Origin of the sequence: Marinifilum sp. D737, assembly GCF_026672275.1 — a bacterium.
GTDB lineage: Bacteria > Bacteroidota > Bacteroidia > Bacteroidales > Marinifilaceae > Marinifilum.
Genome location: NZ_JANQCD010000035.1, coordinates 1 through 44,316, shown reverse-complemented (window position 1 = coordinate 44,316; position 44,316 = coordinate 1). Strand labels below are relative to the sequence as shown.

General features: G+C 35.5%; 36 protein-coding genes and 3 tRNA genes. 17 read left to right on the top strand and 22 right to left on the bottom strand.

Translation table 11 applies throughout. The features are described from left to right. Positions 1-7: 7 nt before the first annotated feature. Positions 8-81 (bottom strand) — tRNA-Asn (locus NQ163_RS17115). A 648-nt stretch (positions 82-729) separates the two neighbouring features. Between NQ163_RS17115 and kbl the strand changes: the two genes are divergently transcribed. Then, positions 730-1,920, top strand: coding sequence for a glycine C-acetyltransferase (gene kbl / locus NQ163_RS17110; protein WP_110363603.1), 1,191 nt, complete (start codon positions 730-732; stop codon positions 1,918-1,920). An 84-nt stretch (positions 1,921-2,004) separates the two neighbouring features. Further along, on the top strand, positions 2,005-2,658 hold the full coding sequence (locus NQ163_RS17105) for an outer membrane beta-barrel protein (protein WP_268191559.1): 654 nt from the start codon (positions 2,005-2,007) through the stop codon (positions 2,656-2,658). Here the strand turns inward: NQ163_RS17105 and NQ163_RS17100 are convergent. From NQ163_RS17100 to NQ163_RS17085, 4 genes are all read right to left on the bottom strand, one after another. Continuing rightward, positions 2,655-3,269 carry a deoxynucleoside kinase gene (locus NQ163_RS17100; protein ID WP_120238234.1) on the bottom strand — a complete coding sequence of 205 codons (615 nt, stop codon included), beginning with the start codon at positions 3,267-3,269 and terminating at the stop codon, positions 2,655-2,657. The genes NQ163_RS17105 and NQ163_RS17100 overlap by 4 nt on opposite strands. A 78-nt stretch (positions 3,270-3,347) precedes the next feature. Further along, the gene (locus NQ163_RS17095) at positions 3,348-3,962 is read right to left on the bottom strand and encodes a deoxynucleoside kinase (protein WP_110363597.1); all 615 of its coding nucleotides are present in this window, start codon (positions 3,960-3,962) and stop codon (positions 3,348-3,350) included. Positions 3,963-4,062: 100 nt separating this feature from the next. Next, complete coding sequence (locus NQ163_RS17090; protein ID WP_268191558.1) at positions 4,063-4,833, bottom strand: hypothetical protein; 771 nt, start codon at positions 4,831-4,833, stop codon at positions 4,063-4,065. A gap of 3 nt (positions 4,834-4,836) precedes the next feature. Beyond that, positions 4,837-6,348, bottom strand: coding sequence for a GH3 auxin-responsive promoter family protein (locus NQ163_RS17085; RefSeq protein WP_268191557.1), 1,512 nt, complete (start codon positions 6,346-6,348; stop codon positions 4,837-4,839). Between the two features lie 133 nt (positions 6,349-6,481). Between NQ163_RS17085 and NQ163_RS17080 the strand changes: the two genes are divergently transcribed. The 4 genes from NQ163_RS17080 (at position 6,482) to NQ163_RS17065 (ending at position 9,969) form a co-directional block, all read left to right on the top strand. Further along, entirely contained in the window at positions 6,482-7,024 is a 543-nt protein-coding gene (locus tag NQ163_RS17080; RefSeq protein ID WP_268191556.1) for a CvpA family protein, read from the top strand. Then, positions 7,024-8,043: a DUF3667 domain-containing protein gene (locus NQ163_RS17075; protein ID WP_268191555.1), complete on the top strand. Its 1,020-nt coding sequence runs from the start codon at positions 7,024-7,026 to the stop codon at positions 8,041-8,043. The genes NQ163_RS17080 and NQ163_RS17075 overlap by 1 nt, the downstream gene beginning before the upstream one ends. 101 nt (positions 8,044-8,144) lie before the next feature. Continuing rightward, on the top strand, positions 8,145-9,437 hold the full coding sequence (gene tyrS / locus NQ163_RS17070) for a tyrosine--tRNA ligase (protein ID WP_268191554.1): 1,293 nt from the start codon (positions 8,145-8,147) through the stop codon (positions 9,435-9,437). A gap of 73 nt (positions 9,438-9,510) precedes the next feature. After that, positions 9,511-9,969 (top strand): DUF4625 domain-containing protein, encoded by a 459-nt coding sequence (locus NQ163_RS17065; RefSeq protein WP_268191553.1) that lies wholly within the window; start codon positions 9,511-9,513, stop codon positions 9,967-9,969. 49 nt (positions 9,970-10,018) lie between these two features. Here the strand turns inward: NQ163_RS17065 and NQ163_RS17060 are convergent, their stop codons facing one another. From NQ163_RS17060 to NQ163_RS17020, 9 genes are all read right to left on the bottom strand, one after another. After that, positions 10,019-11,239: a GAF domain-containing SpoIIE family protein phosphatase gene (locus NQ163_RS17060; protein ID WP_268191552.1), complete on the bottom strand. Its 1,221-nt coding sequence runs from the start codon at positions 11,237-11,239 to the stop codon at positions 10,019-10,021. Between the two features lie 129 nt (positions 11,240-11,368). After that, the gene (efp, locus tag NQ163_RS17055) at positions 11,369-11,938 is read right to left on the bottom strand and encodes an elongation factor P (RefSeq protein ID WP_120238242.1); all 570 of its coding nucleotides are present in this window, start codon (positions 11,936-11,938) and stop codon (positions 11,369-11,371) included. Between the two features lie 147 nt (positions 11,939-12,085). Next, positions 12,086-12,850, bottom strand: a complete 765-nt coding sequence (locus NQ163_RS17050; protein WP_268191551.1) for a DUF3108 domain-containing protein — start codon at positions 12,848-12,850, stop codon at positions 12,086-12,088. 17 nt (positions 12,851-12,867) lie between these two features. Next, positions 12,868-13,581 carry a tRNA (adenosine(37)-N6)-threonylcarbamoyltransferase complex dimerization subunit type 1 TsaB gene (gene tsaB, locus NQ163_RS17045; protein WP_268191550.1) on the bottom strand — a complete coding sequence of 238 codons (714 nt, stop codon included), beginning with the start codon at positions 13,579-13,581 and terminating at the stop codon, positions 12,868-12,870. 208 nt (positions 13,582-13,789) lie between these two features. After that, positions 13,790-15,139 (bottom strand): TolC family protein, encoded by a 1,350-nt coding sequence (locus NQ163_RS17040; protein WP_268191549.1) that lies wholly within the window; start codon positions 15,137-15,139, stop codon positions 13,790-13,792. Between the two features lie 98 nt (positions 15,140-15,237). Then, entirely contained in the window at positions 15,238-16,362 is a 1,125-nt protein-coding gene (locus tag NQ163_RS17035) for an efflux RND transporter periplasmic adaptor subunit (protein ID WP_268191548.1), read from the bottom strand. A 29-nt stretch (positions 16,363-16,391) separates the two neighbouring features. Continuing rightward, positions 16,392-17,642 carry an ABC transporter permease gene (locus NQ163_RS17030; RefSeq protein WP_268191547.1) on the bottom strand — a complete coding sequence of 417 codons (1,251 nt, stop codon included), beginning with the start codon at positions 17,640-17,642 and terminating at the stop codon, positions 16,392-16,394. Between the two features lie 24 nt (positions 17,643-17,666). Continuing rightward, positions 17,667-18,920 carry an ABC transporter permease gene (locus NQ163_RS17025; RefSeq protein WP_268191546.1) on the bottom strand — a complete coding sequence of 418 codons (1,254 nt, stop codon included), beginning with the start codon at positions 18,918-18,920 and terminating at the stop codon, positions 17,667-17,669. 21 nt (positions 18,921-18,941) lie between these two features. Next, positions 18,942-19,661 (bottom strand): ABC transporter ATP-binding protein, encoded by a 720-nt coding sequence (locus NQ163_RS17020; protein WP_268191544.1) that lies wholly within the window; start codon positions 19,659-19,661, stop codon positions 18,942-18,944. A gap of 399 nt (positions 19,662-20,060) precedes the next feature. Here NQ163_RS17020 and NQ163_RS17015 point away from each other — a divergent pair, with 399 nt between their 5' ends. From NQ163_RS17015 to NQ163_RS17005, 3 genes are all read left to right on the top strand, one after another. Continuing rightward, positions 20,061-21,404, top strand: coding sequence for a deoxyguanosinetriphosphate triphosphohydrolase (locus NQ163_RS17015; protein ID WP_268191543.1), 1,344 nt, complete (start codon positions 20,061-20,063; stop codon positions 21,402-21,404). A 3-nt stretch (positions 21,405-21,407) separates the two neighbouring features. Continuing rightward, the gene (locus NQ163_RS17010; RefSeq protein ID WP_268191541.1) at positions 21,408-21,932 is read left to right on the top strand and encodes a hypothetical protein; all 525 of its coding nucleotides are present in this window, start codon (positions 21,408-21,410) and stop codon (positions 21,930-21,932) included. Between the two features lie 267 nt (positions 21,933-22,199). Further along, a complete protein-coding gene (locus tag NQ163_RS17005) occupies positions 22,200-22,349 on the top strand; it encodes a hypothetical protein (RefSeq protein ID WP_268191540.1) in 150 nt (49 codons plus the stop codon). Positions 22,350-22,444: 95 nt separating this feature from the next. Here NQ163_RS17005 and NQ163_RS17000 read toward each other — a convergent pair whose 3' ends face one another. The 4 genes from NQ163_RS17000 to NQ163_RS16985 form a co-directional block, all read right to left on the bottom strand. Then, positions 22,445-23,548, bottom strand: a complete 1,104-nt coding sequence (locus NQ163_RS17000; RefSeq protein ID WP_268191539.1) for a CotH kinase family protein — start codon at positions 23,546-23,548, stop codon at positions 22,445-22,447. Between the two features lie 25 nt (positions 23,549-23,573). Then, entirely contained in the window at positions 23,574-25,448 is a 1,875-nt protein-coding gene (locus tag NQ163_RS16995; protein WP_268191538.1) for a metallophosphoesterase family protein, read from the bottom strand. 92 nt (positions 25,449-25,540) lie between these two features. After that, the gene (locus NQ163_RS16990) at positions 25,541-25,972 is read right to left on the bottom strand and encodes a hypothetical protein (protein ID WP_268191536.1); all 432 of its coding nucleotides are present in this window, start codon (positions 25,970-25,972) and stop codon (positions 25,541-25,543) included. A gap of 273 nt (positions 25,973-26,245) precedes the next feature. After that, entirely contained in the window at positions 26,246-27,244 is a 999-nt protein-coding gene (locus tag NQ163_RS16985) for a radical SAM protein (RefSeq protein ID WP_268191535.1), read from the bottom strand. A 360-nt stretch (positions 27,245-27,604) separates the two neighbouring features. Between NQ163_RS16985 and NQ163_RS16980 the strand changes: the two genes are divergently transcribed. Further along, a complete protein-coding gene (locus NQ163_RS16980) occupies positions 27,605-27,877 on the top strand; it encodes an acylphosphatase (protein WP_268191534.1) in 273 nt (90 codons plus the stop codon). A gap of 50 nt (positions 27,878-27,927) precedes the next feature. Here the strand turns inward: NQ163_RS16980 and NQ163_RS16975 are convergent. Further along, positions 27,928-27,998 (bottom strand) — tRNA-Gln (locus tag NQ163_RS16975). Positions 27,999-28,153: 155 nt separating this feature from the next. Between NQ163_RS16975 and NQ163_RS16970 the strand changes: the two genes are divergently transcribed. Then, positions 28,154-28,519: a hypothetical protein gene (locus NQ163_RS16970; protein WP_268191533.1), complete on the top strand. Its 366-nt coding sequence runs from the start codon at positions 28,154-28,156 to the stop codon at positions 28,517-28,519. 246 nt (positions 28,520-28,765) lie between these two features. On the opposite strand, the gene NQ163_RS16965 is transcribed toward NQ163_RS16970, so the two are convergent. After that, a tRNA-Gln gene (locus tag NQ163_RS16965) sits at positions 28,766-28,836 on the bottom strand. Positions 28,837-29,006: 170 nt separating this feature from the next. Between NQ163_RS16965 and NQ163_RS16960 the strand changes: the two genes are divergently transcribed. From NQ163_RS16960 to NQ163_RS16940, 5 genes are all read left to right on the top strand, one after another. After that, positions 29,007-32,060, top strand: a complete 3,054-nt coding sequence (locus NQ163_RS16960) for a glycosyltransferase family 117 protein (RefSeq protein WP_268191532.1) — start codon at positions 29,007-29,009, stop codon at positions 32,058-32,060. A gap of 235 nt (positions 32,061-32,295) precedes the next feature. Further along, positions 32,296-35,358: a glycosyltransferase family 117 protein gene (locus NQ163_RS16955; protein WP_268191531.1), complete on the top strand. Its 3,063-nt coding sequence runs from the start codon at positions 32,296-32,298 to the stop codon at positions 35,356-35,358. Beyond that, positions 35,358-35,975, top strand: a complete 618-nt coding sequence (locus NQ163_RS16950) for a polysaccharide deacetylase family protein (protein WP_268191530.1) — start codon at positions 35,358-35,360, stop codon at positions 35,973-35,975. Before NQ163_RS16955 ends, NQ163_RS16950 begins: the two co-directional genes overlap by 1 nt. 148 nt (positions 35,976-36,123) lie before the next feature. After that, complete coding sequence (gene purD, locus NQ163_RS16945) at positions 36,124-37,392, top strand: phosphoribosylamine--glycine ligase (protein WP_268191529.1); 1,269 nt, start codon at positions 36,124-36,126, stop codon at positions 37,390-37,392. A gap of 52 nt (positions 37,393-37,444) precedes the next feature. Continuing rightward, on the top strand, positions 37,445-38,419 hold the full coding sequence (locus NQ163_RS16940) for a hypothetical protein (protein WP_268191527.1): 975 nt from the start codon (positions 37,445-37,447) through the stop codon (positions 38,417-38,419). Positions 38,420-38,472: 53 nt separating this feature from the next. Here the strand turns inward: NQ163_RS16940 and NQ163_RS16935 are convergent, their stop codons facing one another. Continuing rightward, a complete protein-coding gene (locus tag NQ163_RS16935; protein WP_268191526.1) occupies positions 38,473-40,347 on the bottom strand; it encodes a DUF4114 domain-containing protein in 1,875 nt (624 codons plus the stop codon). Positions 40,348-40,503: 156 nt separating this feature from the next. Continuing rightward, the gene (locus tag NQ163_RS16930; protein ID WP_268191525.1) at positions 40,504-41,586 is read right to left on the bottom strand and encodes a lysylphosphatidylglycerol synthase transmembrane domain-containing protein; all 1,083 of its coding nucleotides are present in this window, start codon (positions 41,584-41,586) and stop codon (positions 40,504-40,506) included. Positions 41,587-41,737: 151 nt separating this feature from the next. Here NQ163_RS16930 and NQ163_RS16925 point away from each other — a divergent pair, with 151 nt between their 5' ends. Then, positions 41,738-43,960 (top strand): amino acid permease, encoded by a 2,223-nt coding sequence (locus NQ163_RS16925; protein WP_268191524.1) that lies wholly within the window; start codon positions 41,738-41,740, stop codon positions 43,958-43,960. Positions 43,961-44,316: the final 356 nt, after the last annotated feature.

Below are 44,316 nucleotides of genomic sequence, written 5' to 3'. Positions count from 1 at the left end.
TTTTTTGCTCCCCCTCTAGGACTTGAACCTAGGACCCCCTGATTAACAGTCAGGTGCTCTAACCAGCTGAGCTAAGGAGGAGTATAACTCCTAATTTTCCTCTACACCTCACGTTTGAACTGTGTTTCTTGAGGAAAATTGCGATGCAAAACTAACAGGTTTTCCTCAATAATGCAACAGCTATTTCAATATTTTTTCAAAAAAGATTCATTTTTTTTCTTCCTGCTTTCTGTAGAGTAATAAGGATTTGTTCCTATCTGATTGTTTATCAATATTGATGGGGAGTGTGGGGTGGAAAAGTAAGATTGTAGTAAAAATTTAATAAATACAGTAAAGATTACTTCCGTATGTTGAAAAAGGCATATAAAAAACAGAAATTCCCTGCTTTTAGAGACGAATTTTATTGTAATTTTGGATTGTAATTTTCAAACGATAATTCAAGTAACCTGAGTTCAGTTTAAAATATGTACACAGTTTCAAAAGTTTTTTAGGAGAAATTGTTTCATATTTTTGAAGAACTATCGGGATAATTCAAAAAAATATGAAGCGATTTATGCAAAAAATATTGAAATAAGGTGAAAGTCATCTTCATCCAATCTTTACTTTAAAAATTCTTCAAAATACTCCAGTATTCTTTTTAGAATTTTTAAATCAAACCTTGAACTAATATAACTTTCTGTGTCGAATATTTTAAATCGAACTCAGGTTAAAATCTAAAACAACATACACATGTACGGAAAATTCAAAGACTATCTTGCTGAAGAGATACAAGGCATTAAAGATGCTGGTTTGTACAAAAACGAGAGAATCATTACAACTCCACAGGGAGCAGAAATTAAAGTGAATACTGGTGAGACAGTATTAAATTTCTGTGCTAACAATTACCTTGGATTATCATCACACCCACGTGTAATGGAAGGAGCTAAAAAAGCTTTAGATTCTCACGGTTATGGAATGTCTTCGGTTCGTTTTATTTGTGGAACTACTGATATTCATAAAGAATTAGAGCAAAAGATAGCTAAGTTCTTCGGTATGGAAGATACCATTTTATATGCAGCAGCTTTTGATGCTAATGGTGGTGTTTTTGAGCCATTGTTCACAAAGGATGATGCAATTATCTCGGATGAACTAAACCATGCTTCTATTATTGATGGAGTTCGTTTGTGTAAAGCTGCTCGTTACCGTTACAAGCACGCTGATATGGCTGACCTGGAAGAACAATTAAAAGTTTCTCAAGCTCAGCGTTACCGTATCATTGTAACCGATGGTGTTTTCTCAATGGACGGTGATATTGCAAGGTTGAACGAAATTTGTGATTTAGCAGATAAATACAATGCATTGGTAATGGTTGATGATAGCCATGCATCAGGTTTTATTGGTGAAACTGGTCGTGGAACTCACGAATACCACAAATGTATGGATCGTGTAGATATCATTACTTCTACATTAGGAAAAGCATTGGGTGGAGCACTAGGTGGATTTACTACTGGTAAGGCTGAAATTATTGATATGTTGCGTCAACGTTCACGTCCTTATTTGTTCTCAAACTCATTGTCTCCAGTGATTGTAGGAGCTTCTATCGCAGTATTCGATATGTTGAGCGAATCAACTGAGTTGAGAGATAAAGTAATCTGGAATGCTCAATATTTCCGTGAAGGATTATTAAAAGCAGGTTTCGATGTGAAGCCATCTGATTCTGCAATTAACGCTTTGATGTTATACGATGCAGTACTTTCTCAGCAATTTGCTGCAAAATTGTTGGATGAAGGAATTTATGTGATTGGATTCTATTATCCAGTTGTACCAAAAGGACAAGCTCGTATCCGTATTCAGCTTTCTGCTGCGCACGAAAAAGAGCATTTGGATAAAGCTTTGGAAGCATTTATCAAGATTGGTAAGGAATTAAAAGTGATTGAATAGAACTCACAATAAAAATTGAAACCGGAGGCTCATTTGAGTTTCCGGTTTTTTTATAATTTAGTTCCAACAAATTAAATAAAGATGATGAAGCGATATTTATTCTTGTTTTTAGTTCTGTTTTTTTCTTTTGAATCTTATTCTCAGTACTATAAAGATCAAAACTATTTTGTTGGTGGATCGATTGGTTACCAGTTGCCTCTTGGCGATTTTGGTGATCAGGCAAATGGAGGTCCAAACTTTCGTTTGACCGGGAGAAAAATGCTGAACAAGAAATTAAGCGTTGGAGCAGAATTGTCTTTTAGTTTGCTGGGGCAAGATAAATTTTGGGATGGAAGCCATTTGGGAAGCTATGATGTAAACTACAATATTGGTTCTGCCTTACTTCGAGCATCATACTATTTCGATGCCTGGGACCGAGATTTTAAGCCTTATGCTTCACTTGCTTTCGGATATTTTTATTATCGGAATGAAATCGATTATACAGCTTCTTCTTCAGGTTCTAGTAACAGTAAGCGAACAATTACCGAAAATAAAGTAGGTTTGGCTCCAAATATTGGTTTTTTATATCACATATCCGATACATGGAGCTTTGATATGAACCTGAGGTATACTTTTATTACTAACTTTCCTGATTCAGTTACGGCAAAGGATGAATCTGGGGAGGAATATCCATATTATTTAGGATTCGATAAAATCTCACTCCCCGAATTATCAATAGGTTTCTTTTACAGATTTTAAAATAGCCCGTGAATCTTCGCTTCAACTTTGTCCACAATACTATTTAAATCAGCTGGATTTTCAAGGAAATCGATGTTGTCAGCATCAACAATCAACAAATTACCATTGTTATAGTTGGAAATCCAGTTTTCATATCTGTTATTCAAGTTCTTCAAATAATCCAATCGGATCGTTTCTTCGTAATCGCGACCTCTTTTTTGAATTTGATTTACAAGGGTAGGCACCGAAGAACGCAAGTATATTAATAAATCGGGTGCCTGAACCATTGAACTCATTAGTTGAAACAGGTTACAATAGTTTTTAAAGTCGCGTTCCGACATTAAACCCATATCGTATAGGTTAGGAGCAAAAATTTTGGCATCTTCGAAAATGGTACGATCCTGCACCACATTTTTTCCCGAATTGCGGATATCCATTATTTGGGTGAAGCGACTTTTTAAAAAATAGATTTGCAGATTGAATGACCAACGCTGCATGTCGTCGTAAAAATCATTTAGGTACGGATTTTCATCCACATCCTCGTAATGAGCTTCCCATTTGTAATGTTTGGCTAATAATTCTGTTAAGGTAGTTTTTCCTGATCCGATGTTACCAGCTACGGCTATATGCATTGTATTATAATTATCAGTTATGAATTAAGAATCAAAAATTACAAGTTCAACTCATAATGATTAACTCATCATTTAGAATTAAAAAAGTCCATGAAGTTGAGCATCAATCTTAGTGATTACTGAGCTCAAGTCTTTAGGATTATTTAGGAAATCAATATCATCAACATCAATGATTAAAAGCTTTCCGTTTGTATAACCATTAATCCAGGCTTCATATCTTTCATTCAATCTCTTTAAGTAATCCAGTCGAATGGTTTCTTCGTAATCACGCCCTCTGGCCTGAATGTGTTCAACTAAGGTAGAAATAGAAGCTCTTAGGTAGATCAATAAATCAGGTGGCTGAATTAATGAACTCATAATATCGAAAAGAGACAGGTAATTGTCAAAATCTCTTTTAGGCATTAAATTCATTGATTCAAGGTTTGGAGCAAATATGTATGCGTCCTCATATATTGTTCTATCCTGAATGATATCTTTTCCAGATTCGCGTAAAGCCAGAACCTGATTGAATCTGCTATTTAAAAAATGGATTTGCAAGGCGAAGGACCAACGATTCATATCGTCGTAAAAATCATTTAAATATGGATTGTCGTCCACATCTTCGAAATGAGCTTCCCAACCGTAATGTTTTGCCAATAATCCAGCCAGTGTTGTTTTCCCGGCACCAATGTTTCCCGCTACAGCAATGTGCATATTTATGTTTAGTTATTAGTGGAAAAATGCAACTAAAATTAGTAATATTTTTTTGGATATCAACCCCTTATCAATGAGAATAAATGCACTTGGTTTTTAATCAGAAACTTAGAGTTTTAATTGAGATAGAATCTTCATTTCCAATAAAGATCCTATCCTTATAGCATCTGATAATTGACTTAGAAGGATCTTTTTTTGAATAGATTAATTGATGGGATTGATTTAGAGCTTGATAAAGATGGATACCAATATGATCTTGGTAATAGATGTTGTTTCCAATTAGCTGGAAGTCTTGAAGATTTTTAAAAGACAGCTTTCGAACAAATTGACCATTTTGATCCAACTGTAAAATGCCTTTATTCTTGTAAAGTAAATACAGATAACTATTGTGTTCGTAAATTTTTGTGATCTCTGCTTCCTCAAAAAAAGATCCCAACAAAATAGTTTGGTCTGCTATTTCACCATTATTGGTGATGTGAGTGGCTTGTTTTTGTATCGAGTTGTACATCCAAAAGCCACCTTTCTGCGAATTGCATACAATTTCAGTTTCGTTATCCGAAAAATCGTACAAGTCAATCTCATTGCCAATGGTAGATAATTTATTGTTTAGATAAATTATCTGATTAAAATCTCGATAAAAGACTACAATTCTCAAAGGATCTGAAACATCAATAGAACTGATACTCCCTAAAGAAGAATCAGAAAAATTACAAACTTGCTTTCCCTCAGAGTTGTACTTTGACAATTGGGACCCATTTGCCACATATACATTTCCCATGTGATCAATTTCGAAGAAATCGCAAGGAGTATTAATTTTTGTAGGTTGATATAAGTTAAGAACAGATAAAAACCAAATGAGTAAAATCTGCATATGCTATTGATTGTCTTTAAGCAATTCTTCAATTAATGTTCGGTTATTGGATAAACGAGGAACTTTATTTTGCCCTCCAAGTTTTCCTTTAGATTTTAGCCAGTTGTAAAATAATCCTTTCTTAGCAATGCTTACAATTGGTTTTTCGAGTGTGATGTTTTTGTAGCGTTTGGCTTCATAATCCGAATTCAGACTCATTAATGCATTATCAAGAATGTAATTAAATTCATCAATATTTTGCGGCGCTTGCTCAAATTCAATCAACCACTGGTGTGTTCCTTTCTGGTTTTTATCCATGAAAACCGGAGCTGCAGTATACTCCTTAATCACCGAATTGGTTTTAGTACAAGCTATTTTCATTGCCTTTTCGGCATTGTCAATAATTAACTCCTCACCAAAAGCATTGATATATAACTTTGTTCTTCCTGAGATTTTAAATTTGAATGGCGATTTAGAAGTAAAATGAATGGTATCGCCAATTTGATATCTCCAAAGTCCCCCATTGGTAGTAATTAGCATTGCATAGTTTTTATGCAAGTCAACATCTTCCAGACTAATGGCTTTAGGATTTTCATCATTCACATTTTCCAATGGAATAAATTCATAATAAATGCCATAATCAAGCATTAGTAACATGGCTTCATCATTTGGATTATCTTGAATCCCAAAGAATCCTTCTGAAGCATTGTAGGTTTCCAGATAATTCATCTGAGATGAAGGCAATATCTCTTTAAACTGTTCGCGATAAGGTGTAAAACTTACACCACCATGAACGAAAAGTTCCAAATTTGGCCAAATTTCATGGATGTGATTTTTACCTGATACTTTTAGAATGTGTTTCAGTAATACCAGGAACCATGACGGAACGCCAGAAAGACTGGTAACATTTTCGTTTAATGTTGCCTCAGTCATTTTGTGTAATTTCTCTTCCCATTCATCCAGCAATACAATTGAAGTATCAGGAGTACGAATAAAATCAGCCCAGAAAGGTAAATTTTGAATCAAAATGGCAGACAAATCCCCATAGTAAGAATCATTGTTCATGTTGTTGATTTGATGACTGCCTCCCAAGGTTAATCCTTTTCCATATAGAATACCGGTATTAGGATAAAGAGATGTATAAATGGCTAAAATATCTTTACCACCTCTAAAATGACAATCTTCAAGAGCTTCTTTACTAACCGGTATAAATTTACTTTTTGAATTGGTAGTACCCGATGATTTTGCAAACCATTTGATTTCTGAAGGCCAAAAAATATTTTGTTCGCCATTTCTCAGGCGTTGAATATACTTTTCTATGTCTTCGTATGTTAATATAGGAAGTCTTTCTTTAAAGTCTTGCAGAGATTGCATGGACTTAAAGTCGTACTTTCGTCCCCACTCAGTATCAGATGCCTGATTCAATAATTGAGTGAGAGTTTCTTTCTGTATTTCAATAGGATGCTCCTTGAAAAAATCTATTTGCGAAAGTCTTTTGGTATTTAACCAGCTGACAAGAGAGTTGATAAATGCCATTTTTTAACGTTTTTGCTGTCTTAAATATAAATATTTTTTAACAGGTATATTGTCTTAGTTCATTCTAAATTAAGGTCATTATGTTGATTTTTCTTATCTTTGATCGTCTATTGATAATTATAACTAACCCATTATGAACATACTTGATATCCTAATTGGCTTGCCTTTAATTTATGCCATATATAAAGGATTTACCAAAGGACTAATTATTGAAATTGCTACTTTACTGGCTTTAATTTTAGGAATTTACGGAGCCATTCATTTTTCAGATTTTACTGCGGAATTCATTGAGAACCAATTCGATTACCATTCAAATTACATGGGAATTATTGCTTTTATTTCCACATTTTTGGTAATAGTGATTGTCTTAAACGTTTTGGGTAAGATGTTGAATTCTTTGATTGAGGCAGTCGCTTTAGGTATGATAAATCGCTTGTTGGGAGCTGTGTTTGGGTTGATAAAAGGGGTTCTTATTTTAAGTATATTGGTATACTTTGTGAATTTTTTAGATCAGAAGTTTGATTTTATTTCAAAGGAGAAAAAGGAGGAAAGCTTGTTTTATAAACCAATGGTACAAGTGTCAGAAACCATATTCGATATATTTAACTCAGATTTAGGAGATACTACCGACAAAATAAAGGAAAAGGTCCAAAAACAACTACCTGTTGAAGTATAATGAAGCAAAGAATTAAGAAGTACCTCAGAAAATTACCCAAAAGAAGAGTTCAGCATTTCGAAGGTTTTTGTCCCAATTGTGAATTTCCCGTTAATGGGAAGTTTTGCTCGAATTGTGGTCAGTCAACAAAAAGTTTTCAACGTCCGTTTTGGACTGTTGTAAGTGAATCTGTAGGCGATGCATTGTCTGTTGATAATAGATTAATACATACATTGGTTCCCCTGTTTTTAAAGCCGGGTTACTTAACCAGGGAATTTATGCGGGGGAGAAGAGCCCGGTATACTCCACCTTTTCGATTGTACCTGTTTTTAACTTTTTTTGCCTTTTTATTGCTGGCTTATAATCACAAACCAGAAAGTGCAGCAGCCAAAGAATTGACTGTTGAAACGGATGATGGTAAGAAACTGGATATGGTTTCCTTCTTGGAGGAAATGGTTGATGAGGAAGAGTATGATGCAGATAGTCTGAAATTAGATTCTTTAGCAGAGTTTAAAAAAAAGAATGGGGGCGTTGCAATTCATATTGGCAAGAAGAATGTTGCAAAAGATTCCTTGAAAGCAAAGAAAGAAAAAGATGGCGGTCTGATTGGAGACAGTGATGTGAAAAAACTTATTGAAATGTGGAAGTTAAATCCTTCGCTGATGATGGATACTGCTTTCAAGAAATTATCGCAAACACTCTTGGTTATTTTGCCTCTTTTTGCCTTAGCTCTAGCTTTGATGTATGTCAGAAGGAAACACTATATGCTTGAACATCTGTTGATTTCACTCAATTTTCATGCATACATTTTTGTGCTCGTCATCATTAGTGAATTGTTGCTGATGGTGAACTTGGAGTTTCTTAGTACGCTGGCTTTGTACCTGTACTTTTTAATTCCGATTCAACTGTTCCTGACCATGAAATTTTACTACAAACAATCGTGGGTAAAGACCTTTTTTAAGTTTGTATTTGTATCCTTTATCTATAACATTCTACTTTTCACGGGAATCATTATGAGTTTGGTGGCAATGGTAGCTTAAGAACCAATTTAATAGGGGAAAAGAAACGGCAAAATTCTTATCTTTGTCGTTCGATTAAAAAATAGGATAAATATATCCAAATAAGGAAAAAAATAGAAAACATGAATTTTATTGAGGAACTACAGTGGCGTGGCATGATTCACGATATGATGCCAGGAATAGAAGAACAACTTCAAAAAGAATTGACATCAGCATATGTGGGAATTGACCCAACTGCAGATTCTCTTCACATTGGTCACTTGGTTGGTGTAATGATGTTGAAGCACTTTCAGGTAGCAGGACATAAGCCAATTGTGTTGGTTGGAGGTGCAACAGGTATGATTGGTGATCCTTCGGGAAAATCTCAGGAAAGAAATTTGTTGGACGAAAAAACTTTACGTCACAACCAGGAGTGTTTAAGAGCGCAGTTGTCAAAATTTATGGATTTTGATTCTGATGCTGAGAATGCTGCTGAAATGGTGAACAATTACGATTGGATGAAGGACTTTTCATTCCTTGATTTCATTCGTGATATTGGAAAGCACATCACTGTAAATTACATGATGAGTAAGGATTCTGTAAAGAAAAGATTAAGTTCTGAATCAAAAGTAGGAATGTCTTTCACCGAGTTTACCTACCAGTTGGTTCAAGGAACAGACTTTTTGGAATTGTATCGTTCTAAAAACTGTAAATTACAAATGGGAGGTTCGGATCAGTGGGGAAACATTACTACTGGTACCGAATTAATTAGAAGAAAAGAAGGTGGTACTGCTTGGGCCATTACTTGTCCATTGATTACCAAAGCAGATGGAGGTAAATTTGGAAAAACTGAATCGGGAAATATTTGGTTGGATCCAAAGCGTACTTCTCCATATAAATTCTACCAATTTTGGTTAAATACTTCGGATGAGGATGCAGAAAAATATATCAAAATTTTCACATTAATCCCAAGAGAAGAAATAGCAGCTTTGGTAGAAGAGCACAAAGAAGCTCCGCACTTGCGTAAACTTCAGCAACGTTTGGCGAAAGAGGTAACGATCATGATTCACTCTGAAGAGGATTACAATACGGCAGTTGAAGCTTCACAAATTTTGTTTGGTAAAGCTACAGCTGATGTATTAAAAAAACTTGATGAAGATACTTTCTTGTCAGTTTTTGAAGGAGTTCCTCAATTTAATGTAGATAAATCGGAGTTTGAAGCGGGAGTTGATATTTTGGAACTTTTAGCAGTTAAAGCTGAGGTGTTTCCATCAAAAGGAGAGTTAAGAAGATTGTTCAAAGGAAATGCAATTAGTATCAATAAGGAAAAGGTTCAGAATTCTGAACTGGTAGTAACAAATGAACACCTTATTGCGGATAAGTATTTTCTTGTTCAGAAGGGGAAAAAGAATTATTTCTTAGTTGTGGCTTGTTAATTTAATGCTATTGCTTTATTTTTAAAGGATAAAGTAAAATCAAAAACCAAATCATAACCAAAAAATTAAATTTATGAAATTATTAAAGTATGCCTTAGTGGTATTGTTCTCTGTTGGAATGATGAGTTGCGGCGGCGGCGGTAGTGATCCTGTTGATGAGAAAAACCCAACTGTAAGCATTACAAGTGCATCAACTGTAAAAGCAGGAGATAATTATACTGTGGCATTTTCAGCAAGCGATGATATGGAGCTTGAATCATACAGAGTGCAAATTGCTTTTTCAAATGCGATTGGTATGACGGTGAAAACTTATAAGGATTTTTCCTTTGATTCAAATTCTGATTTAACAGATGCTGAAGGAAATACATTGCCAAGCATTAAAGGTGAAAAATCTAAGTCTGTAAGTTTCCCGGTTTCAACTCGTTTCGGTGAAAATACTGTTGCAAAAAAGGGGATGTACAAATTAACTGTTACATTGACCGATGCTTCGGGTAAAACAAATTCTGCTGTGAAGGATTTTCAAATTCAATAATTTGAATTAAGAATATAATAAAAAAGGATCGGTAGCCCGATCCTTTTTTTTATGCTTTAAACTCTATACCAAACAAGGCAATATCATCCACTACAGCTTTGTTCTTTTTACCAAGATCTATGTGCATGGTTAAATCAAGAAATGTATCTTTTATGTTATTATTATTTGAGAATAAATTACTGATTAATTGCATGCCAACTTCCATTTTATCATCTACCTCTAATTCAACTAATCCATCTGTATAGCAAAGTAATTTAGAGTGATCTTTAATGGTAACTTCTCCTACCAATACCATGGGGATTTCATCAAGCATTCCCAAGCCAATACAACCTTTTTTTAATTGTGTTGTTTCTTTGGTTTTGTAGTTATACAAAATTGGAGGATGATGACTTGCATTTACATATCGAAGTTTTCGGGTCGTGTAGTTGTAAACACCTATGAATAGGGTTAAGAATTTTTCATCGCTAGAGCTTTCACAGACCTTTTGATTCAATTTATTCATCAATTCGTCCAAAGGAGTATCTGGGTTAAAAAGAGCTCGTAAAGTTGCTTGGAAGTTTGACATGATAAGGGCTGCAGGGATTCCTTTTCCCGAAACATCGCCAATACAAAAGCCCAATTCCTGATCATTAAAATTGATGAAGTCGTAATAATCGCCACCTATTTCGAAGTGTGGCTGATAGTAACCTTGTGATGCAATATACTCGTTTTGTGGGAGTGAGTTTTGATTTGGAATCAATAAGTTTTGAATTTTTGAAGCCAGTTCCATTTCTTTTTTTATTGCCTCTTGGGCGATCAACTGCTTGTGCATTCGCTTATTCTCCATGGCTACAATTATAATATTGGAAATGGTTTGAATAAAGGCCAGGTGCTTAATGGCAGGGCTCATTCCTTCCATTTCTTCATCTAAATCGCCAATAAGAATATAGGCAAGAACTGATTTTTTATGAAATACGGGAATTAAGAAATCAAAGATTCTGAGGTGTTCGGGAAAGTCAGTTGAAATATAGGTAATTTCATCATGCTTTGCTAAATCATTCTCGATTTTGATATTATCAATAGTACCATTGGTAACACCCGAAATTAGCAACTTCTCCCAAGTAGAATTGAATTTAAAAACGACAATTTTGCCAATCTTTAGCTCGTTAAATAGGATGTCTTCATATTGTTTGAGCAGATCTTCAACAGATAAATTTTCGTTGATTGCTTGTGTGATTTTTAAGATTTGATCTAGCTTAAACTTACTGTTTACGGCTTGTTGCTTAATCACTATAGTGGGGTTTTTAGAGAATTAGGTTTCCTCTAAATTAATAAATATTGATTCTTCACACAATTTGAGGGAGGGGAATAAAAAAAGGATTCCATGAAGAATCCTTTTTGTATGATAAGATTACAGATATTAAGCTTTTACACGCTCTACATAGCTGTGATCACGAGTGTCAACTTTAATTACATCGTCGGTATTAATAAACAATGGAACCATGATTGTTGCTCCGGTTTCAATTGTAGCAGGTTTTAATGAATTTGTTGATGAAGTATCACCTCTAAGACCTGGCTCAGTATAAGTAACTTGCATTGTTACATGGGCAGGTAATTCTGCATATAGAGGAGTTTCTGTATCAGCGTGCACAACAACTTCAACTGGATCTCCATCTTTTAACAAGTCAGGAGCATTAAATAAAGATTCTTCAAGTGCGATTTGCTCATAAGTTTCAGTGTGCATTAGGTTGTAACCCATGTCATCTTTGTAAAGAAACGTATGTGGACGTCTTTCAATTCTTGCAACATCAACTTTAACACCAGAGTTAAAAGTGTTATCGATAATTTTACCAGTTTTAACGTTTTTAAGCTTAGTTCTTACGAAAGCTGGACCTTTTCCTGGTTTAACGTGTTGAAATTGAATAATTGTATATAAATCATCCTTATAATGGATACACATTCCATTCTTAAAATCTGCAGTACTTGCCATGATATTATGAATTTAATTTTATAATCGATTTCAATTTATAATGAGTATTTGATCTCATTAATTTTTGCAAAAGTAATTGAAACAATTAATAATCTAAAATATTAAGTGTTTTTGTTTGATATAGATAGCTATGAGAAATAAATAATTTTAATTCTTACGAAGCGAACTTGTGGAAAAATTTGAAAAATTTATCAGATCGCAACGCAGAGATCCCAAAAATAGATCGAATTGTACACGCACAGGAATTTTGTTGGCATCTGCAGAGATCCATATTTTCATATCGTCTTCGTCCTCAAATGCACGTCCGGTTTGAACAATTGGAATAAACTTGTAGCATTTCACATTTCCAATTTTGCTTTTTATATTTTCATACCCCATAAATCTAAATTGCAGTAAAAATTCTTCGTCTGCAAAATAAGTTTGGATTTTAACTACCTGACCAACTTCCAGGTCTGAATTAAAATAATACGCACGAGCGAAATAAAAAGCAGAAAGGATATCATGAATACCAACAGGAACATCTTTAATTCCCGATCGTTGACTGTTAATTTGATTTTGTTCCCGATCAAAAGTAACTTCGTTATATCTTTTATAACTTCCTTCCTTAATATCTCGAATGGCTTTTATTGGAAGTAATGTTTCTTTATCGAAAAAACTTTCGTAGGTATCCTTAACACGATAAAGAGTATTAAATAAGCCAACGGTTCGACCTGTTAAAGTAGCATGATATACTTCTTTGCCATTAATCTTATCTGACTTAAGTTTCAAGCTGGCTTTTCCACCTCTTACAATGCCATAATGGATTACATATTTTAAATGTTCCCCTTTATCAGCTGATTTTACAGGCGTATTTGAATATGTACTTGTCGATAGTACAAATAAGGAAATTAAAAATAGTGTAAATCTCAGCATACGCATTATTTTAGTTCTTAATTAAAGATATTCTTTTTAGGCGTTGTTGCTACAAAATCTTTCAAATAAAATGGTTCAAAATAAGCAACATCTTCCAGTTCATTTTTGTTGAATTTATTCTCTGCCAATTCAATCATTCCAACTGCAGTTGCATTTACATCATCAAGAAAGATGCCATTTTCATTTGTGATCACATCTTTGCATTTGCCTGATCCATCACCAAAGAAAACAATCTCTTGTTCTGAAAGTTCATTTGCAAATGAGTTTTCATCGATAATATCAGCAGAAATATCTTTTACCAATTCAGTATTTGCATTGTAGAATGCTGTATACACTTCCATTCTTCTGGCATCAATCATAGGACAAAACAAAGCTTTTTCCTGATTTTTTAATAGAGAAGATAAATCAGAATTGTTTTGCAAGGCTTTTGTCATTGATTGTAATGTACTAACTGCGATTAACGGAATTCCTGCCCCGTAGCAAATACCTTTGGCTGTTGATACACCAATTCGCAAACCTGTATAAGAACCTGGGCCCATACTAATTGCCACACCATCTAAATCAGCTGTGCTTAAATTGTTTTCTTTTAGTATATTTTCGATGAAAACAGTAAGATGGCTTGCATGCTTCATGCCTTCTTTGTTTTCTTTTAAAGCCAATAATTTCCCGTCTTTCCCCAATGCAACAGAACAAATTGCTGTTGATGTTTCGATATTTAAAAGTAATGCCATGTTCTAAATTTTTAAATCACTGCAAAATAAATGATAAAATGCGAAAACTAAATGAATTACATCAGTAAATTGCACTTTAGTTTGTTAGATCAAAACTTGAACCTATTATTATTAAGACAATTGAGAATTATCAGACACGTAAATGGAATAAAAAAACTCTCAACCGAAACCAGTTGAGAGTTTTTAGAGTTGTTATATTTAAACTTGATTATAATTTTATCTCGATGCCATTGTAAAAGTCAAGAATCTTTGTTCTGAAAATGTATTCGTATTTTGCCTGAAGCAAGTTTGATTTGGCTTGAAACAGGTTGTTTTTTTCCTGGTTGTAGTCAACTGAATTTACCAAGCCTAAGTTGAATTTTTCTTCTGTATAACGGAATGCTTCTTCGGTTGAGGAAACTGCAGTTTCACTCGAAAAATATTTGTTCATTGCTGCTTTAGCATTTGCATGAGCTTGTTGAATTTCTTTTCTCAAGATGTTCTTCGAGTTTTCCATATTCAACTTGTAACGGTTGATGTTAACCTTAGCGTTAGCAATATTTCTATTTACTTGACCACCGTTAAAAATCGGGATGTTTAAGTTGAAACCAATGCTTTTGTATTCAAATAATTTTAATTGGTCATTTAACTTCATTTCTTTTCTAATAAGATCACCTGCACCATTGAATTCTGGAAAGTCTTTTCTATAACTTGACCCCCAGGAACCAGACAATGAAAGAGAAGGAGCTCTTTGACCTTTTGCTATTACAAGTCCTTTTTCAGAACTCTCTAATCTGTATCTTGCAGCTTTCATTTCAGGTCTGAATTCCAAGGCGTTAATGAATACGGATTCAGGATCTACCATAGAACGAGTTGCATTCAATACTGGCAATTCAGGAGTGCTAATGTCGAATTCAGCTGGATTTTCAAGATCTAGCAATTGTGCCAAATCAAGTAAAGCCAAATCTAAGTTGTTAGATGAATTTACAACCTCTAATTCTTCTCTGGCTGCTTGGGCATTTTGCTCCATTAAAGTTCCTTTAGGAAGCGTTCCTGCTTCAACCAAAGCTTCGGTTCTTTTAATCTGAAGTTTGGTAACTTTTAATTTTTCCTGAGCTACTTGCAACAATTCTTTGTTGAAAAGAATATTCAAATAGGAAGAAGTGATATTTAAAGCCAAATCTTCTTTAGCCTTCTCTACATCTTGCAGACTAGCTTGTAAGTCAAGCTGATTTTGTTTTATTGAATTATATTTCTGAAAGCCATTAAACAAAGTAACACTTGATGATAAGCCTAATGATCCTGTTTGGCTATCATCATTGGAATAAGTATCAGCAGCAGTTTTTGTTCGCCCAAATCCAAAGTTATACCCCATGTTACCATTTAAATTAGGTAGTAGGTTATATTTAGACTGTTTCGTGTTATTGGATTGAACTTCAGCTTCTAATTGACGTAATTGAAGGTCAATGTTGTGTTCTTTCGCATAGTTGATGCATTTCTCTAAGCTCCATTTTTCTTGAGCATTTGCTGAAGAGAATATAAATACAATTGCAATTAGCGGGAATAATAATTTTTTCATTTGTTTTTGTTTTATAATCCGTACTACGGTTTAGGCAATTATAAAAACGATTTTGATATGATAAATATGTGCAATATTATGCTCTTTACAAAGCTTGCTTAATCATTCTTTTTATTTTCTTTAATCATATCTGATTTTTTCTTCTTCTCACCCTTAAGTTTGTCATCTTTGGTAATACCTTCTAAAACCTCTATATTAATTCCGTCAGATAATCCAGTTTTGATAAAGCGTCTTTCAAATTCTTGAGGAGAAGTTTCTACTTCAACAAAGGTTGAGTCATTTTCAAACTCTAACAAGCTTTCGTTAACAGCAAGTACTTTTTCTCTTTTGTCCAATACTATTTCAGCATTTGCACTATATCCTGATCGAATAAAGTATTTGTCGTTTAGTTTAACTGAAGCTTTAATTTCAAACTGAATTGCACCATTTTCTTCAACACCTTTTGGTGATATGTATTCAAGATTTGCATCAAATTTAACATCCTCAATAGCACCAATGGTAAGTTTTAGGTTCATTCCTTGATTAATTTTTCCAACTTCAGTTTCGTCAACTTTACCCTGGAAAATCATTTCACCCATATCTGCTACGATAGCTACGGTTGTACCATCGTTAAAAGTATTGGATTGAATTACAGAATTACCTTCCTTAATTGGAATATCCAAAATCATACCTTCAATAGTTGAACGAATGATCGTGTTTGTTGCATTTGCTGATTTTTTGGTAACACCTTCTTTAATCAGCTGTAAATTATCTTTTGCCGATTGCAATTCTTCACGTGAGTTGCGATAAGCCAATTGAGTTTTCTGGAAATCTGATTCAGAAATTACTTTTTTATCATACAAAGCTTTATCACGATTGTAGTTAATTTCAGAATCTTCGAAATTAATTTTTGCAACATTAACGCGTGATTCTGCACTGTTAAGGTTAATCATGTCAGGAATGATCTTAATTTTTGCAATTGGATCACCTTTTTTCAACATTTCACCAGCTTCAACATATAAAGTTTCGATGATACCAGAAACACCTTGAGGTTTAATTTCAATTTCTTTTCTAGGCACAACCGAACCTGTTGCAATTGTTTTTTTAACAATGTCAGTAATCTCAGGAGATTTGGTGTTGTATACTACAGGTTTGTCCTGCGACTTTTTATAAAGGAAAAAAATGGTTCCTACAAAAAGGACGATTAATCCTACAACCATTAAGATTCTTAGAACTTTTTTCATGACTTGTATTATTTTCAGATTTATGACTTTTATTCGTATCTCAAAGCATCAACAGGTTTGATTTTAATGGCTCTTTGTGCTGGTAAAAGTCCAGCAAGAACACCAAAAAACACCAAAACACCGAGAGCTATAAATGCAACATTGATATCAACATAAGGATTTAATATTTGTGGGTTAGGACTCCCTTCGGTTGCTTTGCCAATTAACTCAACAATAACAACCCCAAGTACCAATCCCCAAAATCCTGCAAAAGTGGTTAAGAACACCGATTCGTTAATGATTTGACCCACAACTAATGCAGGTTTGGCTCCAATGGCACGCTTAATTCCAAGTTCTTTGGTTCTTTCTTTCACAACAACGTGCATGATATTACTTACACCAATTACACCTGTAATTAGAACACCAAAACCAATGACCCAAAATAAGAATCCAATACTATTAAATAATCCAAATATCTTATTGAATATTTTTGCAATGTTGAAGTGTCCAATTGCTTGATTATCTTCTGGATGTATGGAGTGGCGACGAGCCAGAATTTCGAATATTTTATCTTCCAATTCAGCTACAGATTCACCCACCTTAGCAGTTGCCAGGAATACATAGAATTTATCTCCGTAATTATACAATTGTTGGAGGGTAGTGTAAGGCAACTGAATGATATCATCTCGATTCCCCATGTTATTGCTCAAAGGTTTGATCTCACCAATGATTTTGAAAAAGATACCATTCACTTTAAGGTATTGTCCAATTGGATCTTCATCTTCCTCAAACATTAGTTCCTTAACGCGTGGGCCAATGGTAATTACTTTTCGGAATTCTTTAAGGTCATTCTCGTTGATAAACCTTCCTGAAATAACTTCAACAGGATTTACCATGTTCATTTCGGGAGATGTCCCTTTGATTCTGAAATTTCCTTTTTTCTCATTTCGGAATGTATTGTGAGTTGCACCACCACTCCAGCCATTAATGTCAGGAGCAATGTGTTCCAATTCTGGAATTCCTTGCTTTAAAGCAACCAAATCATCATTGGTAAAACGGTAGAATCTATTTCTTGGCAATCCCTTGTAGGCTTTTGTGGTTCTTTCTACCCAAAACACAGTTGAGTTGGTTGCAAAGTTTCCCAAAGAAGATTGAATGTTATTTTGAAATCCTCTTCCTATTCCCAGTAGAGTTACCAAAATAAGAATCCCAAACATTACACCCAATCCCGTAAGGATTGTGCGGAGTTTATTCTTTTTTAGTGCGGCAGTAATTTCCTGCCATTTATCTAGATCGAACATTCTAATGTCGTTTATAAATTCGTATTATTCATCTCTTAAAGCTTCTATTGGTCTGATGGCTGCAGCTTTTCGTGCTGGAAAAAATCCTGCCAAAGCACCAGTAATTACCAATACTATAGTTGCGCCTATTGCTATACCAAGATCAACCTGAGGATCTATAAAATAGATTGCAGCTGGCGGATAAACTTTTTCAATAATGTCAAATTGACTTATAGATTCCAATAATCCAACTCCTGCTATTAATCCCACATAACCAGATGCAGCAGTAATAAAAATTGCTTCCATTAAGATCAATCCTATAACAGAATTTGGAGAGGCACCAATTGCTTTTCGAATACCAATTTCTTTTGTTCGTTCTTTCACCACAATCATCATGATATTGAAAACACCGATTACACCTAGTAGAATTGTGAATATTCCTATGATCCAAACAAACATTTCAATTGCACTAAATAAACCTGCAAAAGTTTGAGAGTTTTCAATATTATTCTGAATCCATAGTGCATTCTTATCTTCTTTACTGAAGTTGTGTCTGGCAGCCATTTTATAAGTAATCTGCCTTTCAATATTTTGACTCTCTTCAACCGAAACATTATTTAGAGTGAAGGAAATTCTGCGAATATGATCGTTATTATTGAATATTTTTTGGGCTACAGTAATTGGAATGTATATTTCTCTGGAGTTATCATCGAAACTTGACTGATGAAAAACACCAATTACTTTAAATTTGATATCATTAATATTGATGTATTTATTAAGAGCTGTTTCTTTTGGGAAAAGTACTTTTTTTACCTCATCCTGAATGGCAACAACCTTTCTGTGTTCTGCAAGGTCGTTTTGATTAAGAAACCTACCTTTAATGATTTCAAAGTTTTTAATTTCCTTGTAAGTATCATGAACAGGTGATACATTAAAATTCCCGAAATTATTTTTGTAAGAAATTGTTTCGGCTCCAGGAATGTATGACATGGCGGAAATCGCATCGATTTTTTGAATTGATTTTTTCAGATTCAGGAAATCATCATTTACCATTTGGATCCGTTTGCCTTCAGGAGTTCCTTTATATGCTTTGGTAGTTCTACCACCAAATATTTGCATGCTGTTTGTTGCATCTTGAGCAAATACAGAAGTCATACCATTACGTAAACCTCTTCCTGCTCCCAAAAGGAAAATCAGCATAAAAATTCCCGTAGCAACTGAAAAACCCGTTAAAATGGTACGAGTTTTATTTTTTCTGATGGTGCTAAATATTTCTTGCCACTTATCTCTGTCGAACATAGCTTGATATTAGGGTTTGGTTTATTCCTGAATAGGAATTTGAACCGATTCTGTATTGTTAATTTTGTTGTTCTCTACGATTGATTCGATACGTCCATCCTTTAAGTTGATGATTCTATCGGTCATATGGGCAATGTCATTTTCGTGAGTAACAATAATTACAGTAATTCCCGATTTGTTGATTTCTTTTAAGAGTTCCATTACCTCTACCGAAGTTTTCGAGTCAAGAGCTCCAGTAGGCTCATCAGCTAAAATAATTTTAGGCTCAGTAATCATGGCACGAGCAACAGCAACTCTTTGCTTTTGTCCTCCCGAAAGTTCGTTTGGCATATGGTGTGCCCATTCTTTCAAACCCATTTTATCAAGATATTCCAGGGCGAGTTTATTTCTCTTTTTTCTGGATACCTTTTGATAATATAATGGGAGTGCTACATTTTCCATAGCATTTTTAAAAGAAATAAGATTAAATGATTGAAATACAAAACCCAACAAATTATTGCGAAGCTTGGCAGCTTTTGTTTCGCTCATCGATTTAATTTCCTCGTTATTTAGCTCGTAAACTCCTTCGTCATGATTATCTAAAAGTCCGAGAATATTTAATAATGTTGATTTTCCAGAACCGGAAGATCCCATGATTGATACCAATTCACCTTTTTTAATATGCAAATCGATACCTTTAAGTACATGCAACTTGTTGGTTCCGGTGATGTACGATTTGTGAATGTTTTGTAATCGGATCATAATATTGATGTATTTTAAAATCTATATACAATAATAAATCTATGTGATTGGATCTCAAATTTATTTAGACCAACGCACACAATTATCGACAAACCTTTATTATCAACGGATAATGTCGAAATAAATAAGCATAATAATAAAATAGAAAATCTTCACCCCAATGCTAGGTTTAATTTCAATACTCGTGCCACTAAATAGAAGTGTCACTAAATCAATTAAATAAAAGGTTTTTGAGTTCTTGTTTAATGACTCATGTGTACGATGTTATTACATAGGCTGTACGTATGCGTACAATTCGATTCTACAGTATAATGGTTGAAGTAGTGAATTGTTAATAATTGCTAAACAAATCGGGCAACGTGAAATTTTAATGTAATTTAGGAGCTTTAAATCTAAATTATGGATTGGATAAAACTACTTTCAACAAAAAGATTCGGACAAGAAGATAAACACTCACCAGAAAGCACTGATGTGAGAACTCAATTTCAGAGAGATTATGACAGGTTGATATTTTCATCGCCATTTCGTCGTTTGCAAAATAAAACACAAGTTTTTCCGTTGCCAGGAAGTATTTTTGTACACAATCGATTAACTCATAGTTTGGAAGTTTCCAGTGTTGGAAGATCGCTTGGTAATTTGTTGGCAGAAAAATTAATTGAGAAGAAAAAAGTAGATGCTGATTCTGGAATCAAAGAAATTGGAAGCATTGTAGCCGCAGCTTGTTTGGCTCATGATTTGGGTAATCCTCCATTTGGTCATTCTGGAGAAAAGGCTTTGTCGCATTATTTTGAAAAAGGAGAAGGTGCAGCGCTTAAAGATCGATTTAGTGATGAGGAATGGTTCGATTTGACAAATTTTGAGGGCAATGCAAATGCATTACGACTATTGACACATGCTTTTAAAGGCAGAAGAAAAGGAGGTTTTGCACTTACTTATTCTACCATAGCATCCATAGTAAAGTATCCATGGGAATCAAACAAAATACCTGAAGTGGGAAAGAAAAAGTATGGATATTTTCAGGTCGAAAAAGAATCTTATTTTAAGATTGCCAAAGAGCTTAAGATTCCTGAAATAGGTGAGGGAATATATGCACGTTTCCCTTTGGTTTATTTGGTTGAGGCTGCTGATGATATTTGTTATCAAATTATGGACATCGAGGATGCTCATAAATTAAATATCCTGAGTACTGCAGAAACCAAGGAGCTCCTTTTAAATTTTTATGATTCTGAAAAAGAAAAATCAAGTCTTGACAGAATAAATGAAACTTGTGAGGAGGTAACTGATACCAATGAGCAGATTGCATTTATTAGAGCAAGTGTAATTGGTAAATTGGTAGGAGAGTGTGTTAATGTTTTTCTTGATAATTACGATGAAATTTTAAGTGGAACATTTAATGGAGCTTTAATCAAGGAGGTTGAGCCAACTTGCAAACAAGCGTATAAAACCTGTACAGGAGTTGCTGTTCAGAGGATTTATCGACACCGATCGGTTATCGAAATTGAATTGGCAGGTTATAAAATCTTAGGAACCTTATTGGAAGAATTTGTTTCAGCGGTGATGGAACCAGATAATTTCTATTCGAAAAATCTACTATCCTTAATTCCTCAGCAGTATGATGTTTCAGGAGAGAATGACTACAAGAAAATCATGTCGGTATTGGATTTTGTATCTGGCATGACCGATGTGTTTGCTCTTGATTTGTATCGAAAAATAAAAGGGATTGAGTTACCTGAAATAAAGTAAAGTATGAGAAAGTTTATATTGATCTGTATGCTAAGTTTGGCATGGATATCAGGTGTAATTGCACAGGAAGAATGGAAAAAGGTAGAATCAGAAAAATCAAAAATACGATTTTCGATTCCCGATCAACCCATAGTTCAAAATAAAGAACTCAATGGAATTTCAATAGAGGTTTTTAGTTTTAAGGATGCAGTTACCGTATTCGGAATTGTAGCTTCTGATTTTTCAAAAGTAGGCATTGATTTTACCTATTCAGATCCGACCGAATACTATGAAGAAATGAAAGCAGGTAGTTTGGTAAGTAATGGGACGATTTTGTTAGAGGAAAGATCAGTAGCTTACCAGAAAATGTTGGGAAAAGAAATCGAATATACCCAAATGGTTGGCAAACATGAGTATACCTATTTTAAAAGATTCTTCTTCCGTGGAAAATACATTTATCAAATTGCGATAGGTGGCCCATCTCGAATGAAAAGAATACTCCTTGACAAAAAGAATTTATACTTTAATTCGGTGGAATTTTTACAATAACCTGATTTCAATTCTAAATATGCTCACAGCTTCAATTATTTTTTAGTGGTAATTGATTCAGGTTTTCTAAACGAAATCTTGAACAAATCTGACTTACTGTGAATAATATTTTGAGTCGAATTTGGGTTAATATTTACGTAGATATTAATTGATATTACGTAATCGTGAATTCATATTACCTAATCGTTAAACCAAGCAAAACCAGCTTGAAAATTACCCGTATTCCTATTAAATTTAAAGTAGTAAAAACAGTAAAATTTAGGGGATATGAAACTATTAAAAAAGCTAAAAGATTTGTTCTACACGGCAGAAGACGATTTCGTTGTGGTTGACCTTACTACGAAGATGATTCAATCGATGAATTCGAGAGAGTGGAATAGATTAAAAAACAAGAAAAACTTCATGGTTATAAAGTAGCTTATGTTGTAAAAAACAAAAAAGATTGGCTGGAATGATATTGGCAAATTGTTTTAGCTTGAGGGTTTGGCGACCTTATGAAAAAATGATTTCGACTATTTGTCGGAATTTTTTTTGCTGTTTTCTTCGTATTGCTTTAATCCTCGAATAACAATATTACCCGTTCCATTTGAGTTACAAGGATATTGAAATTCTCTCTTGCTCAACTTTTTATTGTTGATAGTTTCATAAAATTTGTCGAGGTATTTAATTGTATTTTTTTTGTATGTTTTATCGATTAAGGTATTGTTTAGGTAAAGGGCATAAATTTCTTTTTTCAATTCATTAAACAACTGGAAAGTCGATTCGAATTCACTCATGTCATCCAGGCAATATCCTCTATATCTTCTACTGCGAACGGAACTTAACTGAAGGGCTTCTGCAGGTGCTGCGTATGGCGTATTTACAATTCCCGACATGTCAAAATCGTAAGGAACCGTTACAAGTAATTTACCAGTATGATTAACCAGTAACTTAATATTATGTAGGTATTGTACGGACCAATCGGTATTTCCGATAAGGTATTGAAAAACGGCCATTTTTAAAAAGGATTCTTTATCGATTGTTTGTGGATTAACATTTAGTTGCTTGCGAATTGCTGAATGATTTCGCTTTGCCATTTTATTTTGATCTTCCAAAAGGATTCCATACCTGGCGCTTTTGGTTTTATTTCTTTTCGAGTCTTCAAAAATTACTTTTACCAATCTTACCCGAAAGCTTTTCTCTGTTATTAGCTGGTATATTTTATAAGCCAGGTACTCTTGCACAACAAATTGTTCATCAACACAAGTGGTAACCAATTTTAATTTATTTTGTCCCTTAAAAATTGTTTTTGCTAAATTTGGTAAAGTGTCAAAATTTAAAAGCAGGGGAGGAGTTGCGCAATTTGCTCTCATCTTGCGAAAATGCCCTCGTGTTTTTACTCGAATATCCAATGAATGTTGTTGGTTATTGATTTTATATGAGAAAGCAAAAGGATGGTATTTTGCATTCTCTTTCCTATCGTTGAACAATTTTCTGATATCACCTTTAAGGGTGATTTCAAATACTTCATCACTATTGAAAAGGGGCGATGGCTCATAAGAGTTGATTGCAGCATTTTGAGCCCCAACTTCCCAGTTAAGAAACACAGATAATATCAGGAGGAAATAGAATCTCATATTAATAATTTGTAGTACATGCAGATTATTTACGAAGGATATATTCATCAATCATTTCCAGTGTGTCGGGATTTTTTACCCGAACCGAAACTTTTTTTCCGTCGATATCAATAAGAACCAAAGCATTCTGCGTGGAAAAATTGCGAAGGTTTCCCATCCAAAGAGTCTTTTCCTGTGCGTAATAGGGAGCCCCGGCAGCGCCATTGTTAATCTGGTAAAATTTACGCTGTAATATTATTTTTTCGTGGGGGTAGTCTGGAGGATATCTTTCCATATCTTCTGTAATGGTGAGCAAATTGTAATTGTGTTCATCCCCAGTCAAAAAAGCAACAGTCTTTTTGCTTTTATTAATCACAATATCCATTAACTCATCCCTTCTTTCAATAATTCCCTCCTTGTAAGGATTTCCATTCACAACAGCGCGCCACTTGTTATTCCCATGGTACCACATATCATCTTTCACGTGGCCCCCATTGGGAAAGCATGGCGTGTGCATACTCACAAACACGTGATCAATGTTTGTATCTTTTTCCAGCTGTTTCATAGTTTTTTCCAGCCACTTAAGTTGATTATCCATGATATAGGCATGCAGGTTGCCACTGCTTACATTGAGTCCATGTGGGGCATACCAGTAATCTGAATTAAGAACCACCATGGCAACATTGTCGTAGCTGTACCAGTAAACAGATTCTTTGTAGGAAGGAAAGTCATCCTTGTCAGGATTGGGGTCGTATTTTGAATTGTCTTCACTGTGTGGGCCATTTTGAGGGAGGCTGAAATTATCCTGGAACAGCGATTCCCCTGAGTCTGTGGCAAAAGGAAAATGATCAATCATATAATTTTGTTGGGTTTTAGGATCATGAAAAATGATATTGTAAGCCTCATGATTTCCAAAGCCCGCATAGAAAGGGATGTAGTGCCACCATGATTCTACAGCATGCTTCCAATTTGCATATTGTAGGTTCATCCTTTCGCGACTGGTGTCATAGCCATCAATTAGATCGCCTGTGAACTGAACAAATTTAGCATCTTCAAGTTTCGCAAGGGCAGCTATTCTTTTCATGATATAGGCATTGGTGCCGTAAATATCTCTTTCTCCGCCTCCTTGTCCCGATCGGGAGTCACTGCCATAGGCAAAAGTGAAAGGCTTTCTGCTACCAGGTTTAGGGGCAGTTTTGAGCTCAAATCCATATTCAAAGTCACCTACCTTTAGTTTGTAGGGATACAGTTTGTCTGCCTGGAGCTTGTCCAGTTTTATTTCATGAGTGAGACTTTTCTTTTTATTATTAAAAACCTTGTTATTACAAAGGATGGAGGACCGAACAGGTTTTGATGTTGTAAAAGAAATTACTGCACCCTTATGGCTTAGCTGATTCACAAATGGCCCCTCAATCACTGTAGGTTCTGCTGTGAACAAATTGTCCTTAAAGCTGAAGGCAACTTTACCATCGTAGAAAATCATACCGTTGCTGGCCATAATTCTATAGCCCAAAATCGCTTTTCCACTCTTTTCCCAGTTTACCATATCATACTTGCCTGAAAGATTGCCACGTATCGGAATTTGAGCTTTCCCGTTCACAATTCGGGAGCTTTCCCTGAAATAAACAGGTTGAGGGTAACGGCCATCCTGATAGTTAATGAAGCCATAGTATAAGGTTCCGTTGAGTTCAGGAAATTTAAAATCAAGATCAAGTCCCAGATTTGTTCCTTTGATATTCGAATACAGATCCTCAAATTGAAAGAGGTCTTTGCGATGGACAGCATAGATTTTTCTATCCTCGACCTTTACAAACAGACCTTTTTCATCAATGGATATATTTGAATATACAGCAGGTATTTCCTGTGCATGGCTAAAGGAAAATATTGCTAGAAGAAGGGCAATTGTATTTAGAATCTTCATGTTATATTCTTATTTAAAATGATTCTATTAAATATACAACATGAAATGAAGGGGTGAAAATTTTTATTTTCAGAACTACTAATGTATTGATATTACTTCTTTTCAAGCTTCTCAATCATCTTAAGCAAACGATCTCTGTTTTTTGCTGATTTAATAAACTGAGGCAATTTCTCAACCAAGGTAAAAAAAGCTCTATCGTTTCGTTCGCGTAGTCCGGCCTGTATGTATTGCTTGATGTACTCCAAATGCTTGTAGTTGTGAGCAAAAAAGAATTCATTTTTAAAGCTGTCCTGCAGCCAAAATTCGCAATCGAACCAGTAATCAGTAGTGGCACTGTATGATTTCTTATTCGAATCAAGAGGTTTGTCGGTTACATAATGGCAGGAAGAGCATTTCAACTCTGCAAATTGTGGCACTTGTGTACTTTTTACCATAGCCTTACCGCCACACTTTGGACACACCACTAAAGTCTCATAAGAGAATTCATCGGGTCTTAGGTTTTGATCGATAAAACGAGTTTTCATTTTAGGGTTTGGGCTTTTATTTGGGTACACTAAGATAATTATTCTACTGTATTCAGGGATGTTATTAGTTAATGTTTTTATGCTTAAAAGGTACGGAATTGCTGGGAAAGTGGTAAGTAGAAAAATTTCATTGACTTGATGGTTTGTTGAGATTCCCCTCTTGAGAGGGGATAAAGGGGAGTGTTGAACATGCTATAGCAGGAGGAAAACGTAACATCTCCCTGTATTCTCTCCCGATTTTCGGGACAAGTTTTTGAAAGGGGGACTAAAAACCTACAATCCCCTCATCCATTCCTCACGCAATTTTGCATTGGCAGGATCATCCAAAACTGCATTAATTCTGTTGAGCATTTCCTGTTTGTCGCGAGGAAAATTGCCACGCAGTACCAAATAGTTGGAAGCATGGTCGCTGCGGAAAACAGTTGATTCCAGTTCCAGATTTTCGATAAAGACTTTCATTTCGGCAATCAGCTCAATGGTATTCAAAGGAATAAATTCGCCATCGAACTTTTTGGCAAAATGATCTTCGTCATACGGATAGCTCAAAACCAAGGTTGAAAGGAATTCGGGTTGAATTTCGTTCACCACTTTGGCAGAATTTAAGGCATGCTGGTGGGAGTAGTTTTTACCGCCAAGTCCGTTTAGAATCATTACCGAAAGTTTGATTCCTGCGGCACGAGCTCTCTTTAAAGCCATTGCAGTGCTTTCGTAGTTCTCCGATTTGTTGATTCTGCCCAACAACTCATCATCGCCCGATTCGATTCCTACGTATAGCAACTTTAATCCTTTGGCCGCCAATTGCTGTAGTTCTTCATCGGTTTTGGCCTCAATATCTTTAGGTAAAGCATAGGCCGAAACGCGAGTCAATCTTGGAAACTTCTCGTTTAATTTGTCCAATATTCGCGAAAGCTTGTCGAAAGAAAGTACCATGGCATTTCCATCGGCCAAAAATACCTTGCGATAATGATTGGCATAGGGCTGCATAGAATCGATATCGGCAAAAATATCTTCCTCTTTGCGAGTATGAAATTGCTTGCTGCTGTACATTTCGCAAAATGCACACTTGTTCCAGGCACATCCTAGTGTTACCTGCAATATAAATGAATAGGCCTCGCTTGGTGGGCGGAATAATGGTTCGTCGTATTGGATCATGATGGCAAAAGTAGAAAAAGAAGCCGCAAGCTCCAAGCTCCAAACTCCAAACTCCAAACTCCAAGCTCCAAACTCCAAACTCCAAACTCCAAACTCCAAGTTACAAGCTTCAAGTCGCAAGTTTGAAAATGAAGTGTAGCGTTTTTCCGTTTAGTTTAACACCAAAAGGTAATAACCACAGAGTGCGTGGAGTATTATAGAGCACTTATGTCTGTTTGTAACAGATTTTTTAATTTGGTTATAGGATCTTTTAATTATCCGTGATTACTTCAGGGCAGAGAGGTAAGGAATTTATTTATTTCTCTGTGTTACTCTGTGAGATTGGTGGTTAGACAAAAGTAATTCCTTTATGAATGCAAGGCCAGTAAACTGATATCTTAGAAAGTCATAAGTATCATGGAAATCTGCGTCTTCTTGAGAAGGTCATCTTCCTAACTTAAATTTCTTAACTTCGTAACTCAAATTGTAATTGATTCGTTTGTGGCAGAAAAATCAGTAAATATCACTGTTTTTGGAAAAGTACAAGGTGTTGGCTTTCGATATCATACCCGAAAGACGGCGCAGCGTTTTGGTGTGAATGGTTTTGTGAAGAACCAGGTAAATGGAGCGGTTTATATAGAAGCAGAAGGTGATGAATTGGCTGTTGAATTGTTTTGCGAGTGGTGTAAGAAAGGACCAGACTGGGCCAGGGTTGATCGCGTTACTATTTGCGATGCTGGTGTGAAGGAATATTCGGGATTCGAAATCAGGTAATGGTATAAAATAAAAAAAAAGCTCCGAAAGTGAATTTCGAAGCTTTTAAGTTGACCCATAAGGACTCGAACCTTAAACGTCTGGACCAAAACCAGATGTGTTACCATTACACCATGGGTCAATACCATACAGTCATTTTCTGACTAAGACGCTGCAAATATAGTGGAAATATTTTTACGTCAAAACGAAAAATTACAAAAATATAGCGAAGTTTTTTGCGATAGGAAACAGGAGAGCTTGAATGCTTCTCATTGTCAATTTAAAAGGGGTTTGGAGATGGAAGAAAAAAAAATTGAATCTTTAACTGGAAAATGGATTTACGAAGAGGATTATGGCTATGGAACGGCTCAGGGAGAATTAATTTTAGTGCAGGAAGGGACGAAATTGTCTGGTAAAATTATTTTTTCGGAGAACGCCGATTCGAATGAAACTTTTATGATTCAGGAAAAGATAGAAGGAGAAATCAACCAAAACAGAATAAAAATTAGGGCAACGGAATATGATATCATTCATGCCGATTACGATATACGATACGAACTGGACTCCTGGGAAGGAATGATGATTAATGAAACGATGATTGAAGGAGAAAGTTTGGACGATCAGGGAGTGGCGGGGAGTTTTAGGTTTACTAAGATAGTTTGAAAGTAGAAGAGTAGAAAGGTGAAAAAGTATGAAATGGGGAAAAGCTCTATTTGAAAATGCGATAAGAGATTTTATCACTGCCTAAACTATGGAGTTTGAATTGCTCCGAGCTCTGAGATTTTATAATGGTTTGATGAATTCAAAAGTTGTGAAATTCAATTGCCGAGTTTCAACTCGGATTTCAGATATAATACATAAGTATGTATACAAAAAAAGCTTCGAAATTAATTCCGAAGCTTTTTTAAGTTGACCCATAAGGACTCGAACCTTAAACGTCTGGACCAAAACCAGATGTGTTACCATTACACCATGGGTCAATCATAATGCGTCTTTTCGTAAAGACTCTGCAAATGTAGTAATTTTTTTTTGTGTGCAAACAAAATCGGAAAAATATTCTCAATGAATTCAAGGGAAACCCTGAAATTTGACTATTTTCGTTCAGATTATTTTATTGCGAATCAATATAAAAAACAAAAATACACACAAGATGAAGTCGAATTACAAATTGGTTAATAATGTGTTAGGATGGGTAGCTTTTCTTATAGCAGCCATTACTTACTTGTTAACTATTGAGCCAACTGCCAGTTTATGGGATTGTGGAGAATTTATTACCACAGCTTATGGTTTAGAGGTTGGTCACCCACCAGGAGCCCCTCTTTTCATGATTATGGCTCGATTTTTTGCACTTTTTGCACCAAGTCCTTCCGAAGCTGCCTTAATGGTAAATGTAATGTCTGCTTTGGCTTCGGCATTTACAATTCTGTTTTTGTTCTGGACCATTACTCATCTTGCGAAAAAATTAGTTGACAAAAACGAAGAACTATCGAAAGGAAATCTATTTGCGATAATGGGAACCGGAATGGTAGGAGCTTTGGCTTATACTTTTTCCGATACCTTTTGGTTTTCGGCAGTAGAAGGTGAAGTTTATGCATTATCATCACTGTTTACAGCCATTGTTTTCTGGGCAATGTTAAAATGGGAGGATGTTGCTGATGAAAAATACGCCAACCGTTGGATTATTCTGATTGCATATCTAATGGGATTGTCGATTGGGGTTCATTTGTTGAACTTACTTGCCATTCCAGCCATTGTTTTTGTGTATTACTTTAAAAAATATGAGCCAAGCCGAAATGGAATTATTGCAGCAGGAGCTATTGCAGTAGCTATTTTAGGAGTTGTGATGTATGGCGTTATTCCTGGCGTTGTAAAAGTGGCTTCGTGGTTCGAACTGATGTTTGTAAACGGATTTGGATTGCCTTACAATACAGGTGTAATGGTGTATGCAGTATTGCTGATTGCATTTGTGATTTGGGCAATTGATTATACCATTAAAAAGAACTATGTGGTTTTAAATACCATTGTTACTGCCTTTATGGTAATTGTAATTGGTTACTCATCTTTTGCAATGATTGTTATTCGTTCGTCGGCAAATCCACCAATGGATGAGAATAACCCGGATAATGTATTCGCATTGCTTTCCTATTTAAATCGTGAGCAATATGGCGACAGACCATTGATGTATGGTGAGTATTACAATGCTCCGGCTGTTGATTTGGTGGAAACCAAGCCGAATTACATTCAGAAAAATAACAAATATGTAATTGCATCGCGCAAGCAAAAATATGAGTTCGATCCTCGTTTCGAAACTCTTTTCCCTCGTATGTACTCTTCTCGCGACAACCATGTTAGAGAGTACGAATTTTGGGGAGATGTGAAAAAAAATAACCCAATTGCATTGGGCAATGGCGAAGTGGTTTACAAACCAAGTTTCGGATCGAACCTTCAGTTTTTCTTTAAATACCAGGTTGGATGGATGTATTGGCGATACTTCATGTGGAATTTTGTTGGTCGTCAGAACGACATTCAGGGCCATGGCGGAATTTTGCATGGCAACTGGGTATCGGGTATTCCATTTGTCGATAGAGAAAAAGTTGGAAACGAAGATAAATTGTATCCTGAGTTAAAGAACAAGAAATCGCGCAATAACTATTTCTTCCTGCCATTTATTTTGGGATTAATTGGTTTGATTTACCAGTTTAGATCAGGCAAGAAAGGAAAGCAGGATTTCTCAATAGTAATGTTGTTGTTCTTCTTTACTGGATTGGCCATTGTTGTATACCTGAATCAGTATCCGCAACAACCACGTGAGCGTGATTATGCTTATGCCGGTTCGTTTTACGCTTTCGCGATATGGATTGGTTTTGGTGTAATGGGCTTGTATCAAACTTTGAAGAAGAAAATGCCTGAAGTTTTGAGTGCAGGTTTAATTACTGGTTTGTGCCTGGTAGCTGTTCCTGGATTAATGGCACAGCAAAACTGGGATGATCATGATCGTTCGGGTCGTTATGCAACTTTGGCTTATGCAAAGAACTACTTAAATTCTTGTGCACCAAATGCCATCTTGTTTACCTATGGTGATAACGATACTTTCCCATTGTGGTATGCACAGGAAGTGGAAGGAATTCGTCGTGACATTCGAATTGTGAACCTGAGTCTTTTAGCTGGCGATTGGTATATCAACCAAATGCGCAACAAGGCTTACGATTCAGATCCTATTCCAATGAGTTTTGGACCAGAGAAAGTTGAGCCAGGAAAGCGCGATCAAATACCTATTTTGGAACGCCTGGATGGTGAAGAGTCGTTGCAGGAAATGTTGAATTTTGTTGCGAGTGACAACAAAGCTTCCAAAGTTGAAATGCAAACTGGCAGAAAATTGGATTATTTCCCGGGAAGAAATGTTTATATCCCGGTTGATTCGGCTAAAGTGGTAAATAATGGTACAGTTCGACCTGAAGATGCAAACTTGATCAAAAAGAAATTAGATTGGAAAATCAAGAGAAATTATCTGTATAAAAATGATATCATGGTTTATGATATTATTGCCAATAATAATTGGGAACGACCAATTTATTTCTCGGTTGGTATGGGAGCAAGCAGTTTCTTAGGTTTGGAAAAATATTTCCAGTTGGAAGGAGCAGCTTACCGTTTGGTGCCAATCGAAACCAAAACGAATAGTTTAGAAATTGGACGAATCGATACTGATATTCTGTATGATAATTTCATGAATAAGTTTGAATTTGGTCGTATCAAAGAACCAGATGTATATATGGATCAATTCCATATTTTAACCATTAATATCATGAGCTTCCGTTCAAATTATAGTCGTTTGGCAAGTCAGTTAAATGATGAGGGCAAAATGGACAAAGCAGTAAAAGTATTGGATAGATGTATGGAGGAGTTACCAACCAGTAAAATTCCATATGACAATAGTTTGATTGGGTTTATTCAGGAATATTACAGAGCTGGCTCAATAGATAAGGCAAATGCTCTTTTTGAAGAGATGGCACAGCAATCCTACGATAAATTAGATTACTATTTCTCATTACAACCAGCATTGGCTAAGAGTTTCAGAAATGAACAGGAAAGAGAGATTAGAGTTGTACAGATGCTGCTGGGCTTGGCTGAAATGGGTGAGCAAACAGAATTGAAGGACAAAACACAACAGAAGTTTGAGCTTTTGTTTAAATCTTACACAGAATAATATCTAAGCATTATATAGAATGGCTGTTACAGAAATGACGGCCATTTTTTTTGCTTTAGGTTTCATCATTAAATTATTAGGATTGATAAGGGAAAAGTACTATTCGGCATCAGATTTACAATAAGTCATCGTTTTATTTTAAGGTTTTTTCACATAATTAAAAACAATACTTTTTTCGGAAAGTAGTATCTTCGATGCTTAATCACCATTTAATAAAACCTTTATTTCGCCTGATATGAATAAGTATCAAAAAATCAATGTGCTTTTTGGTTGGTTGTCATTCACAATAGCTGCCATTGTTTATCTCTTAACTCTTGAACCTACTGTTAGTTTCTGGGATTGTGGAGAGTTTATAACTGCTTCATACAAATTACAAATTGGTCATCCTCCGGGAGCACCATTTTTTATGATATTAGCACGATTTTTTGCATTGTTTGCAGGGGGGACTGAAAATGTGGCATTAATGATTAATGCACTTTCGGGCATGGTAAGTGCCTTTACAATTCTTTTCTTGTTTTGGACCATAACACATTTGGTAAAAAAACTTGTTTCCAGTAAGGAAGATCCTGTTGGAATGCAAATTTGGAAGATTATTGGTGCAGGTTTTATTGGAGCAATGGCTTATACTTTTTCCGATACTTTTTGGTTTTCGGCAGTAGAAGGAGAGGTGTATGCAACATCATCGCTATTTACGGCAGTTGTATTTTGGTGTATTTTAAAATGGGAAAACGAATCGGACAAGGCTTATGCCAACCGATGGATTATTTTGATTGCTTACCTAATGGGTTTGTCAATTGGGGTTCACCTGTTGAATTTATTGGCGATACCAGCCATCGTAATGGTATATTATTTTAAGAACTATACACCTACACGAAATGGAATTATCAAAGCTCTTGGGTTGGCGGTACTGTTGCTTGGTGGAGCTATGTATGTAATTATTCCAGGAGTTGTGAAACTCGCATTATTGTTTGATTTATTCTTTGTAAATGTTATTGGACTGCCATTTAATTCTGGCTTAATCATATTCATGCTAGCTGTAATTGCAGCAATTGTTTGGGGTGTTCGATATACCATTCAAAAGCAAAAAGTTCTTGCCAATACAATTCTGATGGCATTTGCGGTTGTTCTAATTGGATATTCATCTTATGCATTAATCATGATTCGATCCAATGCAAACCCTAGCTTAGATCAGAATAATCCTGAAGATTTACATACCTTACTATCCTATTTAAATCGTGAGCAATATGGTGATACGCCATTAATTTATGGACAGTATTTTAATTCGCCTTTGGTAGAGAACAAACGATTTGTAAAGGATAAGAATATATACATTAAGAAGGATGGAAAATATGTGGTGTCGTACGAGAAAACGAAAGCTAATTTTAAAGATTCGCACAAATCGATTTTCCCAAGAATGCACACCAAAGGGATGACAGGAAAGAATCCTGAAGAGTATGCCAAATGGACTGGTATTAATCCTGATCAGAAAGAAAAACCAAGCTTTGGTCAGAACCTGAAATTCTTCTTCTCTTACCAGGTGAATTACATGTATGTTCGCTATTTTTTATGGAACTTTGCAGGCAGACAATCGGATAAGCAATCGTATGGAGGAGTGGTAGAAGGAAATTGGATATCGGGAATTCCATTTATTGACAATATGCGATTGGGAGATCAATCTCTTCGTCCGGATCACATGAAAAATAATAAAGGAAGCAACAAGTATTATTTCTTGCCATTATTATTGGGAATTGCAGGATTGCTTTATCAATATCGCAAGAGCAGTGCAGGCCAGAAAGACTTTTGGGTAATCATGCTTTTGTTTGTGTTTACGGGAATTGCCATTGTGTTATACTTAAATCAACCTCCTTTGCAACCACGCGAAAGAGATTATGCCTATGCAGGTTCCTTTTATGCCTTTGCCATTTGGATTGGCTTGGGATTTTTAGCCATTTTGGAAACCAGCAAGAGAGTTTTAAAATCAGAAAAAATTGCTATTCCTGCTGTATTCGTACTTTGCTTTGTTGCTGTTCCAGGATTAATGGCTCAACAAAACTGGGACGATCATGACAGATCGGGAAGATATTTGGCTCGCGATATGGCTTACAATTATTTGAATTCTTGCGAACCCAATGCCATTTTATTCACCATGGGTGATAATGATACTTTCCCACTATGGTATTTGCAGGAAGTAGAAGGAATTCGCACCGATGTTCGTGTTTGTAATTTGAGCTACCTTTCTACTGATTGGTATATCGATCAAATGAAGCAGCAGAACTACGATTCGGCACCACTTCCAATATCAATGACTAAAGATAAATACCTGGAAGGAAAACGAGATATTGTTTATTTGGTAGATGATCCAAGGCTGAAAGCGTATGTGGAGAAGTATAATGGTTTGGATATTAAAGATGCCTTGGAATATGTCTTAAGCGATAAAGAAAGTACCAAAAATATTTATGGATACGATGAAAGGATAGATCACTTTCCTGCCAGTAAATTCAGAATGGTAGTTGACAAGGAACAAACTCTGAAATCAGGCACAGTAAATGAGAAAGATTCTGCTTTGATTGTGGATCAATTAGAGTGGGAGATAAAGGGAAATTATATTGAGAAAGCAGGATTGACCTTGTATAATATGCTGTTGGAAAACAATTGGAAAAGGCCAATGTATTTTGCAATTACAGTTCCATCGAATGGTTATTACGGACTGGAAAAATATTTCCAACTGGAAGGGTTTGCTTATCGATTGGTTCCAATAAAAACAGAAAATGAAGATGGGCAAGTTGGTAGAGTTAACGGATCGAAAATGTATACCAACATGCTTGAAAAATTTAGATGGGGAAATATTGAGGATGCAGATGTATATTTGGATGAAACTTGTTCGAGAATGACTTTGAGTATGCGCAATAATTATTTGCGACTGGCAGAGACCTTAATGGATGAGGGGAAAAGAGATTCTGCTGTTATGGCACTTGATAAGTGTGTGGAGTTGATCCCAAATGATAAAGTTCCTATGGATTATTGGGGAGTTTTAATAGCAAAATCTTACTATCGAGCTGCAGAATATGAAAAGGCAAATCAGCTGGTTCAAGAGGTTTCGGAACGTTTGGTGAAAGAGTTGGATTATTATGCCAGCCTGACTCCAGTTTCAACATCAGAATATCCTCGCTGGCAAAACAGAAATTTGTACTTGATGCAGGAGCTGTATCAAATTACGGCACGATACGAACAGGAAGATCTGAACAAGAAAATTGAATTGGAATTTAAGAGGTTGTTAGGGAATTATAGGAAGGGATAATGAAGTTAAGGTGGTTGAGAGCGCCGGGAATAATCAGAAGATTATTTCCCGACTTTGTGTGGCGATACAATTCGGGTGAAAAAATGGTTTACCTGACCTTTGATGATGGACCAATTCCAGAATCTACCATATGGACATTAGATTTGTTAAAAGAGAAAGGCATAAAGGCCACTTTCTTTTGCGTGGGAGACAATGTTCGTAAGTATCCTAACCTGTATCGAAGAATTGTAGATGATGGACATGAGGTGGGCAATCATACTTACAATCACCTTAAAGGATGGTATAACAATACGCAAAAGTATGTGGAGAATGTTATTTTGGCTTCAGAATTCATCGATTCCAAGCTGTTTCGACCTCCTTATGGATTGATTAAGCGTTCGCAAGCAAAATACCTGCAAACCGATTATAAAATTGTAATGTGGGATGTGTTAAGCGGTGATTATAGACAAGATATTTCTCCTGAGAGATGTTATCGGGATGTAATGAAAAAAGTGCGTCCTGGTTCAATACTTCTTTTCCACAATCACCTAAAATCAGAAAAGAATATGCGCTATACAATTCCGCGTTTAATCGATGAATTGCACGCGCAAGGATATGAATTTGGTGTTTGTCAATAGAAAAATACAAATTCATTGCATATCACTCAGGATAACTGCAATTGAATCCTTAAATTTGCTGTCGATCAATACCATTTTATAACAGAATCATCTTTACTGATCATGCTTTATCGTTCGTATTGATGATGATATTCAATTTATTTGACAGATGAAAGTACTTCTTTTGGGGTCTGGAGGCCGAGAGCATGCATTTGCATGGAAATTCAATCAAAGCAAAAAACTGGAAAAACTTTTTGTAGCACCTGGAAATGCAGGAACTGCAGAAATAGCTGAAAATGTAAATCTTAATCCAAATGATTTTGATGGCATTAAGAAGTTTGTTTTGGACAATGACATCAATATGGTGGTTGTTGGCCCTGAAGATCCATTGGTGAATGGAATTCATGATTTCTTTTTAAATGATGAGGAAATTAAAGAAATTCCTGTAATTGGACCAGAAAAATTGGGTGCTCAATTGGAAGGAAGTAAGGATTTTGCAAAGGAATTCATGTTCAGACACAATATCCCAACTGCAGCTTATAAAAGTATAACTACGGAAAACCTAGATGAAGGATTGGCTTTTCTTGAAACAATGAAAGCTCCGTATGTTTTAAAAGCGGATGGTTTAGCAGCAGGTAAAGGGGTTTTGATTATTGAGGATCTTGATGAGGCTAAGAATTCATTGAAAGAGATGTTGGGCGGAATGTTCGGCGATGCCGGAAACCGTGTAGTAATTGAAGAATTCTTATCAGGAATTGAATTATCTGTTTTTGTTTTAACCGATGGTAAATCATACCGAACTCTTGCCGAAGCTAAGGATTACAAAAGAATAGGCGAAGGAGATACAGGTTTGAATACAGGTGGTATGGGCGCTATTTCTCCAGTTCCATTTGCAAAGGGTGACTTCATGCAGAAAGTTGAAGAGCGTGTAATTGCTCCAACTATTGAAGGTTTGCAAAAAGACAATATCCCTTACAAAGGATTTGTATTTATTGGGCTGATGAATGTTGAAGGAGATCCTTATGTAATTGAGTACAATGTACGAATGGGTGATCCGGAAACAGAGGTGATTATGCCTAGAGTAAAATCAGATCTTCTGGAATTAATGGAAGCGGTATCTAAGCAAGAGTTGGATCAGGCTGATTTTGAAATGGATTCGAGAACTGTTTCGACAGTTATGTTGGTATCTGGAGGATATCCGGAAGCATACGAAAAAGGAAAAGCGATTAAGAATCTTGAAAAAGTGGAAGGAAGTATCGTTTTCCATGCAGGTACAACAAACTCTAACGGAGATGTTGTTACCAATGGTGGTAGAGTAATTTCGGTTAGCTCTTATGGAGATAGTATGAAAGAAGCTTTGACATCATCTTTTAAAAACGCTGAATTAATCGATTTTGAAGGTAAATATTACCGTAGAGATATCGGTTTCGACTTATAAAATAATCTATTGCGGTTTCCGGTATATGGAAACCGCAATCAAATATTTCTACATGCTGCTAAAAACGCTAAAAGGAAGGCACTATTTGTTATTGTTTTTGGTGCCGGTTTTATTCCTGTTCTTATGGATTAAGGCATTTATTTCTCCAGTATCTTTAACCCCAGGACAAGATCAAATGCCACTTTACGAATTACTTCAACAACTTACCGGGGGCAGCATTATCGCATTAAACATTGTAGGAGCAGCTATCTTAATTCTCTTGTCGCTCTTGGCAGTGCGATTAAACGAACGATATGTTTTTATCAGGCAAAGGACAGATTTGCCAGCTTTTGTTTTTGCTTTAATAGCAACAGGTACAGTTTCACTGTATGGAATGCATCCAGCCTTATTGGCAAGCTTCTTACTGTTTTTTGCTATCGATAGTGTGTTTGCCGTTTATCATGGATCTAGAACTTTGGCTAAATCTTTCGAAGCAGGAATGTTTGTTGGATTGGCTACTGTTACTTACCTTTTTTCGGGCATTTACCTCTTATGGTTTTGGGTAGCTTTGGCATTTCTGGGATACTTTAGGCCTCGTGAAATTCTTGCTGGTTTGGTGGGATTTTTATTGCCGGTATTTGTTGTTTTAAGTTGGTATTTCCTTAATGATAATTTGACTGGATTGTTTCAGACTATAAGTTCATTATACAATTTTGAATTTAGTGCCGAATATTCAATGTTTCAGAAAGTATACTGGGGTATTTTAGCTGCATTTGTTCTATTTGCTTCTGCATTTATGGCGAATGTTGTAGAAGAGAAAAAAATCAGTTCGAGGAAATATTTTATGATTTTGTTTGTGTTCTTTTTAACTGCGATTGGAAACTATTTTATTTTCTCTTCAGCTGGTACAGAATTGTATTTTCTTCTGTTGATCCCAACTACTTTTATTGTTAGTCATTATTTTGTTTTAAGCAGATATTCCTGGGTAAAAGAAATACTGTTTATTGTTTTTGTTGTTGCCAGTATTTTGGTTCACTTTCTGGGATAAAAAAAATGCCAACTCAAAAATGAGCTGGCACTTTCATAACAAAGTGGTTGTGATTATTTCTCAATAATGTTTTCGGTATCAAATGCAGTTGCAACAAGATTATCCTCTTCATTATCGGTTATTGCGAATATAATGTCGTTGTAGTCCTTATCTCCATCAGGAAGTTTGATATCTTCAAAACAAAGTACGATATCTTTACAGTTTTTTTCTATGAATAGAACATGCTGTTGGTTTCCAAACTCATTAAACTCGGTGTTGGTATAGTGCTTGTAAATGCCATCGGTAGTTGCACCATTTTTCCAGCCTTTAGCAACAAGGCAGAAACCAATAACAGTATTTTCAGGGAAAGCTTTATCGCCCAATTGAACTCTGTCTCCTGATTTTAATCCTCCACCTTCTCCTTCTTTTGAGACATTGGGGAATAACATATGAAGTTCGATTTCATCTTCACCTGTAGGTGGATTTTCAGCATCATATGTATAGTAAGCCAAAGAGTTTCTCCATCCAGCTCCTTCATCAATAAATGTAAGATATACAGGCGATTCTTTCTTCAATTTTAGAATCAATTTGCTTTCATCTGTAAATAAATCAGCATGATCGTCACGATTATCTTTGCCTGCAGGGAACATTGCAATAATGTTGTCAATTAATGTAGGACAAGGTTTAGTAGGGATGATTTCATCAGGAATACCTTCATCTAATTCGATGCTTAAAATTTTTAGGCCACCAGTTCCTGCAGCAACAAAAATGCATTCATTTTTAGACTCAACAAAGTTTACTGATGCATCAAAAAACATACTACCCATTAGTAATACTTCATCATCTATTTCAGGAATGATAGCGCCTACATATAAGCCGGCACCACCATTACCAATCAATAACAGTTCTTCGTTTAAAGCAACGGAGTTGGTTACGTAGTTTTCATCTAATCTTCCTTCCGGTGTAGGCGGTCTGTCGAAATGTTCAAGAAGCTCACCCTCTAAATTTCTGATGTCTAGTCCACCTTCATTTAAAGCGGCCAATAATAAGTCATCAGTAACGTCGATTTCTGTTTTTGATTCTGCTGTAACAGGACCATTTAATCCAATAAATTCAGGTCCTGATAAATCTGTTATAGAGAACTTATGCAACTGAGGAGTTGTTCCTTCCAGAACATAGATATGATCAGTATTGATTGCGACAGATCTTGCATCATTAATATCCTTGTATCCAGCTAAAGTGAAATTGTGGTTTAAAACAGTTAGTTTTCCGTTTGATCCACTGGTTACATAAATATAATCATCATCAACCTTAACATCAGTAGCTACATATGAGGCAATATCGTATGTGTTTGAAACATACAGGATTTGACCAGATTGGCTAAGTTCCATCTCAATAAGAATTGCTGGTGAATCAAATACAAATCCTGGTGTGTCAGGATCATGGGCACCTGCCAAATAAAGCTTTCCATTGTAATAATCTACAGCACTAATATCAACATCGTGAAACATTGCTTGTGCTTGAAGAATTGGCTTTGTTTTGTCGGTTACATCGAACAATTCAACACCTCCATTGTATTCAGGACCTTTGGTGTTGTAGGTTACAAATGCCATATCATCAACTATTTTAACATGTGTTGCCTGAACGTATTCACCTTTAACTTTAGGAGCTTCAACTTCTGCTCTTAATTTGAAGGCATAGTTTTTTGTTGGATCAATTTCAAAATCTGCTTTTACTGATTTTGTTGTTGAATTTGGAATATCGTTTACAAGAACCAATTTATCGCTGTAAGTAACACGAGAGCTTAAATCAGCTGCATTGTTGGTAATGTTAACCGATTGAATTACATCATCTTTTTTTTGTGGCTTTTCAGTTTCTTTAAAGTTATCTTCTGAACAAGATGAAACAATAGTAGCCAATAAGATAAAAAAGGCTAAGTGCTTTTTCATAATTATTGAGGTTTTAATATGTGACTTGATTTAATTATAAGCAAGTTACATTCTTTAATTGAAACCTAATTATTCATTATGGTAGAACATGAAAAAGCTTTGATGAAATTGCATTTTTCTTTTGTCAAAATTTGCAATAGCTTGTTTGTTATGTATTTATGATTTGTTGTTTTTAAAATGCTTTTTTATCCATCTGGGAAGTAAGTAAACCCCAATAAACAAGTAAGGATAATATGATATTAAGCGCCAAATTAAGGCCATGCTGGCAGCTAATCCTGCAGTGGGTAAGAAGTCACCAAGATATTGTGTAAATACCCACTCTGAAAACCCACTACCGCCAGGAGTTGGACTTACCAACATCATGATCCACATTACCAACTGTCTGGCAAAAATCATGATGTGATCAGCAAAGCCATAGCCTTCCAACATAAATGCAAGCAGCATTGCATTTACTACCCAATACCTGGCTGTCCAAGACCAAAATGTAGCCATAAAGGCTTTAAACCAAAACAGGAAGGGTTTTCTTCTGAGTTCTTTAGAACTTTCTATGATGTCACTACCTGCTTTATTGGCTCCATGTTTCCATTTGCGCAGAACAGGAAGTTTAAATATCCATAATAGCAGCCATTTTAGTCCTCTTGGATTCCAAAAGAGTCCGTAGGTAAGTACGATTAGATAAACGAGTTTCACCAAATATCCACCAAGAGCGAAATACAATAAAGAGTGGAGCCAGATAGAGTGCTCCGGAGATTCTATCATGAACAACTGTTTTACATTTAAAAGTAAAATCAGTAACGGAAACATGATGATAAAGTAGAGTTCATCTAAAAATGATGTAGACATTACAACCGCAGAACTTCTTCCTACTTTAAGTCCTTCTTTGTTGAGATATAGAATGGCAACCGAAGTTCCTCCAATTGCTGATGGTGTAATTGCGGATGTAAATTCCCAAAGCATGATAATGCGAAAAGCTTTGCCCCAGGAGAATTTTCTGTCCGTAAGAATTCTTAGGCGAGCCATATATCCTAAATCTCGAATTACCATCATCAATAAAGCTATACAAAGCCAAAAAATAGTATACCAGGTAAATTCTATTAATGAGAATGTATTGGCATCAACTTCTTTGACCAGCATGTACACAACTACTGCCAATCCAATTAAAATTGGATAAATTATCCTGCTTGGTCGAACGCCATGCAGTAATTTCTTTGGTGAGCTTTGTTTGTTTGTTGTTTCCATGCTACTTTTTGTGGAAAATAAAAATACACAAATAAAAAACTTAAATCACAATGAATTGATAAACTAATTGTTAAAAATATCTAAATATAACATGTATTAAATATTCCATCCTTTTTTCTATTTTTATTAAACTAACGATACAAAGTTTACTATGTCGACAAATCATACAGCTCAAAAATTTGGAACTGCTCCAGTCTTTTTTACAGCAATCTCTACAATATTAGGTGCCATATTGTTTTTGCGATTTGGCTATGCGGTAGGAAGTGTTGGTTTCTGGGGAGTTATATTTATTATTTTATTGGGGCATGCAGTTACCATACCTACTGCTTTTGCAATATCCGAAATAGCAACCAATAAACGTGTTGAAGGAGGAGGGGAATATTTTATTATATCCAGATCGTTTGGTTTAAATATTGGAGCAACAATAGGTTTGGCTTTGTTTATGTCGCAGGCCATAAGTGTAGCATTTTACATCATAGCATTTACGGAAGCTTTTGAGCCAGTTTTTAATTGGGTGCGCGAAACATATGGATATCATCTGCCCAGGCAAGTTGTAAGTATTCCTGCCATGTTATTGCTTTCGGCTTTGATTTTGAAAAAAGGAGCTAACCTGGGAGTGAAAGCTCTTTATTTTGTGGTGGCAATTCTATTTATATCATTGGCCATGTTTTTTCTGGGTTCTACAGAATATTCCTTGACGAGTGATTTTAACTTATGGAATGCTGATTTTAAAAATGCAGATAATTTTTTCATTGTATTTGCAATCATTTTCCCGGCATTTACTGGAATGACAGCTGGAGTTGGATTATCTGGAGATTTAAAGAATCCTTCAAAATCTATTCCTGTGGGAACTACCGCAGCCACTTTAATCGGAATGATTATCTATTTCTTTATCGTATATAAATTGGCAGGATCGGCAAGTAGTGAAGATTTGGTTGGAGATCAGTTGATCATGTCGAAAATTGCATTGGGAGGAGCTATTATAATTCCACTTGGATTAGCTGCATCAACAATTTCTTCTGCAATTGGATCTGTAATGGTTGCACCAAGAACTTTGCAGGCACTTTCTATTGATAAATCTTTTCCTTCGAAAGCATTAAACAATTGGTTAGCTAAAGGCAGGGCAAAAGATAACGAACCCATCAATGCATCACTGATAACCTGTTTAATAGCTATCGTTTTTGTTGCATTAGGTGATGTGAATGCTGTAGCAGAAATCATTTCCATGTTTTTCATGCTTACTTATGGGGCTTTGTGTTTAATCTCTTTTTTAAATCATTTTGGATCGTCACCGAGTTATCGTCCTTCCTTTAAATCGAAGTGGTTGTTATCGCTTATCGGATTTTTCATTTCCATTTGGGTAATGTTCAAAATCAACACCCTTTATGCATTTAGTGCAGTTGTTTTAATGAGTTTGATTTATTTGTTCATTAACCGATATCATAAACACAGGAATGGACTGGAATCGATTTTCTTGAATTCTCTTTATCAATTGAATAGAAATATGCAGGTTTTCTTGCAAAAAGCAGGTAAAAGAAAAACAAGAGAATGGAGACCTAGTGCAATTTGTATATCAAAGGATTCGTTTGAACGCGATACTGCATTTAAATTATTAAACTGGATATCCTACAAATATGGATTTGGAACCTACCTACATCGAATTGAAGGATATTACTCCAAAGCGACACATCAACAATCGCAAGAGGAATTGGATAAGTTAATAAGCAGTTTCGATAAAATCGAGAATCATGTTTATGTAGATACAATAATATCACCATCATATACTTCAGCTATTGCCCAAGCCATTCAGTTGCCGGGAATTGCCGGAATGGAGAATAATATGGTGATTTTCGAATTTGATAAGGAAGATCCTGAGCGTTTGGATTTGATCATTGAAAACTATTCTTTGGCACGTGCCGGAAATTTCGATTTCTGTATTTTGGGAAGTTCAAGAAGAAAATTCAATTATAATAACAACATTCATGTTTGGATTAAATCTTCAGATACTGATAATGCAAACCTCATGATTCTATTGAGTTTTATTATCGGCGGACACCCGGATTGGAACAAAGCGGACATTAAAATTTTTAATATTTGCAAGGAAGATCAGGCGGATGAAACCAGAAAACAATTGGATGAATTGGTTGTTAGTGGCAGGTTGCCAATTACCAACTCAAATATCGAAATCATACACGAACAGGAGGATATTGCCTCTCGCGATATCATCAATCAGAAATCGGCTGACGCAGGTTTAACAATTCTTGGATTCAGAGGTGAAAGCTTAAAGCACGAGAAATCTGAACTATTTAAAGGATACGATTCGCTAGGGAATATTCTTTTTATAAACTCCAACAGTAGAAAGGATATTGATTAAAATAAAAAAGTCAGGGAACCACCCCTGACTTTACTCTAACCCATTTTAATCTATGAAAACCTAATCCTCTCGGAAAGGACACTACAAATGTATGGATTCCTGTTTTACCCACATTAAAAAAAGTGTTAAAGAAGGTTAAAAGCTAAGTTAATTAATGTTTTACTGATTTTCTCGTTACATTCAGATGTGGTCTTTTGTTAGCTAATTTCAAAGTATTGAGCAACAGGATTATAATTTCTTATGTCGAAATGCTTAGAAATGAAAAAGCGGCCACGACATAAATGCCATAACCGCCTTGATTTGAGGGTGGAGAGTACCGGAATCGAACCGGTGACCTTTTGACTGCCAGTCAAACG

Excerpts from the sequence above, each read along its gene's own strand:
- NQ163_RS17030 (WP_268191547.1), bottom strand. The coding sequence starts at position 17,642 with ATGTTCGATCTAGATAAATGGCAGGAAATTACTGCCGCACTAAAAAAG.
- NQ163_RS17090 (WP_268191558.1), bottom strand. The coding sequence starts at position 4,833 with ATGCAGATTTTACTCATTTGGTTTTTATCTGTTCTTAACTTATATCAA.
- NQ163_RS16940 (WP_268191527.1), top strand. The coding sequence starts at position 37,445 with ATGCTGCTAAAAACGCTAAAAGGAAGGCACTATTTGTTATTGTTTTTG.
- NQ163_RS17050 (WP_268191551.1), bottom strand. The coding sequence starts at position 12,850 with ATGCTGAGATTTACACTATTTTTAATTTCCTTATTTGTACTATCGACA.
- tsaB (WP_268191550.1), bottom strand. The coding sequence starts at position 13,581 with ATGGCATTACTTTTAAATATCGAAACATCAACAGCAATTTGTTCTGTT.
- NQ163_RS16955 (WP_268191531.1), top strand. The coding sequence starts at position 32,296 with ATGAATAAGTATCAAAAAATCAATGTGCTTTTTGGTTGGTTGTCATTC.
- NQ163_RS17015 (WP_268191543.1), top strand. The coding sequence starts at position 20,061 with ATGGATTGGATAAAACTACTTTCAACAAAAAGATTCGGACAAGAAGAT.
- NQ163_RS17075 (WP_268191555.1), top strand. The coding sequence starts at position 7,024 with ATGAAGCAAAGAATTAAGAAGTACCTCAGAAAATTACCCAAAAGAAGA.
- NQ163_RS17095 (WP_110363597.1), bottom strand. The coding sequence starts at position 3,962 with ATGCACATTGCTGTAGCGGGAAACATTGGTGCCGGGAAAACAACACTG.
- NQ163_RS17025 (WP_268191546.1), bottom strand. The coding sequence starts at position 18,920 with ATGTTCGACAGAGATAAGTGGCAAGAAATATTTAGCACCATCAGAAAA.
- NQ163_RS17105 (WP_268191559.1), top strand. The coding sequence starts at position 2,005 with ATGAAGCGATATTTATTCTTGTTTTTAGTTCTGTTTTTTTCTTTTGAA.
- purD (WP_268191529.1), top strand. The coding sequence starts at position 36,124 with ATGAAAGTACTTCTTTTGGGGTCTGGAGGCCGAGAGCATGCATTTGCA.
- NQ163_RS16995 (WP_268191538.1), bottom strand. The coding sequence starts at position 25,448 with ATGAAGATTCTAAATACAATTGCCCTTCTTCTAGCAATATTTTCCTTT.
- NQ163_RS16950 (WP_268191530.1), top strand. The coding sequence starts at position 35,358 with ATGAAGTTAAGGTGGTTGAGAGCGCCGGGAATAATCAGAAGATTATTT.
- efp (WP_120238242.1), bottom strand. The coding sequence starts at position 11,938 with ATGGCAAGTACTGCAGATTTTAAGAATGGAATGTGTATCCATTATAAG.
- NQ163_RS16960 (WP_268191532.1), top strand. The coding sequence starts at position 29,007 with ATGAAGTCGAATTACAAATTGGTTAATAATGTGTTAGGATGGGTAGCT.
- NQ163_RS17035 (WP_268191548.1), bottom strand. The coding sequence starts at position 16,362 with ATGAAAAAAGTTCTAAGAATCTTAATGGTTGTAGGATTAATCGTCCTT.
- NQ163_RS17065 (WP_268191553.1), top strand. The coding sequence starts at position 9,511 with ATGAAATTATTAAAGTATGCCTTAGTGGTATTGTTCTCTGTTGGAATG.
- NQ163_RS16930 (WP_268191525.1), bottom strand. The coding sequence starts at position 41,586 with ATGGAAACAACAAACAAACAAAGCTCACCAAAGAAATTACTGCATGGC.
- NQ163_RS16935 (WP_268191526.1), bottom strand. The coding sequence starts at position 40,347 with ATGAAAAAGCACTTAGCCTTTTTTATCTTATTGGCTACTATTGTTTCA.
- NQ163_RS16970 (WP_268191533.1), top strand. The coding sequence starts at position 28,154 with ATGGAAGAAAAAAAAATTGAATCTTTAACTGGAAAATGGATTTACGAA.
- tyrS (WP_268191554.1), top strand. The coding sequence starts at position 8,145 with ATGAATTTTATTGAGGAACTACAGTGGCGTGGCATGATTCACGATATG.
- kbl (WP_110363603.1), top strand. The coding sequence starts at position 730 with ATGTACGGAAAATTCAAAGACTATCTTGCTGAAGAGATACAAGGCATT.
- NQ163_RS17010 (WP_268191541.1), top strand. The coding sequence starts at position 21,408 with ATGAGAAAGTTTATATTGATCTGTATGCTAAGTTTGGCATGGATATCA.
- NQ163_RS17020 (WP_268191544.1), bottom strand. The coding sequence starts at position 19,661 with ATGATCCGATTACAAAACATTCACAAATCGTACATCACCGGAACCAAC.
- NQ163_RS17080 (WP_268191556.1), top strand. The coding sequence starts at position 6,482 with ATGAACATACTTGATATCCTAATTGGCTTGCCTTTAATTTATGCCATA.
- NQ163_RS17040 (WP_268191549.1), bottom strand. The coding sequence starts at position 15,139 with ATGAAAAAATTATTATTCCCGCTAATTGCAATTGTATTTATATTCTCT.
- NQ163_RS16925 (WP_268191524.1), top strand. The coding sequence starts at position 41,738 with ATGTCGACAAATCATACAGCTCAAAAATTTGGAACTGCTCCAGTCTTT.
- NQ163_RS17085 (WP_268191557.1), bottom strand. The coding sequence starts at position 6,348 with ATGGCATTTATCAACTCTCTTGTCAGCTGGTTAAATACCAAAAGACTT.
- NQ163_RS17000 (WP_268191539.1), bottom strand. The coding sequence starts at position 23,548 with ATGAGATTCTATTTCCTCCTGATATTATCTGTGTTTCTTAACTGGGAA.
- NQ163_RS17100 (WP_120238234.1), bottom strand. The coding sequence starts at position 3,269 with ATGCATATAGCCGTAGCTGGTAACATCGGATCAGGAAAAACTACCTTA.
- NQ163_RS16990 (WP_268191536.1), bottom strand. The coding sequence starts at position 25,972 with ATGAAAACTCGTTTTATCGATCAAAACCTAAGACCCGATGAATTCTCT.
- NQ163_RS17005 (WP_268191540.1), top strand. The coding sequence starts at position 22,200 with ATGAAACTATTAAAAAAGCTAAAAGATTTGTTCTACACGGCAGAAGAC.